The organism is Pseudomonas sp. GD03842 (assembly GCF_029841165.1).
Classification (GTDB): Bacteria; Pseudomonadota; Gammaproteobacteria; order Pseudomonadales; family Pseudomonadaceae; genus Aquipseudomonas.
The window spans coordinates 1-57,671 of the sequence record NZ_JAOCEA010000020.1 but is presented as its reverse complement, the minus strand read 5'-3'; the positions used below and the strand labels follow the sequence as shown (position 1 = coordinate 57,671).

Annotated in this window: 51 protein-coding genes and 1 pseudogene (1 of these 52 running past the window's edge); 26 read left to right on the top strand and 26 right to left on the bottom strand. The window is 61.5% G+C overall.

Going from position 1 to position 57,671, the window contains the following annotated elements; all coding sequences use genetic code 11:
• The 6 genes from phhA to N5D61_RS23325 form a co-directional block, all read left to right on the top strand.
• Nucleotides 1-771: the 3' portion of a phenylalanine 4-monooxygenase gene (gene phhA / locus N5D61_RS23350; protein WP_279894353.1), read on the top strand. Its footprint begins 33 nt before the window's first position; only the last 771 of its 804 coding nucleotides appear in the window; the start codon falls outside the window, past its left edge; its stop codon occupies nt 769-771.
• 15 nt (nt 772-786) lie between these two features.
• On the top strand, nt 787-1,143 hold the full coding sequence (locus N5D61_RS23345) for a 4a-hydroxytetrahydrobiopterin dehydratase (RefSeq protein ID WP_108240339.1): 357 nt from the start codon (nt 787-789) through the stop codon (nt 1,141-1,143).
• Entirely contained in the window at nt 1,144-2,340 is a 1,197-nt protein-coding gene (locus N5D61_RS23340) for an aspartate/tyrosine/aromatic aminotransferase (protein WP_279894352.1), read from the top strand.
• Between the two features lie 68 nt (nt 2,341-2,408).
• Nucleotides 2,409-2,699: a hypothetical protein gene (locus N5D61_RS23335; RefSeq protein WP_146749630.1), complete on the top strand. Its 291-nt coding sequence runs from the start codon at nt 2,409-2,411 to the stop codon at nt 2,697-2,699.
• Nucleotides 2,700-2,777: 78 nt separating this feature from the next.
• On the top strand, nt 2,778-2,957 hold the full coding sequence (locus N5D61_RS23330) for a hypothetical protein (RefSeq protein ID WP_108240337.1): 180 nt from the start codon (nt 2,778-2,780) through the stop codon (nt 2,955-2,957).
• Between the two features lie 176 nt (nt 2,958-3,133).
• Nucleotides 3,134-4,348, top strand: a complete 1,215-nt coding sequence (locus N5D61_RS23325; RefSeq protein ID WP_279894351.1) for an MFS transporter — start codon at nt 3,134-3,136, stop codon at nt 4,346-4,348.
• Nucleotides 4,349-4,399: 51 nt separating this feature from the next.
• Here N5D61_RS23325 and arfB read toward each other — a convergent pair whose 3' ends face one another.
• The 8 genes from arfB to N5D61_RS23285 all read right to left on the bottom strand — a co-directional run bounded on the left by arfB (nt 4,400) and on the right by N5D61_RS23285 (nt 11,397).
• Entirely contained in the window at nt 4,400-4,813 is a 414-nt protein-coding gene (gene arfB / locus N5D61_RS23320) for an alternative ribosome rescue aminoacyl-tRNA hydrolase ArfB (RefSeq protein ID WP_279894350.1), read from the bottom strand.
• A gap of 153 nt (nt 4,814-4,966) precedes the next feature.
• The gene (locus N5D61_RS23315) at nt 4,967-6,391 is read right to left on the bottom strand and encodes an amino acid permease (protein WP_108240334.1); all 1,425 of its coding nucleotides are present in this window, start codon (nt 6,389-6,391) and stop codon (nt 4,967-4,969) included.
• 255 nt (nt 6,392-6,646) lie between these two features.
• Nucleotides 6,647-7,792, bottom strand: a complete 1,146-nt coding sequence (gene rluB / locus N5D61_RS23310; RefSeq protein ID WP_108240333.1) for a 23S rRNA pseudouridine(2605) synthase RluB — start codon at nt 7,790-7,792, stop codon at nt 6,647-6,649.
• A 184-nt stretch (nt 7,793-7,976) separates the two neighbouring features.
• Nucleotides 7,977-8,168 carry a DUF1289 domain-containing protein gene (locus N5D61_RS23305; RefSeq protein WP_279894349.1) on the bottom strand — a complete coding sequence of 64 codons (192 nt, stop codon included), beginning with the start codon at nt 8,166-8,168 and terminating at the stop codon, nt 7,977-7,979.
• Nucleotides 8,169-8,266: 98 nt separating this feature from the next.
• Nucleotides 8,267-9,058: an SMC-Scp complex subunit ScpB gene (scpB, locus tag N5D61_RS23300; protein WP_279894348.1), complete on the bottom strand. Its 792-nt coding sequence runs from the start codon at nt 9,056-9,058 to the stop codon at nt 8,267-8,269.
• 17 nt (nt 9,059-9,075) lie between these two features.
• Complete coding sequence (locus N5D61_RS23295) at nt 9,076-9,774, bottom strand: ScpA family protein (protein ID WP_177411051.1); 699 nt, start codon at nt 9,772-9,774, stop codon at nt 9,076-9,078.
• 116 nt (nt 9,775-9,890) lie between these two features.
• Complete coding sequence (locus tag N5D61_RS23290; protein WP_108240329.1) at nt 9,891-10,523, bottom strand: L-threonylcarbamoyladenylate synthase; 633 nt, start codon at nt 10,521-10,523, stop codon at nt 9,891-9,893.
• A gap of 13 nt (nt 10,524-10,536) precedes the next feature.
• A complete protein-coding gene (locus tag N5D61_RS23285; RefSeq protein ID WP_279894347.1) occupies nt 10,537-11,397 on the bottom strand; it encodes a PHP domain-containing protein in 861 nt (286 codons plus the stop codon).
• 65 nt (nt 11,398-11,462) lie between these two features.
• Here N5D61_RS23285 and N5D61_RS23280 point away from each other — a divergent pair, with 65 nt between their 5' ends.
• From N5D61_RS23280 to N5D61_RS23255, 6 genes are all read left to right on the top strand, one after another.
• The gene (locus N5D61_RS23280; protein WP_279894346.1) at nt 11,463-12,071 is read left to right on the top strand and encodes a septation protein A; all 609 of its coding nucleotides are present in this window, start codon (nt 11,463-11,465) and stop codon (nt 12,069-12,071) included.
• 1 nt (nt 12,072) lies between these two features.
• Nucleotides 12,073-12,372 (top strand): YciI family protein, encoded by a 300-nt coding sequence (locus tag N5D61_RS23275; RefSeq protein WP_108240326.1) that lies wholly within the window; start codon nt 12,073-12,075, stop codon nt 12,370-12,372.
• Between the two features lie 146 nt (nt 12,373-12,518).
• On the top strand, nt 12,519-12,938 hold the full coding sequence (locus tag N5D61_RS23270; RefSeq protein ID WP_279894345.1) for a translation initiation factor 2: 420 nt from the start codon (nt 12,519-12,521) through the stop codon (nt 12,936-12,938).
• Nucleotides 12,939-12,945: 7 nt separating this feature from the next.
• Nucleotides 12,946-13,623, top strand: a complete 678-nt coding sequence (locus tag N5D61_RS23265) for a response regulator transcription factor (RefSeq protein ID WP_279894344.1) — start codon at nt 12,946-12,948, stop codon at nt 13,621-13,623.
• 233 nt (nt 13,624-13,856) lie between these two features.
• The gene (locus tag N5D61_RS23260; RefSeq protein WP_279894343.1) at nt 13,857-14,291 is read left to right on the top strand and encodes a Spy/CpxP family protein refolding chaperone; all 435 of its coding nucleotides are present in this window, start codon (nt 13,857-13,859) and stop codon (nt 14,289-14,291) included.
• A 105-nt stretch (nt 14,292-14,396) separates the two neighbouring features.
• Nucleotides 14,397-15,722, top strand: coding sequence for a HAMP domain-containing sensor histidine kinase (locus N5D61_RS23255; protein WP_108240322.1), 1,326 nt, complete (start codon nt 14,397-14,399; stop codon nt 15,720-15,722).
• Nucleotides 15,723-15,827: 105 nt separating this feature from the next.
• Here N5D61_RS23255 and N5D61_RS23250 read toward each other — a convergent pair whose 3' ends face one another.
• Nucleotides 15,828-16,388 (bottom strand): nitroreductase family protein, encoded by a 561-nt coding sequence (locus N5D61_RS23250; protein ID WP_108240321.1) that lies wholly within the window; start codon nt 16,386-16,388, stop codon nt 15,828-15,830.
• 172 nt (nt 16,389-16,560) lie between these two features.
• Here N5D61_RS23250 and N5D61_RS23245 point away from each other — a divergent pair, with 172 nt between their 5' ends.
• Nucleotides 16,561-18,015, top strand: a complete 1,455-nt coding sequence (locus N5D61_RS23245; protein ID WP_108240320.1) for a TrkH family potassium uptake protein — start codon at nt 16,561-16,563, stop codon at nt 18,013-18,015.
• A gap of 16 nt (nt 18,016-18,031) precedes the next feature.
• Here N5D61_RS23245 and N5D61_RS23240 read toward each other — a convergent pair whose 3' ends face one another.
• A complete protein-coding gene (locus N5D61_RS23240) occupies nt 18,032-19,039 on the bottom strand; it encodes an AraC family transcriptional regulator (RefSeq protein ID WP_108240319.1) in 1,008 nt (335 codons plus the stop codon).
• Between the two features lie 138 nt (nt 19,040-19,177).
• Between N5D61_RS23240 and N5D61_RS23235 the strand changes: the two genes are divergently transcribed.
• Entirely contained in the window at nt 19,178-19,489 is a 312-nt protein-coding gene (locus tag N5D61_RS23235) for a DUF962 domain-containing protein (RefSeq protein WP_279894342.1), read from the top strand.
• Between the two features lie 96 nt (nt 19,490-19,585).
• Here the strand turns inward: N5D61_RS23235 and N5D61_RS23230 are convergent, their stop codons facing one another.
• From N5D61_RS23230 to recQ, 5 genes are all read right to left on the bottom strand, one after another.
• Nucleotides 19,586-20,401 carry a UDP-2,3-diacylglucosamine diphosphatase gene (locus tag N5D61_RS23230; RefSeq protein WP_279894341.1) on the bottom strand — a complete coding sequence of 272 codons (816 nt, stop codon included), beginning with the start codon at nt 20,399-20,401 and terminating at the stop codon, nt 19,586-19,588.
• Nucleotides 20,402-20,616: 215 nt separating this feature from the next.
• Nucleotides 20,617-20,913 (bottom strand): SelT/SelW/SelH family protein, encoded by a 297-nt coding sequence (locus tag N5D61_RS23225; protein ID WP_279894340.1) that lies wholly within the window; start codon nt 20,911-20,913, stop codon nt 20,617-20,619.
• A 5-nt stretch (nt 20,914-20,918) separates the two neighbouring features.
• Nucleotides 20,919-23,207 carry a FimV/HubP family polar landmark protein gene (locus N5D61_RS23220; protein ID WP_279894339.1) on the bottom strand — a complete coding sequence of 763 codons (2,289 nt, stop codon included), beginning with the start codon at nt 23,205-23,207 and terminating at the stop codon, nt 20,919-20,921.
• Nucleotides 23,208-23,329: 122 nt separating this feature from the next.
• Entirely contained in the window at nt 23,330-23,764 is a 435-nt protein-coding gene (locus N5D61_RS23215; protein WP_108240315.1) for a MarR family transcriptional regulator, read from the bottom strand.
• A 190-nt stretch (nt 23,765-23,954) separates the two neighbouring features.
• Entirely contained in the window at nt 23,955-26,081 is a 2,127-nt protein-coding gene (recQ, locus tag N5D61_RS23210) for a DNA helicase RecQ (protein WP_279894338.1), read from the bottom strand.
• A 211-nt stretch (nt 26,082-26,292) separates the two neighbouring features.
• On the opposite strand from recQ, the gene N5D61_RS23205 reads away from it, so the two are divergent.
• Both N5D61_RS23205 and N5D61_RS23200 read left to right on the top strand, forming a co-directional pair.
• A complete protein-coding gene (locus tag N5D61_RS23205; protein WP_108576101.1) occupies nt 26,293-26,880 on the top strand; it encodes a YecA family protein in 588 nt (195 codons plus the stop codon).
• A 10-nt stretch (nt 26,881-26,890) separates the two neighbouring features.
• Complete coding sequence (locus N5D61_RS23200) at nt 26,891-27,304, top strand: YbaN family protein (RefSeq protein WP_279894337.1); 414 nt, start codon at nt 26,891-26,893, stop codon at nt 27,302-27,304.
• A gap of 386 nt (nt 27,305-27,690) precedes the next feature.
• On the opposite strand, the gene N5D61_RS23195 is transcribed toward N5D61_RS23200, so the two are convergent.
• Complete coding sequence (locus N5D61_RS23195) at nt 27,691-33,456, bottom strand: retention module-containing protein (protein ID WP_279894336.1); 5,766 nt, start codon at nt 33,454-33,456, stop codon at nt 27,691-27,693.
• Nucleotides 33,457-33,877: 421 nt separating this feature from the next.
• Between N5D61_RS23195 and N5D61_RS23190 the strand changes: the two genes are divergently transcribed.
• Genes N5D61_RS23190 through N5D61_RS23180 form a run of 3 tightly spaced genes read left to right on the top strand, consistent with a single transcriptional unit; the run spans nt 33,878 to nt 38,782 of the window.
• The gene (locus N5D61_RS23190) at nt 33,878-35,233 is read left to right on the top strand and encodes a TolC family outer membrane protein (RefSeq protein WP_279894335.1); all 1,356 of its coding nucleotides are present in this window, start codon (nt 33,878-33,880) and stop codon (nt 35,231-35,233) included.
• A gap of 45 nt (nt 35,234-35,278) precedes the next feature.
• On the top strand, nt 35,279-37,426 hold the full coding sequence (locus tag N5D61_RS23185; RefSeq protein WP_279894334.1) for a type I secretion system permease/ATPase: 2,148 nt from the start codon (nt 35,279-35,281) through the stop codon (nt 37,424-37,426).
• 12 nt (nt 37,427-37,438) lie between these two features.
• Nucleotides 37,439-38,782 carry an HlyD family type I secretion periplasmic adaptor subunit gene (locus N5D61_RS23180; protein WP_108235573.1) on the top strand — a complete coding sequence of 448 codons (1,344 nt, stop codon included), beginning with the start codon at nt 37,439-37,441 and terminating at the stop codon, nt 38,780-38,782.
• Nucleotides 38,783-38,921: 139 nt separating this feature from the next.
• On the opposite strand, the gene pap is transcribed toward N5D61_RS23180, so the two are convergent.
• Complete coding sequence (gene pap / locus N5D61_RS23175) at nt 38,922-40,424, bottom strand: polyphosphate:AMP phosphotransferase (protein WP_279894333.1); 1,503 nt, start codon at nt 40,422-40,424, stop codon at nt 38,922-38,924.
• 240 nt (nt 40,425-40,664) lie between these two features.
• On the opposite strand from pap, the gene mnmC reads away from it, so the two are divergent.
• The 4 genes from mnmC to N5D61_RS23155 all read left to right on the top strand — a co-directional run bounded on the left by mnmC (nt 40,665) and on the right by N5D61_RS23155 (nt 47,007).
• Nucleotides 40,665-42,641: a bifunctional tRNA (5-methylaminomethyl-2-thiouridine)(34)-methyltransferase MnmD/FAD-dependent 5-carboxymethylaminomethyl-2-thiouridine(34) oxidoreductase MnmC gene (mnmC, locus tag N5D61_RS23170; RefSeq protein WP_279894332.1), complete on the top strand. Its 1,977-nt coding sequence runs from the start codon at nt 40,665-40,667 to the stop codon at nt 42,639-42,641.
• 139 nt (nt 42,642-42,780) lie between these two features.
• Nucleotides 42,781-43,449 carry an ABC transporter ATP-binding protein gene (locus tag N5D61_RS23165; RefSeq protein ID WP_279894331.1) on the top strand — a complete coding sequence of 223 codons (669 nt, stop codon included), beginning with the start codon at nt 42,781-42,783 and terminating at the stop codon, nt 43,447-43,449.
• Complete coding sequence (locus N5D61_RS23160; protein ID WP_279894330.1) at nt 43,449-45,929, top strand: ABC transporter permease; 2,481 nt, start codon at nt 43,449-43,451, stop codon at nt 45,927-45,929. Before N5D61_RS23165 ends, N5D61_RS23160 begins: the two co-directional genes overlap by 1 nt.
• Nucleotides 45,919-47,007, top strand: coding sequence for a lipocalin-like domain-containing protein (locus tag N5D61_RS23155; protein ID WP_108235577.1), 1,089 nt, complete (start codon nt 45,919-45,921; stop codon nt 47,005-47,007). The genes N5D61_RS23160 and N5D61_RS23155 overlap by 11 nt, the downstream gene beginning before the upstream one ends.
• 75 nt (nt 47,008-47,082) lie before the next feature.
• Here the strand turns inward: N5D61_RS23155 and N5D61_RS23150 are convergent, their stop codons facing one another.
• Nucleotides 47,083-47,241 (bottom strand): DUF3309 family protein, encoded by a 159-nt coding sequence (locus N5D61_RS23150; protein ID WP_092410703.1) that lies wholly within the window; start codon nt 47,239-47,241, stop codon nt 47,083-47,085.
• A 254-nt stretch (nt 47,242-47,495) separates the two neighbouring features.
• Between N5D61_RS23150 and N5D61_RS23145 the strand changes: the two genes are divergently transcribed.
• The 3 genes from N5D61_RS23145 to csrA all read left to right on the top strand — a co-directional run bounded on the left by N5D61_RS23145 (nt 47,496) and on the right by csrA (nt 49,060).
• A complete protein-coding gene (locus N5D61_RS23145; RefSeq protein ID WP_108235578.1) occupies nt 47,496-48,308 on the top strand; it encodes an SDR family oxidoreductase in 813 nt (270 codons plus the stop codon).
• 59 nt (nt 48,309-48,367) lie between these two features.
• Entirely contained in the window at nt 48,368-48,700 is a 333-nt protein-coding gene (locus N5D61_RS23140) for a YnfA family protein (protein WP_108235579.1), read from the top strand.
• A 162-nt stretch (nt 48,701-48,862) separates the two neighbouring features.
• Nucleotides 48,863-49,060 (top strand): carbon storage regulator CsrA, encoded by a 198-nt coding sequence (gene csrA, locus N5D61_RS23135; protein WP_279894329.1) that lies wholly within the window; start codon nt 48,863-48,865, stop codon nt 49,058-49,060.
• A 27-nt stretch (nt 49,061-49,087) separates the two neighbouring features.
• Here the strand turns inward: csrA and N5D61_RS23130 are convergent, their stop codons facing one another.
• The 8 genes and pseudogenes from N5D61_RS23130 to N5D61_RS23095 form a co-directional block, all read right to left on the bottom strand.
• Entirely contained in the window at nt 49,088-49,318 is a 231-nt protein-coding gene (locus N5D61_RS23130) for a YheU family protein (RefSeq protein ID WP_279894328.1), read from the bottom strand.
• A gap of 155 nt (nt 49,319-49,473) precedes the next feature.
• On the bottom strand, nt 49,474-50,658 hold the full coding sequence (locus N5D61_RS23125; RefSeq protein WP_108235582.1) for an osmoprotectant NAGGN system M42 family peptidase: 1,185 nt from the start codon (nt 50,656-50,658) through the stop codon (nt 49,474-49,476).
• Between the two features lie 113 nt (nt 50,659-50,771).
• On the bottom strand, nt 50,772-52,520 hold the full coding sequence (ngg, locus tag N5D61_RS23120; RefSeq protein ID WP_279894327.1) for an N-acetylglutaminylglutamine synthetase: 1,749 nt from the start codon (nt 52,518-52,520) through the stop codon (nt 50,772-50,774).
• Between the two features lie 3 nt (nt 52,521-52,523).
• The gene (locus N5D61_RS23115) at nt 52,524-54,296 is read right to left on the bottom strand and encodes an N-acetylglutaminylglutamine amidotransferase (RefSeq protein WP_279894326.1); all 1,773 of its coding nucleotides are present in this window, start codon (nt 54,294-54,296) and stop codon (nt 52,524-52,526) included.
• 230 nt (nt 54,297-54,526) lie between these two features.
• Nucleotides 54,527-56,185, bottom strand: a complete 1,659-nt coding sequence (locus tag N5D61_RS23110) for a cation acetate symporter (RefSeq protein WP_279894325.1) — start codon at nt 56,183-56,185, stop codon at nt 54,527-54,529.
• A complete protein-coding gene (locus N5D61_RS23105) occupies nt 56,182-56,493 on the bottom strand; it encodes a DUF485 domain-containing protein (RefSeq protein WP_108235586.1) in 312 nt (103 codons plus the stop codon). The genes N5D61_RS23110 and N5D61_RS23105 overlap by 4 nt, the downstream gene beginning before the upstream one ends.
• 290 nt (nt 56,494-56,783) lie before the next feature.
• A pseudogene (locus N5D61_RS23100) lies at nt 56,784-57,121 on the bottom strand (glycine betaine ABC transporter substrate-binding protein); the annotation flags it as partial.
• An 89-nt stretch (nt 57,122-57,210) separates the two neighbouring features.
• Nucleotides 57,211-57,671 (bottom strand): hypothetical protein (locus N5D61_RS23095; protein ID WP_279894324.1); only part of this gene is annotated, 461 nt, incomplete at its 5' end.

Below are 57,671 nucleotides of genomic sequence, written 5' to 3'. Positions count from 1 at the left end.
GCCAGCGGCTTCATCGACTACCCCGAGGCCGATCACCGGGTGTGGAATACCTTGATCACCCGCCAGATGAAAGTAGTGGAAGAACGAGCTTGTCAGGACTACCTGGACGGCATCGAGCAGTTGAAATTGCCCCATGATCGAATCCCGCAACTGCGCGAGATCAACCATGTGCTGGACAAGGCCACGGGGTGGCAGGTCGCCCGTGTTCCGGCGCTGATTCCTTTCCAGACGTTTTTCGAGCTGCTGGCCGACAAGCGTTTTCCTGTGGCGACGTTCATCCGTACCGAGCAAGAGCTGGACTACCTGCAAGAGCCTGACATCTTCCATGAAGTCTTCGGACACTGCCCGCTGTTGACCAACCCCTGGTTCGCCGAATTTACTCACATGTACGGCAAGCTCGGTCTGGCAGCCACGAAAGAGCAACGCGTGTATCTTGCCCGTCTGTACTGGATGACCATCGAGTTCGGGCTGGTGGACACCGCTCACGGCCGCCGGATCTACGGTGGCGGCATCCTGTCTTCGCCGAAGGAAACCGTGTACAGCCTGTCGGCGGAACCGGCGCACCAGGCGTTCGACCCGGTGGAAGCCATGCGCACGCCCTACCGCATCGACATCCTGCAGCCGCTCTACTTCGTGCTGCCTGACCTCAAGCGCCTGTTCGATCTGGCCCATGCCGACATCATGGAGATGGTCCGAACCGCCATGCAGGCCGGGCTTCATGCACCCCGCTTCGCGCCGAAAAATCCGGCCTCCGAACCCGTTACTGTCTGAACAAGGATTGCAATCATGACCACGCTGAGCCAACACCACTGTGAAGCCTGCCGCGCCGACGCACCGCAGGTCAGCGAAGCCGAACTCCCGACGCTGCTGCGCCAGATTCCGGACTGGAACATCGAAGTCCGGGACGGCGTGATGCAGCTGGAAAAGGCCTGGCTGTTCAAGAATTTCAAATTTGCGCTGGCGTTTACCAACGCGGTCGGCGAAATTGCCGAGGCCGAAGGTCATCACCCAGGCATTCTGACCGAGTGGGGTAAAGTGACCGTGACCTGGTGGAGCCATTCCATCAAAGGGTTGCACCGCAACGATTTCATCATGGCCGCCCGCACTGACGAGGTGGCCAAGAGCGCCGAGGGCCGTAAGTAAATGCATTTCTCACAGATTCAGCGTGTACCCGATGATCCGATCTTGGGCCTGATCCAGGCGTATGCCAAGGATCCGAACCCGAACAAGTTCGATCTGGGCGTCGGTGTGTACAAGGATGCGCAGGGGCTGACCACCATCCCCCGGGCCGTCAAGCTGGCCGAGCAGCGCCTCGTGGACGCCCAGCCGACCAAGACGTACATCGGCGGTCATGGCGAGCCGCGGTTCGGTACGCTGATCTGTGAACTGGTCATGGGTGCTGACTCTCCGCTGATCCGGCATCAGCGCGTCGGCGCCACGCAAACTCCTGGCGGCACCGGCGCCCTGCGCCTGTCCGCCGATTTCATCGCCAACTGCCTGCCGGGCAAGGGCATCTGGCTGAGCGACCCGACCTGGCCGATCCACGAGACCATCTACGCCGCAGCCGGCTTGCACGTCAGCCATTACCCCTACGTGGGGAGCGACAACAGGCTCAACGTACCGGCCATGCTCGACACCCTGGACAGGATTCCGGAAGGCGATGTCGTCCTGCTCCACGCCTGTTGCCACAACCCCACCGGTTTCGATCTGAGTCACGATGACTGGCATGAAGTGTTGAAAATCGTCAAACGCCGCAATTTGCTGCCACTGATCGACTTTGCCTACCAGGGCTTCGGCGAAGGGCTGGACGAAGATGCCTGGGCCGTGCGCCTGTTCGCCGCCGAATTACCGGAGCTGCTGATCACCAGTTCCTGCTCGAAGAACTTCGGCCTGTACCGTGAACGCACGGGCGCATTGCTGGTGTGTGCCGACAGCAGTGAGAAATTGGCCGATGTCCGCAGCCAACTTTCCGCCACCGCCCGCAACCTGTGGTCCAATCCACCGGATCATGGCGCCGCAGTCGTGGCCGAGATTCTGGGTGATCCGCAGCTCAAGTCGCTCTGGGCGGACGAAGTGGAAGCCATGCGCAGCCGTATCGCGCAATTGCGTCAGGGGCTGGTCGAGGCCCTGACCCCCCTGGGGCTCGGCGAACGCTTTGCACACATCGGCGTGCAACGGGGCATGTTCTCCTACACCGGCATGAACGACGACCAAGTGGCTCGGCTGCGCAAAGAACACAGCGTGTACATGGTCGCCGCCGGTCGGGCCAATGTCGCCGGCATCGATGCCAGCCGCCTGGACGCGCTGGCGGCAGCGTTCGCGGCGGTGTGCAGGGACTGAATCGCCGGGGCAAGGCCTTGGTCGATGGCGGGTTGTGCGCCAAGACGCCCACTACATGACCAACGGCCATGCTGAACGTCTGTTTGTCATCAGTTGTGCTGTATCCTCCGGTGGCGTTTTATGGACGCGCTGCCGGCCCGGCAGCTCAGGGAGGTTCGCTGAATGGGGTAACCTGCACCTTCAGCGGACTGAACCAAGCAACTTGTGAGGAGCGACAGACGATGCACGAAATCCCGAACTTCCCCTTCCCAAGCCAAACCCAACAAAGCGCAGCAGCCCGTCGTGAACTCGGTCAGCCGATCGAGCGGGAGGCGGGTGTAAAAAAGAGTGAAAGCAAAAAAGCCCAAGGCCAACGCTGAAGGCTGACGCTCAGCCCCTATGCAAGAGCGTCTCGCAGGCGTACTTCCATAAGGGCTGACAGGCTTCGAGAACGGACCATGACCGAATTTACCGACACCCAGGCACAAACACTGATCGGCACCACCGAGAAAATGATCGAGATCTGGAGCCGCTTACCCCCAGAAAAACAACAGGCCCTGCTGGCTCGCTTCGGCACCCTGGAAAATGCCCTGGCTGCCTTGGTCACGACACAGCTTCTGGCGCCCGCCGCTAAATGATCCGAAGCGTCTGACCCCACGCGATCCAATTTCCATTCACATCAGGTTCAACCTTCGACTGCCACGAACGGGAAAGCCTCGTTATCATGTGGCATCGCTTGCCGTTCAAGCGTCTACGCTTCATTCAGTTCGACCCCTCGCCCCTCCTTTCCAGCCGTAATCGTGGATTGTTGCTCATGCCAGACGCTTCAAGCGCCGCACCCCAACGCCCTATCGCCGTCACACTGCAGGTCGTTTCCATCGTCCTTTTCACCTTCATCGGTTATTTGAACATCGGGATTCCACTGGCCGTTCTGCCGGGGTATGTGCACACCGACCTGGGCTTCGGCGCAGTCACCGCGGGGCTGGTCATCAGCGTGCAGTACCTCGCCACGCTGCTCAGCCGCCCTCAGGCCGGCAAGATCATCGACAACAAGGGGCCCAAAAAGGCCGTGATCATCGGGCTGTTTGGTTGTGGTCTGAGCGGGGTGTTCATGCTGCTCGCGGGCTGGCTCGATGCCTGGCCAATGGTCAGCCTGGTGTGCCTGTTCGTCGGTCGTCTGGTGTTGGGCAGCGCGGAAAGCCTGGTCGGTTCCGGCTCGATAGGCTGGGGCATCGGCCGGGTCGGGGCCGGGAACACCGCGAAGGTGATTTCCTGGAACGGCATCGCCAGCTACGGCGCGCTGGCGATCGGCGCTCCTCTGGGCGTGTTGCTGGTCCAATCCCTCGGCCTGTGGTCGATGGGGGTGAGCATCATACTCCTGGCGGCGCTGGGCATCTCGCTGGCCTGGAAAAAGACACCGGCCCCGATCGTCCACGGGGAACGGATGCCCTTTCTCCATGTGCTTGGCCGCGTGCTGCCCCACGGTACGGGGCTGGCCCTGGGGTCAATCGGGTTCGGCACCATCGCGACCTTCATCACCTTGTATTACGCCAGCCACGCCTGGCCGAATGCGGTGCTGTGCCTGAGCCTGTTCGGCGCCTGCTTCATCTGTGCACGGCTGCTGTTCGGCAACATGATCAACCGAATCGGTGGCTTTCGTGTGGCCATTGCCTGCCTGTCCGTCGAAGCGCTGGGATTGCTGCTGCTGTGGTTGGCTCCCAATCCAAACCTGGCGCTGGCCGGGGCAGCACTGACCGGCTTTGGTTTCTCGCTGGTGTTTCCGGCGCTGGGGGTCGAGGCGGTCAACCTGGTACCCGCTTCGAGCCGTGGCGCCGCCGTGGGTGCGTACTCCCTGTTCATCGACCTTTCACTGGGTATCACCGGCCCTCTGGCCGGCGCAGTGGCGTCAGGCTTTGGCTTTTCCTCGATATTCCTGTTCGCGGCGCTGGCGTCACTGGGCGGACTGGGATTGAGCATCTACCTGTACAAACAGGCGAAGGTGATGCGAGAAACGGCTACGGGTTTGTGAGGAACTGAACCTGCCGCCGATCAAGGGCCAAGAGCGGCCCGCGACAGCTCGTCAAAAGTCGACCTTCCCCCGCCCTGCCTTGATCGATCCGCGTTTGGACTTTGCTTCCAGCCGACGGGTTTTCGACCCCAGCGTCGGCTTTGTCGGTCGGCGCTTCTTCTCGACCTTCGCCGAACTGACGATCAACTCGGTCAGCCGCTCCAACGCGTCCGCGCGATTCTGTTCTTGCGTTCGGTATTGCTGAGCTTTGATGACAATCACACCATCACTGGTAATGCGGCTGTCGCGCAAAGCGAGCAGCCGCTCCTTATAGAACGGCGGCAGGGACGATGCGTTGATATCGAAACGCAGATGCACCGCGCTCGAGACCTTATTGACGTTCTGCCCGCCAGCGCCCTGAGCGCGGATTGCGGTCAGTTCCACTTCGTGGTCAGGCAGGTGGACGTTGTTGGAAATGATCAACATGGGGTTGCCCGTATCGAGACGTCATATCAGGGCCTTCACCGCTCGGTGAGGAGGGTTTCACTGGCGGGGAGTCAGCGTCGGCAGAACGGTCGCTTCAGCCGACGCTTTACGCAGGAGTGAATGCGCACCGGGCCATCGGCGCGCCCCCCCACACTACTTGATAATCGAGTTGCGTTGCGCCATCGATTGGCTTTCGGCATGACGCCGGATCTTGACGATGTAGAACAGCCCCATCGCGACCAGCCAGACCGGGATCGCGTAGACCGAAATGCGGATGCCGGGAATCATCAGCATGATCACCAGAATCATCACCACGAAGGCCAGGCACACGTAATTGCCGAACGGATACCAGAGCGACCTGAACGTTGGCTGGCGGTCCTTGCTGATGAGGTACTGACGAAACTTGAGGTGCGAGATGCTGATCATGGCCCAGTTGATCACCAGCGTCGCAACCACCAGAGACATCAGCAACTGCAGCGCGTCCTGCGGAATCAGGTAGTTCAGCAGCACCGCAATCAGCGTGACGGCCGCCGAGACCAAGATGGCCCGCACGGGTACCCCACGCTCATCCACCCTCGCCAGCGATTGCGGCGCATCGCCCTGCTCAGCCATGCCGAACAGCATCCGCGCATTGCAATACGTGCCGCTGTTGTACACCGACAGCGCGGCGGTCAGCACCACGAAGTTGAGAATGTGAGCCGCCGTCGTACTGCCAAGCATGGAGAACACATGCACGAACGGGCTGCCGCTGTAGGCATCGCCCGATGCATTGAGGTCAGTGAGCAGAGCATCCCAGGGAGTCAACGACAACAACACCCCAAGCGAACCGATGTAGAAGATCAGGATGCGGTAGATCACCTGATTGATGGCTTTGGGAATGACGGTTTTCGGTTGATCGGCTTCGGCAGCGGTGAAGCCCAGCATCTCAAGGCCGCCAAACGAGAACATGATGAAAGCCAGCGCCATGACCAGCCCGCTGACGCCATTGGGAAAAAACCCGCCGCGATCCCAGAGGTTACTGACCGAGGCCTGCGGGCCACCGTTGCCGCTGACCAGCAGGTAGCTGCCCAGAGCGATCATGCCCAGAATGGCCAGGACCTTGATGATCGCAAACCAGAATTCGGTCTCGCCGAACACTTTGACGTTGGCCAGGTTGATGACGTTGATCATCACGAAAAACACCGCGGCCGAGGCCCAGGTAGGGACTTCCGGCCACCAGTACTGGACGTATTTGCCGACGGCAGTCAATTCCGACATGCCCACCAGAATGTACAGCACCCAGCAGTTCCAGCCGGACAGAAAGCCGGCGAAGCCACCCCAGTACTTGTGCGCAAAATGGCTGAAAGACCCGGCGACCGGCTCTTCGACGATCATTTCGCCCAGTTGGCGCATGATCATGAAGGCAACGAAACCGCACAGGGCATAGCCCAGAATCATCGACGGGCCGGCCGATTTGAGAACCCCGGCAGATCCCAGGAAAAGCCCGGTGCCTATAGCACCACCGAGGGCAATCAGCTGGATATGGCGGTTTTTGAGGCCGCGCTTCAAGTCACCCGAATGGGACATGTGTTCACTCATTTCAGTGTCACCTTATTGTTCTTGTCTGTGACGGAATCGAACCCGACGCGCTTATGGCGCAGCGGAATGGAAACGAGGTGGGTAACCCCGAATGGATGGCGCGCAGGCGCCCATGGATCACAGAAAAAACGCGCGGCATTGTACACCCCAAACCAGACGGTGCCGAACCGATGTCCACCCTACGTGGGCGTAGGAGGATGTCCCCCAAAAAAAAGCCAGTCACAGGGACTGGCGTTTTTTTAGCTCAAACCTGCATCATTCAGGCTTGCGGCGACCATTGGGAGCACCGCGGCGCTTGCTCGCAGGCGCTTTGTCGTCGCTCAGCTTGATGCCGGGACGCGTCGCTTTCGGCTTGGTTGGCCGCTTGGCCACCTCGCTCGGCCGCTCCGCCACTGGCGTCGCGCGGCCGCCGGTACGACCTTCCACCGCTGGGCGCGGCGTACGCGCGGGGCGCCCGCTGTCGGCTGGGCTGCGTGCAGGACGCTCTGCTTCGGACGACGACGCATCACGCGCCGGACGCAACTGACGCACCCGCTCGTTCTTGCTCAGCGGGCGGGAGTGTTGCCGCTGCAAGCGCTCCAGACGGTCTTTGGCCTTGGCGTTCATCTGCGGCATCGCAACAGGTTTGAGGCCGACCTCGGCGCTGAGGATGTCGACTTCCTGCTGGCTCATTTCGCGCCAGCGCCCCATTGGCAGGTCGGAATTGAGGAATACCGGACCGAAACGCACGCGTTTCAGCCGGCTGACCACCAGACCCTGGGATTCCCACAGACGCCGCACCTCACGGTTACGGCCTTCCATCACCACGCAGTGGTACCAATGGTTGAAACCCTCGCCACCCGGCGCTTGTTGAATATCGGTGAAACGCGCCGGACCGTCTTCGAGGATCACGCCGTTCTTCAGGCGCAACAGCATGTCGTCATCGACCTCGCCGCGCACGCGCACAGCGTATTCACGGTCCATTTCGAACGACGGATGCATCAGGCGGTTTGCCAGTTCACCATCGGTGGTGAACATCAGAAGACCGGTGGTATTGATGTCCAGGCGACCGATGTTGATCCAGCGGCCTTCTTTCGGGCGCGGCAGGCGGTCGAACACGGTTGGACGGCCTTCCGGGTCGTCGCGGGTGCAGATTTCGCCATCCGGCTTGTTGTAGATGATCACGCGACGGACCGTTTCGGCCCCTTCCTCACGCTTGATCACTCGGCCATCGACCGTGATCGCATCGTGCAGGTCGACGCGCTGGCCCAGGGTGGCCGCGACGCCATTGACCTTGATCCGGCCTTCGCCGATCCAGGCTTCGACATCACGACGCGACCCTACGCCGATCCGCGCCAGCACTTTCTGCAGTTTCTCGCCTGCGGGGCGGATCTCGGTTTCTTGCTTGTCTTGTTCACTCATCTGGGCACCTCCCGGTGTGTCGAATCAGGGTCATGCGCGAGCGGGCATGGCCTGTTGCCCGACTCTGAAGGCCAGAGCGTGGGCTGAAACTGAAATGTCTTGGCGAGTGAGGTTCGCCAAAAGGCCGCGAATCATACGCCCCTGGCGCACGTCGCGCATCAGAGACTAGATGAAAATATCCGCCTTATTTCTTTTTCCGCCGACCGGCGGCCTTTTTCAAGTCTTTCAGGCGCGCTGCCGACGCCGCCAGCACGGCGCGTTTTTCGTCCTTGTCCATTTTCTTCCAGGACTTGATCTCCCGCTTGCTGCGCCCGCAGCCGCGGCAGATGTCGTCATCGAATTTGCAAATGCTGATGCAGGGATCTTTCGTGCTCACGTGAGAGACCTGGTGAATTGTTTCGCTGCGCTGAAGGGGGCTTCCGCCAGTACTCGACGGCCCGGGAGTCGAGGCAAACGCTCTCGCAGCCCACGCCGTCAGCGTGGATCTTGGTCGTCTGGCGGCGCATCTTCCAATTCAGAGACTTTATCGGCCTCATCGGGCAATAGGTCATCGAAGTCGGTTTTAAGACCCTGCTCCATGGTGTCCAGTTCGGCGAGCAGGCTGCGGAAGCTGGTTTCGTCCCGAGGCGGTTCCGGCTCGGCTTCGCCCTCTTCGGCCAACGCGGCGTCCGCCATGGCTTGCAGATGGTCGGGCACCGGCGCGTCGTCGAACTCCAGCACGGGCTCGGCCTCCATCTCACGCAAGTCGGCCAAGGGTGGCAATTGCTCCAGGCTCTTGAGGTTGAAATGATCAAGGAATGCCTTGGTGGTGGCGAACATCGCCGGTTTGCCCGGCACGTCACGGTAGCCGACGATCCTGATCCACTCGCGTTCCATCAACGTCTTGACGATGTTGCTGTTGACCGCCACACCCCGTACATCCTCGATCTCTCCCCGTGTGATCGGTTGGCGATAGGCGATCAGCGCCATGGTTTCCAGCAGCGCGCGCGAGTAGCGTTGCGGTCGTTCTTCCCAAAGGCGCCCCACCCAAGGCGCGAATTTCTCGCGAATCTGCAGGCGATAACCGGACGCCACTTCCATCAGCTCGAACGCGCGGTTATCACAGGATTTGCCCAACAATGTGAGGGCCTTCTTGAACACCGCCGGTTCCGGGCGTTCGCCTTCTTCGAACAGCTCGTAGAGCCGCTCGAGCGATTGCGGTTTGCCGGACGCCAACAGGAAGGCTTCAAGCAGAGGGGCGAGTTCACGGGGGTCGTTGAGGTTCATCAATTCGCTCTTGCTTATTACTCGGCTCGCGCCCGTACATGAATGACAGCGAACGGCTCGTTCTGCACCAGCTCGACCAGTTGCTCCTTGACCAGTTCCAACACCGCCATGAACGTCACGACGACACCCAGTCGCCCCTCCTCTGCCGTGAACAACTCGGCAAAGGGGACGAAACCCGCGCCTTTCAACCGTTCAAGCACGTCGCTCATACGCTCGCGGGTGGACAACGCTTCCCGGCTCACCTGATGGCTTTCGAACATGTCGCCGCGGCGCAACACCTCGGCCATGGACATGAGCAGCTCTTCCAGCGCGACATCCGGCAACAGCTTGCGCGCCCGCGCCTGCGGCGCATCGAGCTTGGGCACCACCACTTCGCGGCCGACACGAGGCAATTCATCGATAGCCTCGGCGGCCGCCTTGAAGCGCTCGTACTCCTGCAAGCGGCGAATCAGTTCGGCACGCGGGTCGTCCTCTTCCTCTTCGGCGGTTTCCGAGCGCGGGAGCAACATTCGCGATTTGATTTCGGCGAGCATGGCCGCCATCACCAGGTACTCGGCCGCCAGCTCTAGACGCACCGTTTTCATCAACTCGACGTAGCCCATGTACTGGCGTGTGATCTCCGCGACCGGGATATCGAGGATGTCGATGTTCTGCTTGCGAATCAGGTACAGCAGCAGATCGAGCGGCCCTTCGAAGGCCTCAAGAAACACTTCCAGCGCATCGGGTGGGATATACAGGTCGACCGGCATTTGCGTGACGGCCTGCCCATAGACCACGGCGAATGGGAGTTCCTGCTGGGCGCCCGCCTGGGGGTCCAGTGCTTGAGCCTCCGTCACTCGACAGCGACCCCGAAAGGCGTTGGATCACCACAGCCGACGCGGACGACTTGCGGCTCACCTTCGGACAGGTTGACCACCGTGGACGCCGAAACGCCACCGTGCCCGGCGTCGATGATCAGGTCGACCTGATGCTCGAGCAATTCGCGCATCTCGTAGGGATCGCTCATCGGCAAGTCTTCCCCCGGCATGATCAGGCTCACGCTCATCAGCGGCTCGCCCAGTTCCTGCAGCAACGCCTGCGCGACGGGATGACGCGGGACCCGCAAGCCAATGGTGCGACGTTTCGGGTGAAGCACCAGGCGCGGGACTTCCCGCGTGGCATTGAGGATGAAGGTGTACGGCCCCGGCGTATGCGCCTTGAGTTCCCGAAATGCGGCCGTGTCGACCTTCGCGAACAGCCCCAATTGCGAAAGGTCGCAGCACATGAGGGTGAAATTGTGTTTATCGTCCAGCTGCCGCAGACGACGAATACGCTCGACAGCGTTTTTGTCACCCATCTGACAACCCAGCGCATAGGACGAATCGGTCGGGTACACCACCAGGCCACCGCGCTTGATGATGTCCACGGCCTGTTTGATCAGGCGCGCCTGCGGGTTCTCCGGATGGACCTGGAAAAATTGACTCACGGTAGTTTCCTGTTCAGACGGCAGTGGACGGGTCATGTGTGAATCGCCGCCATAACAACGGCAGATCCTCCGGCAATGGACGGTAGACGCCTATTTCGGACCAGGCGCCGGGGGCGTGGAAGTCGCTTCCCGCGGTCACCAGCAGGCCGAATTCCCGAGCCAGGATGGCCAGGCTGCCCACCTGATCGGCGGGCTGCAAGCCGTTCACCACTTCGATTGCCTGGCCCCCAGCCTGCAGGAAATCCGCAACCAGCTTGCGACGTTTGCTGCGAGTAAAATCATAGTGCCATGGATGGGCAAGGCTGACCCAGGCGTTGGCCGCTCGCAAGGTGGCGACCGTGTCTTCGAGCGTCGGCCAGTGCTGCTTCACATCGCCCAGCTTGCCTGCACCCAGCCATTTGCGAAAGGCCTCGGCGCGATCCTTGACGAAGCCTTCATTGACCAGAAAATCGGCGAAGTGAGGTCGGGCGGGTGCGTTTCCGCTGTCCCCAAGGGCTCTCTGAACGGCGCGCGCGCCTTCCAGCGCACCAGGCATACCTTTCATCGCCAATTTGCGGCCGATTTCCTCGGCCCGCAGCCAGCGTCCACTGTGCAATTGCTCAATGGCTTCCCGCAATGGCGGGGCATCGACATCAAAGCCGTAACCCAGAATGTGGATGGTGGCGCCGCCCCAGGTGCAGGACAGCTCGATGCCGTTGATCAGTTGCATGTCCAATGCATGCGCCGCGGTGCGGGCCTCTTCGAGGCCTTCGATGGTGTCGTGATCGGTCAGCGCGAGCACTCTGACACCGTGCTCGAAGGCGCGGGCGACCAGCGCCGAAGGCGCAAGCGCGCCGTCGGAGGCGGTGCTGTGACAGTGCAGGTCGACATTCATAGGGGCGCTTTCGCAGTCATTGATGTTTGTTATTATGCCGTCACATCCAGCTTCTGGCTCTCACTGTGAAACAATTCATCGATTTCATCCCGCTTATCCTGTTCTTCGTCGTCTATAAAATCAGCCCCCAAGCCGTCGATATCATGGGTCACAGCTTCATGGTTGGCGGGATCTTCAGCGCCACCGCAATGCTCATCGCCAGTTCCATCGTGGTCTATGGTGTGCTGTATGTGCGTCAGGGCAAGCTGGAGAAAAGCCAATGGCTGACCCTCATCGCCTGCCTGGTGTTCGGCAGCCTGACCCTCGCCTTTCACAGTGAAACCTTCCTCAAATGGAAAGCTCCTGTGGTCAACTGGCTGTTCGCGCTGATTTTCGCTGGCAGTCATTTCATCGGTGACCGCCTGCTGATCCAACGGATCATGGGCCACGCGCTGACCCTGCCCCAGGCCATCTGGACGAAGCTGAACATCGCCTGGATCGTGTTCTTTCTATTCTGTGGTGCGGCGAACCTATATGTCGCCTTCACCTACCAAGACTTCTGGGTCGATTTCAAAGTCTTCGGCAGCCTGGGCATGACCCTGATTTTCCTGATTGGGCAAGGCATTTTCCTGGCCCGTCATATTCGCGATGCGGACGCATCGACAGAGCCTTCCACCAAAAAAACCGAGGACTGAAATGCTCTACGCCATCGTAGCAACGGATGTCGCCAACTCGCTGGATAAACGCCTTGAGGCACGACCTGCTCACCTGGAACGCCTGACTGCGCTGAAAAACGAAGGCCGAGTTGTCCTGGCGGGCCCGTTGCCTGCCATCGACAGCAACGACCCTGGTCCGGCCGGCTTCACTGGCAGCCTGATCGTCGCCGAGTTCGAATCACTGAATGCCGCACAGGCCTGGGCCGATGCGGACCCCTACATCAAAGCGGGTGTCTACGACCACGTCGTAGTGAAGCCGTTCAAGCAAGTCCTGCCCTAGCGTTCTCTGCAAAGGCCCCGTGCACGGCCAGGTTCGCCCCTGTCGGACCTGACTGCTCATTATTCGCATTGCCTTGCCGATACCCTGACAAATGCCCATGAACCCGGCGCTTCGACCCTGCGCCGCGAGATTAGTCAGGAGAGCAGATGCGTCCACGTCCATGGTGTGTGCTGGCGGCCGCGCTGGCCGTTTCGCTAATCAGTTTCGACGCTCGAGCGGAGGAATCCAGCGATGCCTTCGACCCTGCGCAGCCCCTCCCCCCTGCAGCCAGCGAACTGGTGGAACTGCGGGAACGACTCGCGCAGAGCGAAAAGCAACGTGAAGAATTGACGCGCCAACTGCACAATGCCGATGCAGAACGCGAAAGTATTCAACTGGGTCGCCTGCGTCAGGAGAACCAAAGGCTGAAATTGCAGCTCAAAGAAGCGCAATCAGTCATGCCTGCGCGCGTGCTGACCGAGCAACAACAATGGTTCGTGACGGGGGGCGGCGTTGCAGTGGTCGCCCTGCTGTGCGGTATCTTTGCCAGCGGCTGGCGTAGACAGCGTCGGCAATGGCTAAATTGAGTGAGTCATGAGCGAGCTGTTACTTATCGATGATGACCAGGAGCTGTGCGAGCTCCTGAGCAGTTGGCTGAGCCAGGAAGGGTTTGCGGTCCAGGCATGCCATGACGGCCAGAGCGCCCGCAAGGCGCTCGCCGATTCCGCTCCCGCAGCCGTGGTGCTGGACGTCATGCTTCCCGACGGCAGCGGCCTGGAACTGCTCAAGCAATTACGCACCGACCACCCCGATCTGCCCGTGCTGATGCTGTCGGCCCGCGGGGAACCACTCGACCGCATTTTGGGCCTGGAGCTAGGCGCGGACGATTACCTGGCCAAACCCTGCGACCCTCGAGAATTGACTGCCCGCCTGCGCGCGGTGCTGCGCCGCAGTCACCCGGCAGCCGTGTCGAGCCAGATCGAACTGGGCGACCTGTGCTTCAGTCCGGCCCGTGGCGTGGTGACCATCGACGATCAGGAGTTCACCCTCACCGTTTCCGAGGCCCGTCTGCTCGAGGCGCTTTTGAAACAGCCTGGGGAGCCGTTGGAGAAACAGGAGCTGGCAAAACTGGCGCTGGGCCGTAAGTTGACCCTCTACGACCGCAGCCTGGACATGCACGTCAGCAACCTGCGCAAGAAAATTGGCCCGCATGCCGATGGCAGGCCGCGCATCGTGGCCTTACGTAGCCGCGGCTATTACTACACGGTTTGACGCGATGACGTGTAGGCGTGCGCTTGCCCGCGATTGCGTGGCATCTGATGGCACAGACGTATCCGCCCTATCGCAATGGCGGGCAAGCGCTCTCCTACGAAAAGCAGCCAGTGTCAGCTCAGTGCTACCCCCTCTTTACCCAAGCTTTACCCACACCTGACCTCGCTTGACCTTGATCTCCCTAAACTGGCCACAACCGGCACAGAGCCGGATCCGAGACAAGGAGATTCACCATGCGCAAGACTCTGATGGCTTTGATGTTCGCTGCAGCCCTGCCAACCGTCGCAATGGCCATGCCTCCAGAAGGTGGTCCGATAGGAGGCCCTGGTTTCGATGGCCCGGGCATGCACCACCATCGTGGGCCGTTCGACAGGCTGAACCTGACCCCCGAGCAGCGTCAGCAGGTCGGGAAGCTGATGGGTGATCAATGGCGCGGCCGTTCCGAAATCACTCAGAAATACCTGGCCAAACTGTCCCCCGCCGACCAGAAGGCCATGAAGGATGAGATCGAAGCCAAGCACGCGAAAACCCAGGCCGATATCCGTGCGATGCTGACCCCTGAACAGCAGAAGACGTTTGATCAGTTGCAGAAGGAACGTGAACAGCGTCGCGCCGAACGCGCCGAGTTCGAAGCCTGGAAGGCGCAGAAAGCGCAAAAAACCCAGTAACAGGTTTGCGGCCGCGGCAGTAAACTCCCCACCCGACACGCCTGCGCGGCGTGTCGGGATGCTTGTTTAACGCGCCTCGTGCAGGGGCAGGATCGAGGGCTCTACGTGCGTTCATTGTTCTGGCGAATTCTCGCGAGCTTCTGGCTGGCGATCGCATTGGTGGCCGGGCTGTCGATCCTCTGGGGGCACATGCTCAATCAGGATGCCTGGATCCTCAGCCGCCATCCCGGCCTGCACAATCTGCCGCAGAAATGGACGCAGCTTTACGAAGAGCAGGGCGAAGGCCCGGCGCAAGAGTATCTGCAGAACCTCAAACGCAAATACCACTTCGATGTCCAGGTATTGAACGACAGCGGTGAGGCCGTCATCCCTGGCACGTTTCCGCCAAGGGCGGCCGCGTTCGAGGCGCGTCAACAGAAAGATGACGAACGCCCGCTTCCGTGGCGCCGCCTCACCGCGGAATACACCAGCCCCAAGACCCAGGAAACCTACCTGCTGATCTACCGCATCCCGCACCCGGAACTGGATGCCTGGCACCGCCAGAGCCTGATGTGGCCGCTCAGTGCCTTGGTTATCGCGCTAGTCGTCCTGACCCTCTTCAGCCTGCTGGTGACCCTCTCGATTACCCGCCCGCTCAGTCGGCTACGGGGTGCAGTGCACGATCTGGGTCAGACCACTTATCAGCAGAACAGCCTCGCCCGCCTGGCGGACCGGCGCGACGAATTCGGCGTGCTGGCCAATGATTTCAACCGCATGGGGGCTCGGTTGCAGAGCCTGATCGTCAGCCAGCGCCAACTGCTGCGCGATGTTTCCCATGAGTTGCGCTCGCCACTGGCGCGCCTGCGCATTGCGTTGGCGCTGGCGGAGCGCGCAGAGCCCGCTGAACGCGAAAAACTCTGGCCACGGTTGACGCGCGAGTGCGATCGCCTCGAAGAACTGATCAGTGAAATTCTAGCCCTGGCCCGACTGGACGCCGACATGGGCAGTGCTTCGGCGGTGGACGTACCGGGCCTGCTTCACCACCTGAAAGACGAGACCGAGTTGAGCAGCACTGACCAGACGATCGTGGTCGATGCCGCGCCCGAGGCACGGCTTCAAGGTTGGCCCAACGTACTCGAACGGGCGATCGACAATCTGTTGCGCAACGCCCTGCGCTTCAACCCGATTGGCCAGCCCATCGAATTGAGCGCTCACCAGACCGCCGAAGGCGTGCGCATCAGCGTGCGCGATCATGGGCCAGGCGTCAGCGCCGAGCAGCTGGCGCAATTGGGCGAGCCGTTCTATCGCGCGCCGAACCAGACGGCGCCAGGCTATGGCCTCGGCCTGGCCATCGCCAAACGCGCCGCCGAGAAGCACGGCGGGCACCTGGTGTTCGAAAACCATCCGCAAGGCGGGTTCGTCGCCAGCATCGTGGTGCCGCCGGAGATTTGAGCCTCGCTCTGGAAGGTTGCCCGCTTCCGAATTCGCCGGTGAATGGCCGATGAGTGAAGTGCTGTCATACCGCTGACGCCCCCCGTCCGCCGGCAGCAGGGGGCTTCACCCCTGCCATGCACTCACGAACGCGGACAGCTCGGGCTTGCTCGCTTCCCGGGGCGGGTTTTGAGGGGTCCCGAGGTAGAGAAATCCGACGACTTCTTCGTCGGCGGTCAGTCCCAAGCCTTTTGCCACATGGGGCGAATAAGCAAGCTCGCCGGTGCGCCACACGGCACCGATACCCATTGCATAAGCGGCCAGCAACACGCCATGTGCCGCGCATCCAGCAGTGATGACCTGTTCCTTTTTGGGCACTTTGAAATGGTCGGTCAGTTTCGCGATGACGACCATCACCAGCGGTGCGCGCAGCGGGCCGAATCGGGCCTTTTCCAATGCCTTTTCATCCGCGCCCCCGCCCTTCTCGATCAACGCTTCGGCCAGCAAGTCGCCCATGCGCTGACGCGCGTCGCCCTCGACGGTCAGAAAGCGGTAAGGCCGCAGCCCCCCATGGTCAGGCGCCCGCAAAGCCGCCCCGAAGAGGATTTCACGCTGGGCAGCGTCCGGGGCCGGTTCGATCAGCCGCGGTACGGACACACGATTGAGCAGTACATCGAGCGCTTCCATTGAAGAGTCTCCTGAGAATGGATGGGCCATTGTAGTGCCGACGACGGATTCTTGAACGTCAATGACCACGTAACAGGCCATTCTTACATCATTCTCGGAAAGTGCTTCGGTTTACAGCGCTTGGCCCGCGAGTAGAATGAGCGCCTTTCCACTCACAGATCAGAGCGACTGCATGGCGTTGCCGACCCTTCGCACCATCGGTTTCATTATCGGCATCTTCCTGATCACCCTCGCCATCGCCATGGTCGTGCCCATGGTCACGCTGGTCATTTTCGACCGCACCGGTGACATGCCGTCATTTCTCTGGTCGAGCCTCATGACCTTTATCGCCGGCCTTGCGCTGGTGGGTCCTGGGCGCCCGGAACATGTGCACCTGCGCCCTCGAGACATGTACCTGCTGACGGTCAGCAGTTGGGTGGTGGTGTGCATTTTCTCGGCGCTGCCTTTTCTGCTCACGCAGCACATCAGCTACACCGACTCGTTCTTCGAGAGCATGTCCGGTATCACCGCAACGGGCTCCACGGTGCTCAGCGGACTCGACAACATGTCGCCAGGCATCCTCATCTGGCGCTCATTGCTCCACTGGCTGGGCGGGATCGGCTTCATCGGCATGGCGGTCGCGATCCTGCCGCTGCTGCGCATCGGTGGCATGCGCCTGTTCCAGACCGAGTCTTCGGATCGCTCCGAAAAGGTCATGCCGCGCTCGCACATGGTCGCCAAATACATCGTGCTGGTGTACGTCAGCATCACCGTTCTGGGCAGCCTGGCATTCTGGTGGGCGGGCATGAGCCTGTTCGACGCCATCAACCACGCGATGTCGGCCATTTCCACTGGAGGCTTTTCCACATCCGACCTGTCCCTCGCCAAATGGCCACAACCCGCCGTGCATTGGGTCGCCATCGTGGTGATGATCCTCGGCAGCCTGCCGTTCACGCTGTACGTTGCATCCCTGCGTGGCCATCGCAACGCGCTGATCAAGGACCAACAGGTGCAAGGCTTCATCGGGCTGCTGCTGGTCACGTGGCTGGTGATGACGCTGTGGTACTGGGTGACCACCGACCTGCCATGGTACGAGGCGCTGCGACACGTCGCCCTGAACACCACCTCGGTGCTGACCACCACCGGCTTCGCGCTGGGGGACTACAGCCTGTGGGGGAATTTCGCGCTGATGTTCTTCTTCTATCTGGGCTTCATCGGCGGCTGCTCCGGCTCGACGGCCGGTGGGGTGAAGGTGTTCCGCTTTCAGGTCGCCTACATCCTGCTCAAGGCCAACCTCAACCAGTTGATTCATCCTCGCGCGGTCATCAAACAGAAGTACAACGGCCATCGGCTGGACGATGAAATCGTGCGCTCGATCCTGACGTTTTCGTTCTTCTTCACCATCACGATCTGCCTGATCGCCCTGTTGCTTTCGCTGCTCGGGCTGGACTGGATGACCGCACTGACGGGCGCCGCGAGCACGGTGTCGGGCGTAGGCCCAGGCTTGGGCGAAACCATCGGCCCGGCAGGCAACTTCTCGACGTTGCCGGATGCCGCCAAATGGATTCTGTCGGCGGGGATGCTCTTGGGTCGGCTGGAAATCATCACCATTCTGGTGCTGTGCGTTCCGGCGTTCTGGCGGCATTGAGTCGGCTACGAGAGGATCATGCGATCGATTTTCTGATTCGATATTCGCCGGGCGTTTCGTCGAACCAACGACGAAACGCCCGGAAAAAATTGCTGGGGTCGGCGAACCCCAGCAGATAGGCAATTTCCAGCAGGGTCATCTGCGGCTGCGCGAGGTACTGCTCGGCCAACTCGCGACGGGTATCGTCCAGCAGGGTCTGAAAGCTGGTGCCCTCCTCCTGCAGACGGCGCTGTAGGGTGCGCTGCGAAAGATGCAGGCTTTGCGCCACAGCCTCTCGCTTCGGTTCGCCGCGCGGCAGCAGGCGGCAGAGTACCTGCCGCGCCTGGTGGGTCACCCGGTTGCTGGCAAAACGGGCGAGAAACTCCCCCGCAAAGCGGTCGTGCAATCTGGCCATCGCTTCATCCGCCGTGGGCAGCGGCGCTTCGATGTCGGCGCGCTCGAATACCAGGGCGTCGTAAGGGGCATTGAAGGTCAGCGGGGCGTGAAAGAACTTTTTGTAGGGTTCCAGGTTTTTCGGCGTGTCACCCTGGATCAGCACCTGCCGAGGATGCAGCGGGCGCCCCGTCAACCAGCCACAGAAGGCCAGGGCAAACGCCAGGGAAGCTTCGGCGCTTTGGCGAGTAGGCGGAAGCAGATCGCCGTGGACGGTCAGAATCAGCGCATACCCTTCAGGCAGCAGACGGAAGCTCAAGTCCGCACTGTCCGCGATGATGCGCTGGTAGCGCACCAGCCGCTCGAAGCCTTCTTTGAGGGTACGGCTGGACATCAACGCGTACCCGGCGACACTGAACGAAGCCGGGCGAACGACCCGCGCGATGTTCAAGCCAATTGCCGGGTTGCCTGACAGTTCCACAGCACGCTGCCACAGCCGGGTCATGCCGTCCTGGGGAAACCGCGCATCGGGGTTCTCAAGGTCGGCATAGATCAGACCCAACTCCTCGAACAGTGCGCGGCAGTCCAGGCCGTCCATTTCGAGGGATTTGACGATCCCCATCGCCCAGCTCGAAGAAGTCGTTTTTTCCATGGCCCCGTCTTCAGGTCACCGATCGCTCGCCCCTTGGCGACCGATAGCCGAAGGATACTACGTTGGCACCCATTGTCACTGGCCGCCACGTACCCTCCGCTAGACTGTAGATCTGACAAACAACAAGAGAGGCGTGCAGTGGAAAACCTCAAGAGCTTCGAGCGTTTCGCCGACTTCTATCCTTTTTACCTACAGGAGCACCGGGACAGCACCTGCCGTCGCTTGCATTTCGTCGGCACGACGCTGGTCATCCTGATTGCCGCGAGCGCTCTATTCAGCGGGCATTGGCTGTTGTTCTGGGTGTTGCCGCTGGCCGGCTATAGCTTTGCCTGGATCGGTCATTTCTTTTTCGAGAAGAATCGCCCGGCCACGTTCAAGCACCCCTTCTACAGCCTGTTGGGCGATTTTGTGATGTACAAAGACATGCTCACAGGCCGGGTTGCCTTCTGATAGCGCCTTATCAGCGTGGTGAATGACAGGGCTTCCTGAGCGCCTGAAACCTGTTGTCGCTGCCCCCCCGTGGTGACCGTTGACCGCCGTCGTTGCTCAGACGGTGTCGGACAACGCTGGCACCGGCGCGGTCTTCGCCTGCAGGTGGGCTTCGGCCAATCTGAACAGTTCGATGGTGCCATCCCAGTGTTCGATCAATGCCGTGCAGGACTCCACCCAGTCGCCGCAGTTGAGGTATTCCACCCCTCCCACTTGGCGGATTTCCGCGTGGTGGATGTGCCCGCAGACCACGCCGTCCAGCCCCCGCCGCAGGCATTCGCGGGCGATGGCCTCCTCAAAATCACTGATGAAATTCACCGCCGTTTTGACCTTGTGCTTCAGGTACGCCGACAGCGACCAGTAGCCCTTGCCGTATTTGGCGCGCCAGTGGTTGAGCCAGCGGTTGAGGGTCAGGGTGAACTCATAGGCCGAGTCGCCGAGAAACGCCAGCCAACGGTGGTAGCGGGTGATGACGTCGAATTGATCGCCATGAATCACCAGCAATCGACGCCCGTCGGCGGTGACATGCTCGACTTCGTCCACCAGATGGATGTTGCCCAGGATCAGTTTCGAATAGCGACGCAGGAATTCGTCGTGGTTGCCCGTGACATAGATGACCTCAGTGCCGCGCTTGCTCATCGTCAGCAGGCGACGGATGACGTTGGTGTGCGCTTGCGGCCAGTACATGCCACCGCGCAGTTTCCAGCCGTCGATGATGTCGCCGACCAGATAGATCCTGTCGGCATGATAGCGTTTGAGGAAGGACGCCAGGTGCTCGGCCTGGCAGTCCCGGGTGCCCAAGTGCACATCTGAAATCCACAGGGTCCGGACACGCTGTTTACGGCTGGGCTTCAGATGTTCGGCAATGCTCATGGACAGCCTCCACTCGGGTTTCCACAAGGGTGGACCGGTGGGGTGAAGTGCACATGACGAAGGTATTGACGTTTGATGACAGCCATTAGGGCCGCGCGAGCCACGTCACCCTCTCGGCACGCAGTGCGATGGCAATCGAGCCCTGGAGGCCGCCGCAGTGGCGCTGGACGAACAGCCCCCATCCATTAAAGATGGCGCGCCTCCGATAACTCGCGTCAGTTGTCGAGGCTGGACGGGCGGTCGTTGTGACCAAGATCGCGATGCGGATCGATCTGATCACGAACCCGCTGCTTGAGGGTTTTGGCTTCCGGAAAACCACCGTCAGCCTTGCGTTCCCATATCTGCACGCCATTGCAGGAAATGACGAACACGCCACCCGTGCCAGGCACCAGCGAAACCTTGCCCAGATCATCGCCGAAGGTGCTGAGCAGTTCCTGAGCCAGCCAGGCCGCGCGCAGCAACCACTGGCATTGCGTGCAGTACGTGATGACGATTTCAGGCTTGTCTGTCATGGCGTTCAGTCCAGACCGGCCAGCAGATCGCGGGCCGATTGCTGGAGGCCGTCGTCGGACTCATCGATCACTTCCCGCAGCAGACGGCGGGCGTCTTCGATGTTGCCCTCGTCTATCAACACTTGCGCCTCGTTGAGCTTGCTCAAAGGCTCGCTGTCCAACTCCATCAGATCGAACTCGATGTCATCGGAAAGAAAACTGTCGAGGAACTCGTCGTCCAGCGAGTCACTGGCGCTCTGGGCGACCGAAGCGGTTTCCGGAGCGGGCTCGAACTCCACCTCGAACGCGGGCGCGGCCTCCTCCTCGGCGTAATCGCTGAGAAATTGCTCCTCCGGCATTTCGAACACTTCGGGCAACTGAGTGAGGTCCGATGCGAACGAAGGATCGACTTCTGGCTCCGCCGCGGTCTCGGGCTTGCGCACAGGGGTGCTGTCGAATGGATCGACCAGATCCCAATCGGCATCCAGCGAAAGGTCATCGAGATTGAGCTGGAAATCATCGACCGGTTCAGGGTTCAAGGCGGCAGCGGCGCTTTCATCCAGTTGCAGAGGCGCGTTTTCATTCGCGCCTTGCGCGGCGTGTGCGGTGGCCGCCGCAACGACCGCGGGCCCCACCACGGCAGCCGGGGCCAGGGAGGACGACCGTTCGGGTTCCGGCTCAGGTGCCGACGCCGCTTCAACCTTGAGCTTTGGATAGCGCGCGCGGATCTCGGCGAGTTTTTCAGGTTCAACGCCGTGACCCAGCAGGATGTTCTCTTCTTCATTGAAGCCAGCTATGTCGCCCTGCTCGCCCAACAGTTCGAGGACGCGCAGGCGGACGTCAGTGCGCTGCGGTTGAGTCTTCAGGGCATCGCGCAGAATGGCCAGGGCCTCGGCGAACCGGCCATAGGCAATGTAGATGCTGGCGCCATCCAAGGCATCGGTCGCGGCGCCTGCCAGACGTTGGCCTGCCGGAGCGGCGGGCGCGGCAGGTGACGCCGTCGTCAGAGGGCGGGGAGTCACTGCGGGCACCTCGAACACTGGCGTGACCGTCTGTGCCGGTTTGACGATGGCCTCGGCAGCGTCCGGCACTGGCTCTAGCGCGTTTCTGATCCGGTTGCGCCGGACCGACCACGCCAGCGCCAATAGCAAAATCAACAGCAGCAACGCCGCCAGCACGGTGGTCCAGGGAAACTCATCGTCCACTGGGACCGGAGCAGGGGCCGGGGCTGGCGCGGCGGCGGGCTGAGCAGGTTCGACCTTCTGAACGGGGGCCACGTTGGCAGGAGCCGCTGCCGCCGTCGGGGCTGGACGCGCGGCCAGGGCCTTCATCTCCGCCAGTTGGGTCTGCAACTCGATGATCTGCTTGTCCTTGGCGGTTTTGTCCTCGGAGATCTGTTGCACTTGGGCCTTGAGATCATCGACCGCCTTCGCCAACGTCTGGTTTTCCATGGCCGTGGCGGTCAATTGTTCGGCAGCGTTCGGCGGTGCGGTACCGGAAACAGGCGCAGGGGGTGGCGACCCGGCGGCTGTGGACACGGGAGCAGCCACCTTCGGCTCTGCAGCGGCATCGGGCAGCAACAGGCTCTGCCCTATTTTCAACTGGCTACGCTCCCCATTGGGAAACGCTTGCGGGTTCAGCGCCTGGATGCCGCTGATCAGGTCGGTCGATGACGACTTGCTGCCAGCGGCTTGAAGCTGGCGTGCGATCCCCGCCAGGGTGTCGCCCGACACGACGGTGTAGTGCTTGCCCTGTACCGCTTTGGGTGGGGCGACCGGGAAACGGGACTGATCGTTTTGAGTGGCCGTGGCTGGCGACTGGGTGCGGCTGCGCGTGGCGGCGAGCCCGGCCGGAGAATTGGGCGGGTCCAGCAACACGGTGTACTCGCGCAACTGATCACCGTTAGGACGCGAAAGGCGCACCAGAAAATCCATGTACGGTTCAGTGACCGGCTTGTGCGATTCGACTCGCACGACCGCGCGATTGCCACGGATCACCGGGGTAAAGCGCAGGTCGTTGAAAAAGAACAGCCGCTCCACCCCCGCTTTGTTGAACGCCTCGGCGGACGCCAGGGTGACGAGAATTTCTTCCGGGGTCAGCCCGCCAGCCTCGATCAATTCGATGTCCGCGTTGAACGGCTGGCCCAGGGCCGAGTGCAGAGTGATATCGCCCAACCCCAGTGCAGCCGCCGTGGAACTGTGCAGGATGGCCGCCGAAGCGATGGCTGCGGCCAGCAACCCCACACGACGACCTGACTGAACGCGAAACGATCCGTGACTCCCGCGCCGACGACCGGCCAGAAAACTCTTCAGCATGCGAACCCTTATGAGGCAGGCTTCCCTGCAAATTTCTTAATGAACACCAGCATTATGGCTGCAAATAGAACAGGATGTTTCGGCAGGTTCAACGTATTTGTCACGGGTCTGGGCCAATGCCGTCAGGATTTCTCCAGATTCGCCAGGATGGTCGAGTGCACGCGCATGCAAACACGCAAGTCTTGCTCGTCGATGCCTTCGAATAGCTCATGGCGCAGCGCGGTGGCAATGGTCTCGATCTTTTCAATCAGAGGCGCAGCGGTGTCGGACAGCAGAATTTTCTTCGCCCGACGATCCTCAACCACGGCTTGGCGCCGGACGAGGCCTTGATTCTCCAGGCTGTCGAGCAGCCGAGCCAATGTCGGACCTTCGACGCCGACACTCTGCGCGAGTTCGCGTTGGGTCGGGGCCTCGTTGAAGCGAGAAAGATGAAGCAGAACCAGCCAGCGCGCCTGGGACAAGCCCAAGTCGGCCAGACGGCGATCAAGCTCGGCTCGCCAGCCTCGGGACAGGTTGGCCAGTTGCATGCCAAAGCGATGTTCTTCAGTCAACGGCATAAGTAACTCAATGGTTAAAGACGATTCCTAATTAATAGGCAGCTAACCATGGAGGCCCTGACGAGGCAAGAGGTGCGACGCGGTGTTTCGTCGCACGAGGGGCTGGCAGACGCGAAGGGGGCGGACCTGCGTAATGATGGACGATGGGCCGTAGAGCGAGCCGAGGTCCACCGGGGCCCCTATGTAGGCGTCAGATCTCGAATTCGGACTGCAACGCGGCCCGAACGCAATACAGCACGCCCTCCGGTACGCGCCCGGCGAACAGGCTGGCAATGGAAGAAACGGGCGGCAACTCCCCTTCGCCATCCAGAAACGCATCCTGGATCTCCCCGAGCAGGTTTTCAGGCAAGTCCAGCGCCTGCTGCAACGACAATTGCTGATTGCCCACCGCCTCGGCCAGCATCGCGTAGACATTCTTTTCAGAGCACTGCAGCTGACCGGCGATCTGGGTCGGCGTCATGCCCGCCCGCGCAAGGCTGATCAGCTCATGCCGCAGATCGGTCACGGTACGCGCCGCCGGAGCGCCCCCACCCAGGACTTCCAGGAACGCCGCACCGTATCGCTCCAGCTTGCGCGCCCCCACACCGCTGACTCGCGCCATGTCGGCCATCGTTGCAGGCTGGCTGCGCAGCATCTCCAGCAAGGTCGAGTCCGGGAAGATGACGTAAGGCGGTACCCCATGCTCCTCGGCCAGCTTGCGTCGCAAGGTGCGCAGCGCTTCCCACTGTTCCCGTTCTTCGCCGCGCACCAGTTGGCTGGCAGGGCTCCCGGCCGCCTTGGGCGTGGTTTGCGGTTTGAGGTCGCGGCGCAACTGCAGGGTGACCTCGCCGCGCAGCAAGGGGCGACAGGCATCGGTCAAGCGCAGGCCGCCATAGCCCTCCAGGTCCGTGTCGGCCAGCCCCCGGGCCACCAACTGACGGAACAACGAGCGCCACTCGCCTTCGCTGCGGCCCTTGCCTACACCGAACACAGCGAGTTTCTCATGGCCAAAACTCTGCACCTTGTCGTTTGCCTTGCCCAACAAGACGTCCACCAGATGACCGACACCGTAGCGCTGGCCCGTGCGGTAGATCGCCGACAGCGCCTGACGGGCTGGCTCGGTCGCATCCCAGGTCTGTACGTCGTCGACACAGTTGTCGCAATGGCCGCAAGGATTGGGCATGTCTTCATCGAAATAGGCCAGCAAGGCCTGACGCCGACAGCGGGTCTCTTCGCACAGCGACAACATCGCGTCGAGCTTGTGTTGTTCGACGCGCTTGTGCCGCTCGTCACCTTCGGAGTTCTGCAGCATCTGCTTGAGCATCACCACGTCTTGCAGACCGTAGGCCATCCACGCATCCGCGGGCAGGCCGTCCCGCCCTGCCCGCCCGGTTTCCTGGTAATAGGCTTCCAGAGACTTGGGCAAATCCATGTGTGCGACGAACCGCACATTGGGCTTATCGATGCCCATGCCAAAGGCGATGGTCGCCACCATGATCAGCCCCTCTTCATTGAGGAAACGACGCTGGTTGTCGGCGCGGACATCGATGGGCAAGCCGGCGTGATACGGCAGGGCTGGATAGCCGTTATCACTGAGAAAAGCGGCAGTCTCTTCGACCTTCTTGCGCGACAGGCAGTAAACAATCCCCGCATCGCTGCGCCGCTCGGAGAGAAACGCCAGCAACTGTTTGCGCGGCTGTTCCTTGGGCACGATGCGATAAAAGATGTTGGGCCGGTCGAAGCTCGACAGGAAACGCTCGGCATTCTGCAGGTGCAGCCGCGTGACGATTTCTTCCCGGGTGCGTTTGTCGGCAGTGGCGGTCAGCGCAATGCGGGGCACGTTGGGGAACAGCTCGGCGAGTTGCCCCAGTTGCAGGTATTCCGGACGAAAGTCGTGCCCCCACTGCGACACGCAATGCGCCTCGTCGATGGCGAACAGAGCGATGTTGAGACTCTGCAAGAACGCCAGCATGCGCGGCTGGACCAGACGCTCCGGCGCCAGGTAGAGCATTTTCAGCTCGCCCCGACGAAGCCGATGGGCCAGCTCCCGCTGCTGTTCGGGGCTGAGCGTGGAGTTCAACGCCGCCGCGGGCACTCCCAGCTCGTCGAGGGTGGCGACCTGGTCATCCATCAGCGCGATCAGTGGCGAAACGACGACCGCGAGCCCGTCGCGCAGTAAACCAGGCACCTGAAAACAGAGCGATTTACCGCCCCCGGTCGGCATCAGCACCAATGCATCACCGCCACTGGCCACGCGCTCGATAATGGCACCCTGGCGACCACGAAAACTGTCATAGCCGAAGATGTCTTTAAGTACGCGTTGAGCCTGGTCGAGCATAGATACCCCGGATGGTGCCACTGAAGCGGGCGTGCAATCGCCGGCGCCATTGCAAAGCGCGGCAGTATACCGGAGCGCCCGGGCAGATAGGACAGCCGTGACACCGGCGGTCGAAATTTGCAGGAATCCAGCTGACATCGGCCTCTGCGCTGGCATCTGCGGCCCCCAGCGCCTAGAATTCAGCATCGTTTCTTTCCAAGGTAGTCTTTCAATGTCCTTCGCTGAGCAATTACACCGCCTGCAAGCCTTCCTCGACGCCGATGAGCTGCATGACGAAGCGCTGGACTACGTCGCCGCCCACGGCTATCTGACCGCGCTGTCGATCTGTGCGGAAACCGTGCCGGATCGCGAGTGGATCGACGCGCTGTTCGCCGAACCGCCGCACTACGCCGATCAGGCCCAGCGTGAGGAAATCGAATCGACGCTGATCCAGCTCAAGGCCCACATCGCCCGTCAACTGGCATCGGATGAAGAATTCGAGTTGCCTTGCGACCTGGATCTCGGCGATGAGCCGGACGACTCCGACCTGCGTGGCTGGTGCATCGGTTTCATGGAAGGTGTGTTCCTGCGTGAAGCGGCCTGGTTCGAGAACGACGAGGAAGAAGTCAGCGAGATGTTGTTGCCGATTATGGTCGGGTCCGGGCTGTTCGACGAACAGGCTGAGTTCGCCGATATCGCCGCCGACGCCAACCTGATGGATGACATGATCGTGCAGATTCCCGAAGCGCTGTCCGCACTGTTCTTGCTGCTGCACGCGCCGGATGAAAAACCGGCCATTCTCAAACCCCGCCACCACTGAGTCAGCGCCTATGGCGCACAGCGGTCCCCATGACGCCACTCCCCGTACGAGCCGGTCCCGGCCCGTACGGCTTCTTCTGCTGGGGATCGGTTGGCTGAGCATTGCGTTGGGGGTGATCGGTATTTTTCTCCCGGTGCTGCCCACCACGCCTTTTCTGCTGCTCGCCGCCGCCTGTTTTGCCCGCAGCTCTCCGCGTTTTTACCAGTGGTTGGTCAACCATCCTCGTTTGGGGCCATGGATTCGGGGTTATCTGAGCGGCAATGGGATGCCGCTCAAGGCCAAGGTCTATGCCATTGGGTTGATGTGGGTCAGTATCGGCGTGTCTTGCTGGCTGGTGCCGTCGATCTGGGCGCGGGTGTTCATGCTGGTGTCGGCGGTCGGGGTGACGGTTTTCATCCTGCGGCAGAAGACATTGCGTTCTTGAGTTCACCTTTGCGCCAGCGATTTTCACGCCTTCTCCCACTTGGCCGAATGTGATTTGCGCGCAGGCTGGAGGACGGTGTACGCGGTGTCGCCGGTCTGTACATCCTCAAAATGAATGATGGCTTCGGCATCTTCTAAAAACGGGTTTAAAGGTCGTTTCCCCGCAATCGAGTGAAATGATCGCGTAAAGCATTAACACTCAGGGGAATGTGCAGACAGCCCCCTTAACCCTGCCATAGGCATCGATCCCCCCTCTCAGAACCTGCCAACCAGACAAGGTCCACGCCCGAAGCTGATCAGCCTGCACCCAAGTCGCTTTCGGCGGCGTCTGGGCTCGCATCACGAGAAAGGGTGCGGTGTTCAAGGCCACACCGCCGGCCCTTGTGATCAAACCGTGTCCACCTTCAACGAATGGTCCCCCAGCATGCCGTTGATGATCGACGCAGTGTCGTGCCCGGCCGCGACCATCCCGCCTGCCCCCGGCGATACGCCGTACTGTTGCGCCAGGTTCACCCCCGCCAGGTCGATGGTTTGCGTTGTCGCACCGCCGGCAACACTGCTGACATCAATGGTCGAGACCAACGATGCACCGTTACCGCTGACGCTGAAGTGCAGGAAGTTTTCCAGCGAGTTGGCGTCGCCATGCTCCCCTTGCAACAACTGCGACAAATCCAGCTTGTCGATACCGAAGTGGAAGTCGGTGATGGTGTCGTGCCCGGTGTTGCCGGCCTGATAAAGGAAGGTGTCGTGTCCGGGACCACCGGTCAGCACATTGTTGCCTGGCCCGCCGATCAGGATGTCGTCCCCTGCCCCACCGTTCAGCACGTCGTTGCCCAGGCCACCGTTCAGGAGGTTGGCGCCCTGGTCGCCCGTCAGGTGATCGTCGTAGTTCGAACCGATCAGGTTCTGAATATTGACCAGCGTATCGGTGCCGGCTCCACCCGTGTGCTGAGGTCCGACCTCGGCAGTGCTCACGGTCACACCCGCCGTCGCCAAGGAATAATTGGCGGTGTTGTTGCCTGCTCCACCGTCGAGCAGATCGTTGCCCGACCCGCTGAACAACGTGTCGTCACCGTTATCACCGAACAGCTCGTTGGTCCCAGGCCCGGCCACCAGCACATCGTTGCCGTCGCCACCGTGCAAGTGACTGTCGGCCGCACCGACCAACACGTCATCGCCGGTCGTCCCCAGCACGGTGTGGCCGTCCTGATGAGCGATGGTCAGCGCCGCCGTGCTGCTGCCGCTGTGAGGATCGGTGACCGTGTAAGTGCTATGGACATCGGGAGTGGTATTGACGGCGGCGTAGTCGATGGTGAGGTTCAGGGTGTAATGCTCCTTCACCCCCGGATCGGCCTGATTGACCACGATCAGCCGATAAACCCCCTCTTCGGTCGCGGTGAAGGTGCCGCCGTCGGCGATGCCATGGTAGGCACCGTCTTCGAACGTCCACGCCATGCCCACCACGTCATTAGTCAGGTTGTGATCGACGGTCACGGTTTCGCCGGCTCTGAGGTGGACGCTGTAAAGATCTTGAGCGTTGGAAGGCGCGCCATTGACCGCCCCCAGGTAGCCACTGATCACCAGCATCGCCGTGGTGGCGGTGTTGTTGAAGAAGTCACTGCGGTCAAGGTTTTTCAGCTGATTGCTGTGCTTGTCCTGCGTCCCGGCAAAGCCGATGGTTTTAACCGCGCTGGCGGTGAAATCCGCGCCTTTGGCGGTCCAGCCGGTGGTGAAGACGCTTGGCGAGGCGGTGAGTGTGCCACCATTGCCAGCCATGTCGTTGGCCGCCAGTGCGGCGCCGGGGATCACGATGCTCGACCCGCTCTGATTGGTGATGACATGGTCGGCCACTGCGACAGGCGCCTCATAGACAGGCGGCGGCACGATCTGCACGTTCAGGTTGGCCGCTGCCAAGTCGCCGTCGTTGTCACTGAGTACATAGTGAATGTTTTCGGTGGCTTCATGATTCAACCCGGCCGCAGGCGTATAGCGGTAGTCACCCGTGTTCATGTTCAACACCAGGGTGCCGTGCTCGCCGATCACCGTCAGGGTGTGGCTCTGGCTGTCGAAGCTGGCGGTGGCTTCTCCCCCGCTGCTGACTACCGCGCCCTGGTGCTGGTTCGCCTTCGGGTCATAGGTGTAGGTGGTGCCATCGACGCTGACGGACTTGATGAACCCTTGATCCGCGCCAAACGTCCCGCCTTGCAGCAGGCTGCCCTGAATTCCGCCCTGGACTGTCCCGCTGAGTACGACGTGCAATTGCCCCAGGTCCGTGACGATCAGGGCGTTGCTGTCGGTGCCGATGGCGCCGTTGTACGCCACCGGGTTCAAGTACGTGCTGCTGACCTCGGTGCCCACGCCAATGGCGAAAGCGTTGATGTGGTGGGTTTCGAGGAAGGTGGTCCAGGCCTGTTCTTCACCGGTATCGATGCCGTCGCCGCGAGCCGGATTGGGCACATGGCTGGGGTCGGCATGTTGGGTGGACAACGTCGGGTTACCGTCCGAGAAGAAATAAGCGAGGTTCTGCGCCCCTGCAATGGCGCCTTTCTCGACGAACGCTTGCTGCGCAGCGGCCAGAGCGGCGTCGTAGTTCGTCCCATTGCCGGCCTGCAGCGCGATGACCATCGCTTTAGCGGTGGCGACATCGACCCACTCATTGCTGCCGATGTGGGCCTGACTGTTGAATGTCACCAGTTGCACGCGCACGTCGCCCAAGGCTTCGTATTGGTTCAGCAGGCCGATGATGGCCTGCTTTTCCAGGGCCAGCCGGGAAAGGCCATTGACCCCCGAGGGCTGGTTCATGCTGGCCGAGTTGTCGACGATGAGCATGAGGTTGGTGTTGATGCCCTCACTGGTCACGGTTTTTTCGATGCAGGCAGCCTTCGGCTGGTCGTCGACGATATTGACCACGATCTGCGCCGTGGACGCGTGTCCCAGCGAGTCAGTCACCGTGTAGGTGAAGGTGTCGTGGGTGACGTTCGGCCCGTCATTGGCCGATGGCGTGGTTTTGGGTGCCGACGTCAGGGTGTAGGTGTAGCTGCCGTCGGCATTCAGGTGCAGCACCCCGTACTGGCCTTGCGCGGTGCCATTGCTGGTGCCATCAAGGCTGAAAGTCAGCGCGCCGTAGCCGCCATGAGCCGAATCGGCGAGGGTTCCGCTACCGGTTTCCGCGGTGGAGGACGGGTGGCTGCCCGTGACGGTACCAGGCGCCAGATCCTTGCCGTCCTGATGAGTGTCGAGGGCGCTCTCCTTGACAGTGACATCGTGGTCATTGCATGCCACGGGTGGACAAGGAGGCGCCACGTTGACCGTCACCGTGGTGGTGCTGGTGTCGCCATCGGCATCGCGGATGGTGTAGGTGAAGACGTCCTGCTCCCCGTTCGGGCCAACCAGCGCCGGGTTGCTGTGATACGTCGCATTGCCCTGGCTGTCGACGATCAACGTGCCGTACAAGCCGGTGATCACAGTGTTCAGCCCGCTGGCGACCGGCGTCGATGTATCGCCCCCGGCGCGCACCCCTACGATCAAACCACTGGGGCCAGCACCGTCCGCCCCCGCAGAATCGTTGAGCAGCAGGTTGCCGCTCACCTCTCCGCCCGCGGCGACGTTGCCGATGTCGCAATGGGCGTGCGGTGTGTCATCGAGGATCTTGACCACCACGGTGCCATCCGCCACGTCGCCATCGCTGTCCACGGCATGCACGGAAATCGGATCGTTGACCGAGGTGCCGTCACCCTGGTTGTGCGTCTGTGCGCCGTTGAGCGTGTAGGTATAGCTGACCTCGCCGGTTGCAGGGTTGTAACCGGTGATCGTCAGCGTATTGCCTGACGGGAGCGTTATGGATTGAGGCGACGTGATCGGAACGCCGTTTTCGATCACGTTGATGCCACCCACCGTCAGGGTCTGCAATCCATCCGGCGCGCCGATCGTCAGGGTTCCCGTCTGGGTCAACGCGTCAGGGTTCGGGTGCGAGCCGCCCGGCAGATTGCCCTCATCGACGGTGCAGTCGCCCCCACCGAGGGTCACCCCATCGTTGTGATACACGTTGACGGTGACCGTGGTGGTGCTGGTGTCGCCATCGGCGTCGCGGATGGTGTAGGTGAACACGTCCTGCGCATCGCCGGTGCCGCCTGAATTCGGGTTGGCGACGTACGACGCGTTGCCGTTGGCGTCGACGATCAGGGAGCCATACAGGCCCTGGATCACCGTGCCCACGCCTGTGGTCACCGGCGTCGAGGTGTCACCGCCAGCGCGCACGCCGACGATCAGCCCTCCTGCACCCGAGCCATCCGCGCCGGCCTGATCGTTGGCCAGAATGTTGCCGCTGGTCTCGCCCCCTTCTTTCACGTGGCCGATGTCGGCGTTGGCCTGCGGCACGTCGTCGGTGACGTGCACGGTGATGTTGCCATCCGCCACATCGCCGTCCGTATCGACGGCATGCACCGGAATCTGCTCATCGTTGACGGTGCCGTCGCCCTGAGTGTGGGTTTCCGCGCCATTGAGGGTGTAGCTGTAGCTCACTTCGCCAGTCGCCGGGTTAAAGCTGATGACCGTGAACGTGCTGCCGGATGGCAAGGTGACCGACTGCGGCGACGTGATCGCCACGCCGTTTTCGATCACGTTGATGCCGCCGATGGTCAGGGTTTGCAGGCCGTCGGGGGCGTTGATCTTGACGGTGCCGGTCTGGGTCAGGGCTGACGCGTCCGGGTCGCTGCCGTATGGAAGGTGCGCCTCACTGACGGTGCAGTCGCCCCCACCAATGGTCACCCCATCGTTGTGATACACGTTGACGGTGACCGTGGTGGTGCTGGTGTCGCCATCGGCGTCGCGGATGGTGTAGGTGAACACGTCCTGCGCATCGCCGGTGCCGCCTGAATTCGGGTTGGCGACGTACGACGCGTTACCGTTGGCGTCGACGATCAGGGAACCATAGAGGCCCTGGATCACCGTGCCCACGCCTGTGGTCACCGGCGTCGAGGTGTCACCGCCAGCGCGCACGCCGACGATCAGCCCACCCGCACCCGGGCCATCCGCGCCGGCCTGATCGTTGGTCAGAATGTTGCCGCTGGTCTCGCCCCCCTCTTTCACGTGGCCGATGTCGGCATTGGCGTGCGGCACGTCGTCGGTGACGTGCACGGTGATGTTGCCATCCGCCACATCGCCGTCCGTATCGACGGCATGCACCGGAATCTGCTCATCGTTGACGGTGCCGTCGCCCTGATTGTGGGTTTCCGCGCCATTGAGGGTGTAGCTGTAGCTCACTTCGCCAGTCGCCGGGTTAAAGCTGATGACCGTGAACGTGCTGCCGGATGGCAAGGTGACCGACTGCGGCGACGTGATCGCCACGCCGTTTTCGATCACGTTGATGCCGCCGATGGTCAGGGTTTGCAGGCCGTCGGGGGCGTTGATCTTGACGGTGCCGGTCTGGGTCAGGGCTGACGCGTCCGGATTGCTGCCGTTGACCAGGTTTGCCTCACTCAGCGTCACCTGGCTGGCGCTCAACGTGACGCCGTGATCGACCGGAACAGGCGGTGGCTCATTGGGTGGCGTGACGACGGGCGGCCCGTCGGGAGGCGTGACCACAGGAGGCTGGTCGGGAGGCACGATGACCGGAGGCAGCGAGGCGTCAGGCGAACCTTCCACGAACAGCCCCACCTCTGGCTCGGGAATGATGAAGCTTGGGCTGATCCCGGCGGTGGGGAAGCCGATCACCGGCGTCACCACCCCAGCGGTTTCCGTCAACAGCACGAAGGAGTGTCCTCCGCCCAATGCCGTGGGCGAGCCACCGGGATTGGCCGTACCCGCCGCGGGGGCATCGGTGATCTGGCTGGGGTCGGCCCCGGCAGCGATGGCTTGTTGCACTTGCTGCACGTCGGCCAGTTGTTGCTGGCTCGGGGTAACGGCGTCCGGCGTGTCCACATGGGTGGCGTGGTTGGCCAGGATTTGGGGGGTCAGCGGCATGCTGCTGTCGCGCCCCAGGGTCAACTCCCCGCCCTGGGCCAGGCGGACGGCGACCGCACCCGTCGGACCGGTTTGCAGCCGCTCACCGGCGTAGAGCCTGTCGCCCTCGATGACCAGTCGTCGGGTGCCGTCGCCCGCCACTGCGAATACATCGCCTACCACCTGCTTCACCGTACCGATCAATCTGGCCATGACCACTCCCTTGCTGCAAATCTCGAATCGAAAAAAGTTACCTATGTAACATTTTATGTGATTATCTTTGACAAAACTGGCGTAGAGCCAGTATCAAACGACAATTTTATGTCGCTGAATTGTTTCGGGTTTTTCGCTCGAAAAACCCTCCACTCGCCCATCGTCAATTTTCCGTTAAATCACTCATCACTGCGTATAGGCGTCTGTAATTCATTGAATACAGGCGAATCATTGAAATCACATTCGCCTGAAAACAGGAAATGACATAAGTTTTTTTTGGAATAAGGGTTATGAAAAAAACGTCTGAGGTTTTTCAAAAGTTGTTCTTAGCTCAGATGTTACAAACCTGATACGGTTTTCAGCGTCCGTATCGCCGGTTTTTTGGCGAAAGCGCCACGACAATGACCCAGGGAGAAGTTCCATGCGCGATTTGACCCCGCTTTACAGTGCAGTTGTGTTGGCGGTCGCCTGCGCCCAGGCGCAAGCCATGTCTCTGAATCAGGCGATTCAGAACACCCTCGACAATCACCCCGAGATTCACGCCAACGTGAACAACCGATTGTCCGCAGATGAAGACGTGAAGGTCGCCAAGGGCGGCTACCTTCCAACGGTCGACCTGGTGGCGGCCTACGGGCGCGAGCACACTGACAGCCCCACGACGCGAGCCTTCGGCGATCACAACAAGGAAACCCTCAACTACACCCAGTCGGAACTGCGCCTGCGGCAGATGCTGTTCGACGGGTTCAACACCAAGAACGAAGTCGGTAGGACCCAGGCCGTGGTGAACTCGAGGGCGTATTACCTGCGCGGGACCTCGGAGAGCCTCGCCCTGCGGGCAATCGAGGTTTACCTCGAAGTGCTCAAGCGCCGAGAGCTGCTGGATCTGGCAAAGAACAATCTCCAAGCCCATCTGCGGATCAACGACCAGATCGGCTTGCGCAGCAGTCGAGGCATCGGCAGTAACGCCGACAGCGACCAGTCCAAGGCACGCCGCGCGTTGGCTGAGAACAATTTCTATACCGCGCAAGTGGACTTGGCAGACGCCGAAGCAAACTTTTTCAGCGCCGTGGGCAAGATGCCCGACGAGCTCGAAGCGCCAGCCTCGATCAAAGGCGAGGTGCCGGTCAGCCTCAGCGACGCGCGCCAGAGCATGCTGACGAACAACCCTTATCTGAAATCGGCCCAAGCCGACGTCAACGCCGCAGAGAAACAGTACGAAGTGGCCAAGTCGCCGTTCTACCCACGTTTCGATGGCGAACTGGCAGTGGGGGCGAACAACAACATCGCCGGGGAGGAAGGCCACGACAACGAATGGCGTGCCGCGGTAGTGATGAATTACAACCTGTTCAACGGCAATCGCGACAAGGCCCGCCTCAACTCCGACGCGTACAAGACTGGCCAGGCGATGGACATTCGCAACAACGCGTTGCGCATGCTCAACGAGAACCTCTCTCTGGCCTGGAACGCCATGAACAATGCCCGCACCCAGACCCCGATCGCTCGCGAATACGCCGAAACCACGACCAAGGTTCGCGCCGCTTATCAAGATCAGTTCGGCCTGGGCCAGCGCACCCTGCTCGACCTGCTGGACAGCGAAAACGAGCTGTACAACGCCGCCCGCCGATACACCGAGCTGCGCTACACCGAAGAGTTTTCGATGTACCGCGTGCTGGCGACCGAAGGCGAGCTGCTGAGCAAGGCCCGGGTCGTGGTGCCCAGCGCCGCGGTCGCCCTGACCGAAGTCAAAAGCGAAGCCCGTCTGCCCGAGTTGAAGTAACGAAGTAGCGAAGCGCGCGAGCGCTGGGAGAAGTCTGTGACCAGCATGGAATTACCGCCATTTGACCCACGTTCGACCTTCGACGACCCGCTGCTGGATGGCCTGCTCATCCTCTGTCGTCTGCACGACTGCCATGCCAGCCGCACCAGCCTCAGCGCCGGCCTGCCGTTGGCGCAACAATCGCTGAGCGTGGACCTCCTGCCGCGAGCGGCCGCACGGGCCGGTTTGCAGGCACGGATTCTGCGTCGCCAGTTAAGTGCGATCGACGCCCTGAACCTGCCGGTGCTGCTGTTGCTCAAGGGCAATCGATGTGCGGTGCTGTTGCGTTGGGAGGCCGACGGTCGTGCTCTGATCCTGCCCAGCGAAGCAGATGGCGGCGAACAGCGCGTCAGCCGTGAAGCGCTGGAAGCGCTGTACACCGGCCAAGCCCTGTTCGCCCGCCCGCGCCACGAGCTGGAAAACTTGCGCGCGCCGCTGGTGCCGCGCGTCAACGCCTGGTTCCGCGATACCCTGAAACTGTCGCGTTGGCTCTACAGCGATGCCATCCTCGCCAGCCTGCTGATCAACCTGCTGGGGCTGATGGTGCCGCTGTTCGTCATGCAGACCTACGATCGCGTGGTGCCCAACCAGGCCACATCGACGCTGTGGGTGCTGGCAATCGGTCTGCTGATCGGCACAGGCTTCGAACTGACCCTGCGGCTGGTGCGCGCGCATTTGCTCGATCAAGCCGGGAAAAAGACCGATGTGATTCTCTCCGCCACGCTGTTCGAGCGCATCACTGGCATGGCGATGAAGGCGCGCCCGGCGACGGTCGGCGGCTTCGCCCAGAGTATTCATGACTTCCAGGGACTGCGGGAATTCCTCACGGCGGTCACGCTGACCAGCATCATCGACCTGCCCTTCGCCGTGCTGATGCTGGCCGTGATCGGGCTGCTCGGCGTCTGGCTGGTGGTGATTCCACTGGTCGCGTTTCCGCTCACCATCCTATTTGCGTGGCTGATCCAGATGCGACTGCGCGATACCGTGGAACGCAGTCTGGCGCTGGGCGCCGAACGCCAGGCTCTGCTGGTGGAAACCCTTGGCGGGCTGGAAACCCTGAAAGCGTGCGGCGCCGAGAGCGAACGCCAGCACAAGTGGGAGTCGACTCACGGTGCGCTGACCCGCCTGGACAGCCATGCCCGGGACCTGTCAGCGCTGGCCAGTAACGGCACGTTGTTCATCCAGCAATTTTCAGGCATGGCGACCATCGTCGCCGGGGTCTACATCATCATCGCGGGCAACCTGAGCGTCGGCGCGCTGGTCGCCTGTTACATGCTCGGCAGCCGCGTACTCGCTCCACTGGGTCAGATTGCCGGGTTGATCACCCGTTATCAGCAAGCGCAGTTGACCATGAAGAGCACGGATGCACTGATGGCGCTGCCTCAAGAGCGAGACCCCGCTCGGCATCCGCTGCAGCAGACCCAACTCAAGGGTGGAATCGAGGTGATCAAGGCCAGCTTCGCCTACGCAGGCCCGGGCACCGCAGCAGCGCTGCACGACATCAATATCCACGTCAGGCCGGGCGAACGCATTGGCATCATTGGCCGCAGCGGTTCGGGCAAAAGCACGCTGGCGCGGTTGATCATGGGATTTTATTCCCCGGACGAAGGCCATTTGCTGCTGGACGGTCTGGATCTGCGTCAGGTCGATGTGGCGGACTTGCGTCAACAGGTGGGCTACGTGGCCCACGACTTGCCGCTGCTGGCAGGCAGCCTGCGCGACAACCTGACGCTGGGAGCACGGTACGTCACGGATGCGCGCATGTTGGAAGTGGCCGAGTTGACCGGCGTGACGGATCTGGCGCGCAACCACCCACTGGGCTTCGACCGCCCTGTGGGCGAGCGCGGTCAGTTGCTTTCCGGTGGCCAACGTCAGGCTGTACTGCTGGCCCGGGCGCTCTTGCTCGACCCGCCGATCATGCTGCTGGACGAACCGACCAGTCACATGGACAACAGCAGCGAAGACCTCTTGCGCATGAAGCTCGTCGAGCGCATGCAGGGCAAGACCTTGCTGCTGGTCACCCACCGTATGTCGATGCTGAGTCTGGTCGATCGGTTGATCGTTCTGGACAACGGCAGGGTGGTCGCCGACGGCCCTAAAGAACGAGTCGTCGAAGCACTGCGCAAGGGCCGCGTCGGCCCGGCCACGGTTTAAGGAGCGTTCCCCATGACTTCCGCTCAGCGCTATTTCCACCCTGGACGCCAGGTCGACACCGAGTTCATGCCTGAAGTGGCCGGCGTCGCCGCGCAGGACTCATCGCGAGGTTCGCGCATAACGGTCTGGCTAGCCGCTGCGTTGATCGTCAGCGCACTGGTCTGGGCCAAGTTCGCGGTCCTGCAAGAGGTGACCACGGGCGAAGGCAAGGCAATTCCCTCGAGCAAGGTTCAGGTCATTCAGAACCTGGAGGGGGGCATCGTCACCGAAATTTTCGTCCGGGAAGGGCAGATCGTGAACAAAGGCGATACGCTGCTGCGCCTCGACGACACACGTTTTCTCTCGAACAAGGGCGAGAGCGAGGTGGACAGGTACACCCTGATGGCCCAGGTGGACCGGCTCTCGGCGGAATCCGAAGGGCGGCCCTTCAAGCCCTCCGCTGAAGTACTGAGCAAGGCGCCGCAAGTGGCGGCGGACGAGCAAGCGCTGTATGACTCGCGACAACGGCGCCTGGCCAGCGAGCAACGGACGCTGCAGGAGCAATTGCGGCAGAAGACCCAGGAAGTCGCCGAATTTCGCTCCAAACAGGATCAGTACCGCAATCAGTTGGGCTTCATTCAACAGGAACTGAGCATGTCGGCCCCCTTGGTCAACAGTGGGGCTGTCTCTCCCGTGGAGATCATCCGGCTCAAAGGTAAGGCGTCCGAAGCACGGGGCCAAATGGACGCGACCGCGCTGGCCATTCCTCGGGCCGAAGCGGCCATCAGTGAAATCAAAAGCAAGATCCAAGAATCCTTGGACAGCTTCCGCTCGGATGCCGCCAAGGACCTGAACGACAAACGCGCCGACCTGGCCAAGGCCGGCGCCACCCGGATTGCCATCGAAGACCGCGTGAGCCGCACCACTGTCACGTCACCGGTCAAAGGCATCGTCAAGACGCTCAAGGTCAACACCATTGGCGGCGTGGTTCAGCCCGGCAGCGATATGGTGGAAATCGTGCCGCTGGACGACAACCTGCTGATCGAGGCCAAGGTGCGACCACAGGACGTGGCGTTTCTGCACCCTGGCCAGAAAGCCATGGTCAAGTTCAGCGCCTACGACTACACCATCTACGGCGGCCTGCCCGCCAAGCTGGAGCTGATCGGGGCGGACACCACCACGGACGACAAGGGCAATACCTTCTACCTGATCCAGGTCCGGACGGACAAAAACCATTTGGGCAGCGATGACAAACCCTTGCTGATCATTCCGGGCATGGTGGCGACGGTGGACATCATCACCGGTGAAAAGAGCGTGATGGATTACCTGCTCAAACCGGTGCTCAAAGCGCGGACCGAGGCATTGCGGGAGCGGTAAGCCGACGCCCGCATCTGAAACCACTTGTAGGAGCGCGCTTGCCCGCGATAGCGTCATCACACCCAAAATCACCGATGTCTGACACTCCGTCATCGCGGGCAAGCGCGCTCCTACGCCCTTCGGGCAGAAGCAGGCCGAGTCACTTGCCCTTCTTATCTGCTTTCTTGAACGCCGCTTCCAGCGCATCGTTGATCGTGCGCAGCACTTTGACCCGCGCCCAGCGCTTGTCGTTGGCCTCCACCAATGTCCACGGCGCGATCTCGGTACTGGTGCGATCGACCATGTCGCCCACCGCCTGACGGTATTGCGGCCATTTGCTGCGGTTGCGCCAGTCGTCGTCGGTGATTTTGTAGCGTTTGAAAGGGATCTTCTCCCGCGCCTTGAAACGCTCCAGTTGGGTCTTTTCGTCGATGGCCAGCCAGAACTTCACCACCACGATGCCCGCGTCAGTGAGCTGTTCCTCGAAGTCGTTGATCTCGCTGTACGCCCTGAGCCAGTCGGCTTCAGAGCAGAAACCTTCGACCCGCTCCACCAGCACGCGCCCATACCACGAACGGTCGAACACGGTGAACTTGCCTCGCGCTGGAATCTGCCGCCAGAACCGCCACAGATAGGGTTGCGCCAGTTCGTCCTGGCTGGGCGCGGCAATCGGCACAATATGGTATTGCCGCGGATCGAGCGCCCCGGCCACGCGCTTGATCGCTCCCCCCTTGCCCGCAGCGTCGTTGCCCTCGAACACGGCCACCAGCGCATGGCGCCGCATGCGCTTGTCGCGCATCAAACCGGACAGCCTTGCCTGTTCGGCAATCAACTGCTCTTCATAGTCCTCCTTGTCCAGCGACACGGTCATGTCCAGATGGTCCAGCAGACTCGGCTCATCGCTGTGGCCGGGCAGCGGGCCGATGTTGACCAGGTTGGTGTTGCCTTCGGGTGTTTTCAGCGCATTCTGAAGGCCTTCCAACAGCAGGCGTCCCACGGTCAGGCTGCGGTAGTTGGGGTCCAGCCCTTCGATCACGTGCCACGGTGCGTAGTCGCGGCTGGTGCGCCGCAGGACCCGCTCACCGAAGCGTACGAACTTGTCGTAGGTCTTGGATTGCTGCCAGTCCAGCGGGCTGATCCGCCAACTGTGCAGTGGATCATCCTTCAGGGTCTTGAGGCGTTCCTTCATCTGTTTCTTGGACAGGTGAAACCAGAACTTGAAGATCACCGCACCTTCATCGACCAGCATCTTTTCCAGACGCTCGGCAGCATTGATGGCCTGATCCAGCTCTGGATCCTTGAAGCGCTTGTGCACCCGCCCCTGAATCATCTGGCTGTACCAGTTGCCGAAAAAGATGCCAATCCGGCCTTTGGGCGGCAGTTGCCGCCAGTAGCGCCAAACGGGCGGATGGTCCAGCTCTTCATCGGTCTGCTGATCGAAGGTGCGGACCTCGATGTAACGCGGGTCCATCCATTCATTCAGCAGTTTGACCGTTTCGCCCTTGCCCGCCCCTTCGATGCCATTGATCAACACAATGATCTGGCGCTTGCCCTGCTGATGCAGCTCGTACTGGGCCTCGAGCAGCGCTTCTCTGAGGGCCGGGACCGCGGCGTCGTAGGTTTCATCGTCGATGGCATGGCCGATTTCGGCGGATTCGAACATGGGGGGCTCCTGTGCAGATCACTCAAGACTAGGGGCTGTCTGAACGGTATTCCAGTGAAGGCCAGGCAAAGCGGAAACAGCCGATTGGGGCGCGCTTCGTAAAAAACCTGGCCAGGCGAGACGGGCACTGTGGCTTGTGACAACGAATCGCAGCCATGGGTCAATCGGCGCACTGCAACGCGATACGATCGCTGCGTTAAGATAGCGGCCCTGCCCCGTCAAAGCGCCATCGCAGCCATCATGACCACCATTGAACACGCCCGGCTCGACTGGGACGAAAACGGCAATCCGATTTCCCGCGCGTTCGCCGATGTTTACTTCTCGAAGGACTCCGGGCTGGCCGAGACGCGCCATGTGTTCCTGAACCAGAACGATTTGCAGGCCCGCTTCACCGCCCTGCCTGCGGACGGGCGGCTGATCATCGGTGAGACCGGTTTCGGCACCGGGTTGAATTTCCTCTGCGCCTGGCAACTGTTCGAGGCCTGCGCCACGCCCGGTGCGCGGTTGCAGTTCGTCAGCGTCGAGAAATTCCCCCTTAGCCGCGCCGACCTGCAGCGTTCGCTGAACCTGTGGCCGGAACTGAAGGCATTGGCGGATCAACTGTTGACGCAATACGTGGCCATCCATGAAGGTTTTCAGCGGCTGGTGTTCGACAGTGGGCGTGTCACCCTCACGCTGATGATCGGCGACGCGCTGGAGCAACTGCCGCAGTTGGATGGGCAGATCGACGCGTGGTTTCTCGACGGTTTCGCCCCGTCGAAAAATCCGGAAATGTGGAGCCCTCCCCTGTTCGCCGAGCTGGCACGGCTATCGGCGCCAGACGCGACCATTGGCACCTTCACCAGCACCGGCTGGGTGCGGCGCGCATTGAATGCCGCGGGATTCAAAATGAAGCGCGTCCCCGGAATCGGCCACAAATGGGAGGTGCTCCGAGGCACGTTCGTCGGCTGGCCGGAAGAGGTCCCGCCTCCGCTTGCGAAGAAACCCTGGTTCGCGCGGCCGACGTTCACGCCAGGTACGCGCAAAGCGCTGGTGATCGGGGCTGGCCTGGCCGGTTGTGCCACGGCGTCGAGCCTCGCAAACCGAGGCTGGCAGGTCAGCCTGCTGGAACGCCGCGACGACCTGGCGCGAGAAGCATCGGGCAACCCCCAAGGCGTGCTTTACCTGAAACTGTCGGCTCACGGCACGGCGTTGTCGCAGCTGATCCTCAGCGGCTTCGGCCACACCCGCCGCTTGCTGGAACGACTCGAGCGAGGCGTCGACTGGGACGACTGCGGCGTGCTGCAACTGGCTTTCGATGACAAAGAGCGCGAGCGGCAGGCGCAACTGGCGGGGGCGTTTTCCCCGGAGTTACTGCGTGTGGTGGATCGGTCTGAAGCTGAGCACCGAGCAGGCGTCGCGTTGGAAAGCGGCGGCCTGTTCTATCCCGAAGGCGGCTGGGTGCACCCGCCTGCGTTGTGCCGACATCAAGCAAGCGCGTCGAACGTCCGCCTGATGCCTCACAACGATGTGGTGGAACTGCGCCGCCATAACGACGTCTGGCAAGCGTGGGATGGCGAGCGTTTGCTCGATTCAGCCCCCGTCGTGATCTTGGCCGGTGCCGCGGAGGTCAAACGCTTTACGGCCAGCGCCGATTTGCCCCTCAAACGCATTCGCGGGCAGATCACCCGCCTGGCGCAGACACCGGCCAGCCAATCATTGAGCACCGTGGTCTGTGCAGAAGGCTACGTCGCGCCGGGTCGCCTGGGCGAACACACCCTGGGCGCCAGCTTCGATTTCAACAACGACGACCTGACCCCGACCGCCGCCGAACACGTGGGTAATCTGGACCTTTTGCGGGGCATCTCCCACGACCTGACCGAGCGGTTGCACACTGACACCCTGCCCGTTGCAGAACTCCTGGGCCGCGCCGCCTTCCGCTGCACCAGCCCCGACTACCTGCCCATCGTCGGCCCGCTGGCAGACCGGGAAGCCTTCCTTCAACGCTACGCCGTGTTGCGCAAGGATGCCCGGCAAGTGCCGGATCTCTCCTGCCCGTGGCTGGAAGGCTTGTACGTCAACAGCGGCCACGGCTCACGCGGGCTGATTACCGCGCCGCTGTCCGGCGAGTTGATCGCCGCCTGGCTGGATGACGAACCGCTGCCGTTGCCCAGAAGCGTGGCCGAGGCCTGTCATCCCAACCGGTTTCGGGTGCGGGAGTTGATAAGGGGCCGATGAAAAGAGCGCGAATGCGGGTGCAGTCCAAGTAGGAAGACGCTGTGCGGTTCCATTGAGATCGCCCTGAATCACCAGCCGCCTGACATCCCACCTGACAACCCGGTATCCTCAAATCCATTTCCCTTTCAGGTGCACAGCGATGCTGCTGGTCAAGGACGTCTTCAAGAGCTACGCCACCGCCCAAGGTCCGCTGACGGTGTTGCGTGGCGTGGATTTGCAGCTCGGGCAAAAAGAAAGCCTGGCGCTGATGGGCGAATCCGGGAGTGGCAAGAGCACGTTGCTGCATCTGGTAGCCGGGCTGGATCAACCGGACGCGGGCACGATCGAAGTCGAGGGGCGGCGTCTGGAAACCTTGAGCGAGGCGCAACTGGCTCACTGGCGCCGCACGGAAATCGGCCTGGTGTTCCAGCAATTCAACCTGATCGGCAGCCTCAAGGTGGAAGACAACCTCGCCTTCCAGGCCCGCCTTGCCGGGCGCTTGACGCCGCAATGGCAGGCCGAGCTGATCGAACGTCTTGGCTTGGGTTCTTTGCTCAAGCGTTACCCCGAGCAGCTTTCGGGGGGCCAGCAACAGCGGGTGGCCATCGGTCGGGCTCTGGCATCGCGCCCCAAGTTGTTGTTGGCAGACGAGCCCACCGGCAACCTGGATGAAAACACCAGCGACGAGGTGTTGCAGTTGCTGCTGGATCTGCTCGCAGACAGCCCCACCAGCCTGCTGATGGTGACTCACAGCCCGCGCATTGCGGCGCGGCTGGGCCGTCAGGCAGTGCTGCACCTGGGACGACTTGCGGCCGAAGGCGAGCGCTGATGCCGGTCTTCTTCTGGACACTCAAAGCGCTGCTCAGCCATTGGCGCCGCCACCCGGTGCAACTCTTCAGCGTGCTGACCGGCCTGTGGCTGGCCACCAGCCTGCTGACCGGCGTGCAGGCCCTGAACAGCCAGGCCAGGGACAGCTACGCCAAAGCCAGCCAGTTGATCGGTGGCGAACCACAGAAGATATTGGTGGCCCCCAACGGTGCCAACTTTTCGCAAGAACTGTTCGTCAGCCTGCGTCGTGCAGGCTGGCCCGTGTCGCCGGCGTTGAGGGGCCGCGTCACCCTGGCGGACCGCCCCGATCAACGCTTGATTCTGCTGGGCATCGAGCCGGTCACCCTGCCGGTCGACACGGCATTGGCCGGGCAAACCTTGGACACAGCGCAGCTCGTACAGTTTTTCTCGCCACCCGGTAGCACCTGGATATCCCCGCAGACGCTGCAAGCGCTCGGCTTGCACGAAGGCGACCAGCCACAGACGGACAGTGGGCAGCCCTTGCCGCCCTTGCGCCCGCAGCCCGACATGGCGCCTGGCTTGCTGCTGGTGGACATCGGTTTTGCCCAGCGCATCCTGAATCAACCGGATCAGATCTCGCGCATGATCCTGCCCAAGGCGTTCGCCAACGACGCCCCTCCTTTGCCTGACGACCTGAAAGGCGAACTGGTGATTCGCAAGAGCGGCGAAGACAACGATCTGGGGCGGCTCACCGAAAGCTTTCACCTGAACCTGGATGCGTTGGGTTTTCTGTCGTTCGTCGTCGGCCTGTTCATCGTCCACGCCGCCATCGGCCTTGCGCTGGAACAGCGACGCGGCCTGTTGCGCAACCTGCGCGCGTGTGGCGTCAGCGCGCGCGGCTTGATCGCCAGCCTGATCGTCGAACTTGCGGCCCTGGCGCTGCTGGGGGGGATCGCTGGCGTAAGCAGCGGCTACTGGCTGGCGAGCGTGTTATTGCCGGATGTCGCTGCCAGCCTGCGCGGGTTGTATGGCGCGGAAGTGGCCGGGCATCTCAACCTGAGTGTCGGCTGGTGGCTGAGTGGCCTGGGGGTGGCATTAGCGGGAGCGTTCCTGGCGGGTGCCAGCAGCCTGTTACGCGCTGCGCGGTTGCCGCTGCTGGCGTTGGCCAATGAGCAAGCCTGGCAAGATACCCATGCGCGTTGGCTGACACGCCAAGGCTGGATTGCCGGGCTTTGCGCAGTGATTGCCCTGCTGGCGGCGCTGTTCGGCAATAGCCTGGCGATGGGGTTTGTGTTGATGGCCAGCCTGCTCCTCAGCGCAGCACTGGGCCTGCCGGTGCTCCTCAATGCCTTGCTCGATGGTTTGCTGGGCCGCAGCCGCTCGGTGCTGGGGCAATGGTTCCTGGCCGATTGCCGTCAACAGTTACCGGCCCTGAGCCTGGCGCTGATGGCCCTGCTGCTGGCGATGGCGGCGAACATCGGGGCGGGCAGCATGACCTCCGGATTCCGACAGACCTTCACCCATTGGCTGGAACAACGCCTGAGCGCCGAGCTTTACATCAACCCGCAAAATGCCGCGCAGGCAGCCCCTCTGCAAAAGTGGCTGAGCGAACAACCCCTGACCTCAGCCGTCCTGCCCAACTGGCAGGTCTCGCTGCAACTGCACGGCTGGCCCGCCGAGCTGTACGGAATCATCGACCATCCCCATTATCGCCAGCACTGGCCGCTGCTCGATTCCGCGAGCGACGATCCATGGGGGCAACTGGCTCAGAAGGACACGCTGATGCTCAGCGAACAACTGGCGCGGCGCCTCGACGTCAGCGTCGGCGATCACGTGACCCTGCCCGCCCCGGACGGCGAATGGCGGCTGCGGGTGGTGGGGATCTACGCCGACTACGGCAACCCCAAGGGGCATCTGCTGGTCAACGCGAACCATCTGCTCGAACACTGGCCAGACCTCACGCCGAACCGCTTCAACCTGCGGATCGACACCCGTGCAATCCCCCAATTGCTGCGGGTGCTGCATAACAAGTTCGTCATCGACGACAACCGTATCGTCGACCAGATCCAGCTCAAAGCCTGGTCACAGCAAGTGTTCGAACGCACCTTTACCGCCACGGCAGCCCTGAACAGCCTGACCTTGATGGTCGCGGGCATCGCCCTGTTCATCAGCCTGCTCACGCAAAGCCAGAGCCGTCTCGGGCAGTTGGCCCCGCTCTGGGCACTGGGGGTCACGCGTCGGCAGTTGATGCTGTTGAACCTGGCGCAGACCTGGCTGTTGGCCGTGCTGACCCTGGTGCTGGCAATACCCTTGGGCCTGCTGTTGGCCTGGTGTTTGGACGCCGTGATCAATGTGCAGGCGTTTGGCTGGCGGCTGCCTTTGCAGGTCTTCCCGCTGCAGTTGCTGCGCCTGATGCTGTTGGCGATGCTGGCCACCTTGCTGGCGTCGGCCTGGCCGCTGTATCGCCTGTACCGCACCCGCCCGGCCGACCTGCTGAGGACTTTCGCCAATGAACGCTAAGGCGCTGGCCCTGCTGCTCGCCACCCTGCTACTGAGCGGTTGCGACGATAAAGCCGATGAGGAAAAAGGCTTCGCAGGCCTTGCAGACGATGCGTCGAGCTACGCACAGGTCACCCCGGGCACCCCCTTGATGTTTCCCCGGGATCATGGCGCGCACAACGACTTTCGCATCGAGTGGTGGTACGTCACCGCCAACCTCAAGGACGCCGACGGCCAGTCCTTCGGTGTGCAGTGGACCCTGTTCCGCAATGCTCTGCCCCGCTCCGGCGCCGCTTCACAGGACAATCACGGTTGGAACAATCGCAACCTGTGGATGGGCCATGCGGCGGTTACCTCGGCCGATGAGCATTACGCTGCCGAACGGTACGCCCGGGGCGGCGTTGGCCAGGCCGGTGTCACCCTTGCCCCACTCACCGCGTGGATCGACGACTGGGCTTTGGCCAGCCACGCCAGCGTGGAAAATCCGCTGACGGACATGCAACTGCAAGCCCGTGGGCCGCAATTCGGTTACACCCTGCGCCTGACGTCCAGCAAGCCCTTGGTGTTGCAGGGCCAGAACGGGTTCAGTCAGAAGTCCGACCAGGGGCAGGCCTCGTACTACTACAGCCAGCCGTTCTTCCAAGCCGAAGGCAGCCTCGAGATCGACGGCAAAACATACCGCGTCTCAGGCCCAGCCTGGCTGGACCGCGAGTGGAGCAGCCAACCGTTAACGGAAAACCAGACAGGCTGGGACTGGTTTTCGCTGCACCTGGCAGGCGGCGCCGACGTGATGCTCTACCGCATGCGGCAAAAGGACGGGGAGCCCTACCTGACCGGCACCTGGATCAACGCCGACGGCAGCACCGAGCCGCTCGCCGCTCACGATATCGAACTGGTTGCACAAGACACGACGCAAGTGGAAGGCCGCGACATGCCGACCCAGTGGTCCGTCAGAATTCCCCGCAAAGGCGTGGACGTGTCGGTCGAGGCCTTGAACCCCTACGCCTGGATGAACCTGCAAATTCCCTATTGGGAAGGCCCGGTGAAAGTCAGTGGTAGCCAGCAGGGCGAAGGGTATCTGGAAATGACGGGGTATTAGGCAGAGGGCGTAGGCGTTTGGGGATGAAAAAAGAAAAACCGCGCCAGGCGCGGTTTTTCGGGTGACAGCGAACGGTCATATCCTGCCGAGCAAGACCAGAATCAACAGAATGACCAGGATCGTACCGATGATGCCCGATGGCCCGTAACCCCAGCTACGGGAGTGCGGGAAGACGGGCAAGCCGCCGATCAACAGCAGGATCAGGATGATGATCAGAATTGTGCCGATGCCCATGACGAGTTCCTTCTTGACTATTGATTTTATGGCTAGAAGCGCGGTCGCCTGCCCTTGGGTTCACGTACCGTGCCGCTTGAAAAATCGGACTGTCGAGCGAATCAAAAGGTTCGGACTTTAAATTCTCGCCGCGCGGGAACTTCCGCCTGATGCAGCGGTTTGCCTCGCATATTCAGCGAGCTGATGAAGGCCTTGTCGGCTGACCGCCCTGATTACACTGAGTGCACTTCATCGCAATCGACAAGGCAACGGCTATGCAAAATCGCATCATGATCACTGGCGCAGGTTCCGGTCTGGGGCGAGAAATCGCGTTGCGTTGGGCGCGCGAAGGTTGGCGGCTGGCGCTTTCCGATGTCAATGACAGCGGCCTCCAGGAAACCTTGCGCCTGGTGCGCGAAGCCGGCGCAGACGGCTTCATTCAGCGATGCGATGTGCGTGACTACAGCCAATTGACAGCGTTCGCACAGGCTTGTGAGAGCAAACTCGGTGGCATCGACATCATCGTCAACAATGCAGGCGTGGCGTCAGGGGGCTTCTTTGGCGAACTGTCGCTGGAAGACTGGGATTGGCAGATCGCGATCAACCTGATGGGGGTGGTCAAAGGGTGCAAGGCATTTTTGCCACTGCTGGAGCAAAGCAAGGGCAAGATCATCAACATCGCCTCCATGGCCGCGTTGATGCAGGGCCCTGCCATGAGCAACTACAACGTCGCCAAGGCGGGCGTGGTCGCATTGTCGGAAAGCCTGCTGGTGGAACTGCGCCAGCAGGAAATCGGTGTGCATGTGGTGTGCCCGTCGTTTTTCCAGACCAACCTGCTGGATTCCTTCCGCGGCCCCACGCCGACGATGAAGGCCCAAGTGGGCAAATTGCTGGAAAGCTCGCCGATTACCGCCAGCGATATAGCGGGGTACATTTTCGAGCGCGTCGCTGCCGGTGAATTCATGATCCTGCCCCATGAGCAGGGTCGCCTGGCGTGGCAACTCAAACAGCACAACCCCCAAGCCCTCTATGACGAAATGGCGAGCATGGCGGAAAAGATGCGCGCCAAGGCCCGATCCGGCCACTGACGGGGAAGTTTCTGATAGGGTGGCCCGCAAACGTCTGCCTGCCCTTGAAGAGAACGTACGTGCTCAATTATCTCTGGTTTTTCCTCGCGGCCCTGTTCGAAATCGCCGGCTGCTACGGCTTCTGGATGGTGGTGCGGCAAGGCAAAAGCCTGCTCTGGATGGCCCCGGCCCTTGTCAGCCTGACGCTGTTCGCGCTGCTGCTGACGCGCATCGAAGCGGCGTATGCGGGGCGCGCCTATGCGGCTTATGGCGGCATCTACGTGGTCGCCTCCATTGCCTGGCTCGGGGTCATCGAACGGGCTCGCCCCCTGACCACGGATTGGCTCGGCGTGGCCCTCTGCGTGATCGGCGCAACCGTCATTCTCCTGGGCCCAAAGTGGTCAGGTCACTGAGACCCCAGCCATTCTTGGTGCCTCGAATAGCGTTGTACGAATCGTCTGTCAGCAACGTTCGTCAGCGAATGAAGGACACGACTGAATTTGTGCCAGCGCATTGATGCGCGCGCCGCCGACCGGCACCCTTCGCTCTCGGTTACCACCCAGGGAGTAGGAAAGATGCTGGTATTGACAAGGGAAATAGGCGAGTCGTTTTCCATTGGCGATGACATCACCGTGCGGATTCTGGGCATCACCGGCAACCAGGTGCGCCTGGGGATCACCGCGCCCCTCTCTGTGAAGGTCCATCGCAGCGAAGTGTACCGGCGCATCAAGGCGTATCTGCGCCAGCGGGCGCAAGAGTCGACGGGCATTTGATGCGCCCTCTTGCCCAACGGGCCCTGGTCAGTCGTCGAAATACTCTTTGGGCACGTCGTGCTTGAGCATGAGCTGACACTGCTGGCTGTCCAGATCGAAAAAAATCACCGCCTGCCCCTTGCTCAACGCGTGCCGGACTCGCAAGACGCGGGTTTCTAGCGGCGTTTCGTCGCCGTTATCAGTGCCATCGCGCGTCACGAAGTCCTCGATCAGGCGAGTCAGCGTGTCAGCTTCGAGTTGGTCGTGGGGAATCAGCATGGTGGGAGCGGTCGTCCTATGGGCAGAAGTGGGATGCTAGCGTGGTGTGAAGAGAGGAGCCACATCCAAAGCCAACTTTTCCCACTTTGGTCATTGAACGATTCCCGCCCAGGCGGCCCTCCCAGTCAGGGTCGCCAAGGCTGAAGCCCAGCAACCTACCGTTGCCCCACCAAGGTATCCACCGCCGGGACCCGCGTATCCGTCTCCATCTGCGCATCGTGTTCCAGCTGGTGGCTGAAGTTGTCCAGCGAGGCATTGGCCGGTTTGGCGTCGCTGGCAAACACCGGAGGACTGAGCATGTAGCTGGCGAGCAGTCGGCTCAGCGCCTTCAAGCTGTCGATGTGCGTACGCTCGTAGCCATGGGTGGCGTCGCAACCGAAGGCGAGCAACGCGGTGCGAGTATCGTAGCCAGCAGTGATCGCCGAATGGGCATCACTGTAGTAGTAGCGAAACAGATCGCGGCGCACGGGCAGATCCTGCTCCTGCCCAAGGCGCAGGAGGTGCCGAGACAGATGGTAATCGTAGGGGCCGCCGGAGTCCTGCATCGCCACGCTGACGGCATGTTCGCTGGAATGTTGCCCTGGGGCGACCGGCGCGATGTCGATGCCGACGAATTCGCTGACGTCCCAAGGCAGGCTGCCCGCGGCGCCGCTGCCGATTTCCTCGGTAATGGTGAACAGCGGGTGGCAATCGATCAGGGGTTCGGTGCCGCTGTCGACGATGGCCTTGAGGGCCGCCAGCAGCGCCGCAACGCCCGCCTTGTCGTCCAGATGGCGGGCGCTGATGTGCCCGCTCTCGGTGAATTCCGGCAGGGGATCGAAAGCCACGAAGTCACCGATGTTGACCCCCAGCGACTCGCAGTCCGCTCGCGTGGTGCAGTAAGCGTCGAGGCGTAATTCAATGTGATCCCAGCTGATGGGCAGGGTATCCACCGCCGTATTGAAGGCGTGCCCTGAGGCCATCAAGGGCAGCACGCTGCCACGAATCACCCCGCTGTCGGTGAACACGCTGACCCGGCTGCCCTCAGCGAAGCGGCTGGACCAGCAGCCCACTGCCGTCAGGCCCAGACGCCCGTTGTCTTTCACTTCACGCACGCTGGCACCGATGGTGTCCAGGTGAGCGGAGACCGCGCGGTCGGGGCTGTTCTGTTTGCCTTTCAGCGTGGCCCGAATCGTGCCGCGCCGGGTGAGCTCGAAGGGAATGCCCAATTCTTCCAGGCGCTCGGCAACGTAGCGCACGATGGTGTCGGTGAAGCCCGTGGGGCTCGGAATCGCGAGCATCTCCAGCAGGACTTTCTGCAGGTAATTCAGATCCGGTTCAGGGATGTTTGCAGTGGTCATGGAAGGCTCCTGTCAAAGCAGCTATAGGCCTCAAGCGTCACGCGGGGAACGAATCCAAGGCGAATCAGGTTTGCCTGGACTCGCCCCGCAAGGCTTGAACGGTGGAGCTGCGTTTACCCGTGGACGGGCAGGCTATGGGGAAACAGCAGATCGACGAAACGCTCTGCCGTCGGTTGCGGCTCGTGGTTGGCCAGGCCGCAGCGCTCGTTGGCTTCGATGAACACGTACTCCGGCTGGTCGGCGGCCGGAACCATCAGGTCCAGGCCGACCACCGGAATATCGAGGGCACGGGCGGCACGGATCGCAGCGTCCTTAAGCACTGGGTGCAACACAGCAGTGACGTCTTCGAGGCAGCCCCCCGTGTGCAGATTGGCCGTACGGCGAACGGCTAGGCTTTGCCCCGAGGGCAGTACGCTGTCGAAGGTGAAGCCCGCGTCCTCAACGGTGCGGCGGGTCTCTTCATCCATGGGAATCTTGCTTTCGCCATCGGTGGCAGCGGCCCGCCGACGGCTCTGGGCTTCGATCAACTGGCCCACGGTGTGGCGCCCATCGCCGCGGATTTCCGCCGGACGGCGAATGGCCGCTGCCACCACTTCGAAGCCGATGACCACGATGCGCAGGTCCAGCCCTTGGTGGAAACTCTCCAAAAGGACCCGCGAATCGAACTGGCGCGCCCGCTCGACCGCCGCCTGCACATCCTCGATGGTGCGCAGGTCGACCGCCACACCCTGGCCCTGCTCGCCATCCACGGGTTTGACCACGACGCGTTCGTGCTCGTCGAGAAACGCGAGGTTGTCGTCGCCGTTGCCGGCCAACTGCTGCACCGGCAGCCGCAAGCCTGCAGCGGTCAAGGCCTTGTGGGTCAGGCGCTTGTCCTGGCACAGCGTCATGCTGACCGCGGAGGTCAGGTCGCTCAAAGACTCGCGGCAGCGAATGCGACGGCCGCCGTGAATCAAGGTGAATAGCCCCGCTTCGGCGTCGTCGACCTGGACTTCAATGCCGCGACGGTGAGCTTCTTCGACGATGATTCGCGCGTAAGGATTGAAATCCGCCTGCGGTCCCGGCCCCAGAAACAGTTTTTCGTTGATGCCGTTTTTGCGCTTGATGGCAAACGTGGGCAGGTTGCGGAAGCCCAGCTTGGCGTAGAGGTTCTTCGCCTGCTGATTGTCATGCAGCACAGAGAGGTCGAGGTAACCCAGGCCACGGCTTTGGAAATGCTCGATAAGGTGGCGCACCAGCGCCTCCCCAACCCCTGGGCGTGTGCACTGCGGGTCCACTGCAAGGCACCACAGGCTGCTGCCGTTTTCCGGGTCATTGAAGGCTTTGTGATGGTTGAGGCCCATGACGCTGCCGATCACCCCATTGCTGCTTTCGTCTTCGGCGATCCAGTACACCGGGCCGCCCTGATGGCGCGGCGTCAACAGCTGCGGATCGATGGGCAGCATGCCCCGGGCGATATAGAGGTTATTGATCGCCTCCCAATCGCTTTGGTTTTGCGCGCGGCGGATGCGAAACCCACGAAATACCCGCTGTGCCGGACGATAGTCGCTGAACCACAGGCGAAGCGTGTCTGACGGATCGAGAAACAACTGCTGCGGCGCCTGCGCCAGCACTTGCTGAGGCGCTGCGACGTACAGTGCGATGTCCCGCTCGCCGGGCTTTTCATTCAGCAGCTCTTCAGCCAGCGCGGCGGGATCCGGATAGGTGTGCCCGATCAGCAAGCGTCCCCAGCCGCAGTGAAGCGCCAATGGGGCGTCGTCCGGCGTGCTGCCGTCTTCGGCAAAACGCGCCTGCAACCGCTCATAGGACGGCGCCTGTCCACGCAATAGGCGCTGGTTGTAAATCGAAGCATTGGCTTTCATCGGTCACAGTCCTTGTTCGCTGAGCCACAGGTTCAAGGCCGCGAGCTGCCACAGCTTCGAGCCGCGCAGCGGGGTGAGTTGACCGTCGGGGTTGGTCAGGAGTTTGTCGAGCATCGACGGGTTGAACAGGCCGCGATCCTGGCTGGGGTCCACCAGCAGCTCGCGCACCCATTTCAAGGTGTCACCCTCCAGGTGCTTGAGACCCGGCACAGGGAAATAGCCTTTCTTGCGGTCGATGACTTCGGAAGGAATCACCAGACGAGCCGCTTCCTTGAGCACCTGCTTGCCACCGTCGGGGAGCTTGAAGCGCGCCGGGATCCGCGCCGACAGTTCGACCAGGCGGTAGTCGAGAAACGGCGTGCGCGCTTCGAGGCCCCAGGCCATGGTCATGTTGTCCACGCGTTTGACCGGGTCGTCGACCAGCATCACCGTGCTGTCCAGACGCAACGCCTTGTCGACCCCGGCTTCCGCGCCCGGCATCGCGAAGTGCTCGCGGACAAAGTCACCTGCAGCGTCATTGGCCGTCAGCCACTTGGGCGCCACGGTCTGCGCGTACTCGTCATAGCTGCGATCGAAGAATGCGTCGCGATACGCCGTGAAAGGATCGCTGGCGCCATCCACCTGCGGATACCAGTGATAGCCCGCGAACAGCTCGTCGGCACCCTGGCCGCTCTGCACGACCTTGCAGTGCTTGGCCACCTCGCGGGACAGCAGATAAAACGCGATGCAGTCGTGGCTGACCATCGGCTCGCTCATGGCTCGAAACGCAGCGGGCAACTGCTCGATGATTTCGCTTTCCTTGATGCGTAGCTGGTGATGGCGGGTGCCGTAGTGCTTGGCGATCAGGTCGGAATACTGGAACTCGTCGCCGCGCTCGCCGCCAGCATCCTGAAAGCCAATGGAGAAAGTGGACAGGTCCTTGACCCCGACCTCCCGCAGCAGACCGACCAACATGCTCGAATCGACACCGCCCGAGAGCAATACGCCCACATCCACCGCAGCCCGCTGGCGGATAGCAACAGCTTCACGGGTGCTGTCGAGCACGCGGTCGCGCCAGTCTTCCAGGGTCAGGTGCTGCTCGTCGGCGTGTGGTCCATAAGGCAGCGTCCACCAGACCTTCTGCTCGACCTCGCCGTCGGCGCTCACGCGCATCCAGGTTGCCGGAGGAATTTTTTCGACCCCGGCCAGCAAGGTGCGCGGTGCGGGCACCACAGCGTGAAAGTTCAGGTAATGGTTCAGCGCCACCGGATCGAGCATCGGGCTGATGTCACCGCCTTTGAGCAATGCAGGCAAAGCCGAGGCGAACCGCAGGCGTTTATCGGTGCGGGAGAGGTAAAGCGGCTTGACCCCCAGGCGGTCCCGAGCGATGAACAGGCTGCGCTTGTCGCGCTCCCAAATAGCGAAGGCGAACATACCGTTGAGCTTGGGCAGCAGGTCCGCGCCCCAGGCGTGATAGCCCTTGAGCAACACCTCGGTGTCGCCGCCGGAGTGGAATTGATAGCCGAGGTTTTCCAGCTCGGCGCGCAATTCCGGAAAGTTATAAACAGCGCCGTTGAAGGCCAGCGACAGGCCCAGATGACTGTCGATCATCGGCTGCGCCGAGCCGTCGGACAGGTCCATGATCTTCAGGCGGCGATGGCCAAGGGCAATCGGCCCCTGGCTGTGAAACCCCCAGGCATCCGGGCCGCGAGGGGCCAGATGGTGGGTGATGCGTTCTACTGCGGCGAGGTCCGCAGGTTGGTTGTCGAAACGTAACTCTCCAGCTAATCCGCACATAAGTCCTTACCGGTTTTCCGTTGGGGATGTGGCCGGGGAAGTCCGGCTACCCAAAGACTGACCGGTGGGCTGGGTGAGAGTTTTAGAACGATCGGTTATAAAAAGTCGCGTTTGCCGTTATTGAATGACGCCATACAACAAGGCGATCGCCTGTCTCATCGGGCGGGGAAAACGAAAACGCCTCGACCGAAATCGAGGCGTTTGAGGTGACTACGAAGCGCTGCCGCCGATCAATGCGAAACTGCGCCGCTGGCACCCAGGCCCGTCTGCGAACGCACGAACTGCGGATAGAACAGTTGACGCTCACCCTCGGCAGCCTTGGACTTATCGGTCACCGAGAAGAACCAGATGCCGATGAACGCGATAATGATCGAGAAGAACGCCGGGTACTCGTACGGGAAGATCGCCTTCTCGTGGTGCAGGATCTGCACCCAGATGGTTGGCCCGAGAATCATCAGAATCACCGCGCTGAGCAGCCCCATCCAGCCGCCGATCATGGCGCCACGAGTGGTCAGGTTTTTCCAGTACATCGAGAGCAACAGCACGGGGAAGTTGCAGCTCGCCGCAATGGAGAATGCCAGCCCGACCATGAACGCGATGTTTTGGCTTTCGAAGGCGATGCCCAGCACGATGGCGACGATCGCTAGGGCGATGGTGGTGATCTTCGACACGCGGATCTCGTCTTTCTCGTTGGCCTTGCCCGCCTTGATCACGCTGGCGTACAGGTCGTGAGACACGGCCGAGGCACCGGCCAGGGTCAGACCGGCAACCACCGCCAGGATCGTGGCGAAAGCCACCGCCGAGATGAAGCCCAGGAACAGCGAGCCACCCACCGCATCGGCCAGGTGCACCGCCGCCATGTTGTTGCCGCCGATCAACGCGCCTGCTGCGTCCTTGAACGTCGGGTTGGTGCTGACCAGCAAGATCGCGCCAAAACCGATGATGAACGTCAGGATGTAGAAGTAGCCGATGAAGCCGGTCGCATACAGCACGGACTTACGGGCTTCCTTGGCGTCGCTCACAGTGAAGAAGCGCATGAGGATGTGCGGCAGACCTGCGGTACCGAACATCAGCGCCAGCCCCAGCGAGAACGCGGAGATCGGGTCCTTCACCAGGCCGCCAGGGCTCATGATCGCTTCACCTTTGGGGTGAACCTTCACGGCTTCCGAGAACAGCATGTTGAAGTCGAAGTTGACATGCTTCATGACCATCAGCGCCATGAACGAGGCACCGGACAGCAGCAGCACGGCCTTGATGATCTGCACCCACGTGGTGGCCAGCATGCCGCCGAACAGCACGTACAGGGCCATCAGAATGCCGACCAATACCACGGCAACGTTGTAATCCAGACCGAACAACAGCTGGATCAGCTTGCCCGCGCCCACCATCTGCGCGATCAGGTAGAAGGCCACGACCACCAGCGAGCCGCACGCCGACAAGGTGCGGATCTCCTTCTGCTTCAGGCGGTAGGAGGCCACGTCAGCGAAGGTGTACTTGCCCAGGTTGCGCAGACGTTCAGCGATCAGAAACAGGATGATCGGCCAACCGACCAGGAAGCCGATCGAATAGATCAGACCGTCGTAGCCGGAGGCGTATACCAGGGCCGAGATACCCAGGAAGGACGCTGCCGACATGTAGTCACCGGCGATGGCCAGACCGTTCTGGAAACCGGTGATCTTGCCACCTGCAGCGTAGTAGTCCGCTGCCGATTTGTTTTTCTTGGCCGCCCAGTAAGTGACGCAGAGCGTGGCACCGACGAAGATCACGAACATGACGATCGCGGCAACGTTGAGCGGTTGTTTCTGCACGGCCCCGGTCAAGGCATCCGCGGCCCAGAGCGTCGGTGCAAAGGCCGCCAGGCCTAAAGCTGCAAACAGGCGCCGGATCATTGTTGTGCCTCCTTCAGGATCGCATTGTTCAGCTCATCGAATTCGCCGTTTGCACGGCGCACGTAGATGGCGGTCAACACGAACGCAGAAAGAATCAGACCGACCCCGATTGGCATTCCCCAGGTAATGGATGAAGTGGCACTGAGTTTGGAGCCAAGAATTTGCGGTCCATACGCAATCAATAGGATGAAAGCGGCATAGAGCCCAAGCATGATCGCCGAGAGAATCCAGGCGAATCGTTCCCTCTTCGAGACCAGCTCCTTGAAACGGGGGCTGTTCTGAATCGAGACGTAGATGCTGTCGTTCATTGTTTTTGTCCTCGCAGCACAGATGGATGTCACGTCATCACTGTAGTCGGCTCTGGGACGCACTCCAGACGACCTTAGTATTAGATCGACATTAGTTGATGCAATCGAGGTGAGGTGTTTCAAGGGTGAGAAAAAAGTAGAGGCATGTTTGGCGTAACCGTCACTGAGCACACATTCCCGTTGGAGCGCGCTTGCCCGCGGTGGCGTGGTGTCAGTCAGCGACTATGTATGGGGACAGACCGCAATCGCGGGCAAGCGCGCTCCTACAGCAAAGTCAGCCAGCCCCCCACAATCATGCCGGCGCCGGAACTCGCCTGGAGTTTGTAGCCGTCCAGGCCGTAAACCTTGATGGCCTGAACGGCCTTGATCATCACGCCGGAACCGGGGTCGATGCCGACGATTTTCTTACTGAAGGAAGCATCGGTCTTCAGATCGGCCACGGAGCTCGCTTTGACGTCGTCCGGCACGATCAGGCCGGTGTTCGCGTCCCTGAAGTTCGGACAGTGATCGGTGGCCTTGTGCTTGTTCTTGGTCCGGTTCCACCTTGGGTAACGGGCAGCCAGGCGGACAGCATCATGTACAACTTACTGGTGGCAGCGCTCTGCCGGTTGATCCCTGAAGCCTCGGCTAGGTTTCACGCGGCGCACCAGTTTTTTTGCCGAACGACTTAGGCCGCGCTAACGCCCAATCATTAACAGCTTTGCACCTGTCGAAAGTCTATCTAGACATCCTCATATCGTTGACAGCCACCTGACTTTCACCTGATCCTCCACAACCCAAAATGGCGTAGCCAATAACACTGCCTTCTGGGGCCATATATTCCAACGACTCCTCCTCACCAATGCCAAGTATTCCCGTCTGACGGGTCCCTAATATACGCCTGTCCAGATCATAAAAAGTAACTATCCCAGAATCGATTGGAAGTACAGGACTAGTCGAGCTCATGATGAATCGCATCTCGACTCTCTTCCAGCCAGTACAAAATTTAACTTCTCCGCCTTGCGGGCCATATATGGAAAGACCTGTATGCGAATACGCTGGAGAAAAAATCACACCAAAGTAACCCGTCTCACGTGTATCCTTCAACCAAAAATGCTTCAGCTCCTCCAGCATTATATATTCTTGACCAATGAGAACTTCACGATAAACGCCCGAAAAATCCTCATGCACCTCGTCCA

Excerpts from the sequence above, each read along its gene's own strand:
- N5D61_RS23275 (WP_108240326.1), top strand. The coding sequence starts at position 12,073 with ATGCTCTACGCCATCGTAGCAACGGATGTCGCCAACTCGCTGGATAAA.
- N5D61_RS23250 (WP_108240321.1), bottom strand. The coding sequence starts at position 16,388 with ATGGAAGCGCTCGATGTACTGCTCAATCGTGTGTCCGTACCGCGGCTG.
- N5D61_RS23240 (WP_108240319.1), bottom strand. The coding sequence starts at position 19,039 with ATGGAAAAAACGACTTCTTCGAGCTGGGCGATGGGGATCGTCAAATCC.
- N5D61_RS23125 (WP_108235582.1), bottom strand. The coding sequence starts at position 50,658 with ATGACCACTGCAAACATCCCTGAACCGGATCTGAATTACCTGCAGAAA.
- N5D61_RS23115 (WP_279894326.1), bottom strand. The coding sequence starts at position 54,296 with ATGTGCGGATTAGCTGGAGAGTTACGTTTCGACAACCAACCTGCGGAC.
- N5D61_RS23150 (WP_092410703.1), bottom strand. The coding sequence starts at position 47,241 with ATGGGCATCGGCACAATTCTGATCATCATCCTGATCCTGCTGTTGATC.
- N5D61_RS23265 (WP_279894344.1), top strand. The coding sequence starts at position 12,946 with ATGAGCGAGCTGTTACTTATCGATGATGACCAGGAGCTGTGCGAGCTC.
- N5D61_RS23205 (WP_108576101.1), top strand. The coding sequence starts at position 26,293 with ATGTCCTTCGCTGAGCAATTACACCGCCTGCAAGCCTTCCTCGACGCC.
- N5D61_RS23230 (WP_279894341.1), bottom strand. The coding sequence starts at position 20,401 with ATGAGCATTGCCGAACATCTGAAGCCCAGCCGTAAACAGCGTGTCCGG.
- mnmC (WP_279894332.1), top strand. The coding sequence starts at position 40,665 with ATGACCACCATTGAACACGCCCGGCTCGACTGGGACGAAAACGGCAAT.
- N5D61_RS23330 (WP_108240337.1), top strand. The coding sequence starts at position 2,778 with ATGACCGAATTTACCGACACCCAGGCACAAACACTGATCGGCACCACC.
- N5D61_RS23180 (WP_108235573.1), top strand. The coding sequence starts at position 37,439 with ATGACTTCCGCTCAGCGCTATTTCCACCCTGGACGCCAGGTCGACACC.
- N5D61_RS23165 (WP_279894331.1), top strand. The coding sequence starts at position 42,781 with ATGCTGCTGGTCAAGGACGTCTTCAAGAGCTACGCCACCGCCCAAGGT.
- N5D61_RS23105 (WP_108235586.1), bottom strand. The coding sequence starts at position 56,493 with ATGAACGACAGCATCTACGTCTCGATTCAGAACAGCCCCCGTTTCAAG.
- N5D61_RS23345 (WP_108240339.1), top strand. The coding sequence starts at position 787 with ATGACCACGCTGAGCCAACACCACTGTGAAGCCTGCCGCGCCGACGCA.
- csrA (WP_279894329.1), top strand. The coding sequence starts at position 48,863 with ATGCTGGTATTGACAAGGGAAATAGGCGAGTCGTTTTCCATTGGCGAT.
- N5D61_RS23260 (WP_279894343.1), top strand. The coding sequence starts at position 13,857 with ATGCGCAAGACTCTGATGGCTTTGATGTTCGCTGCAGCCCTGCCAACC.
- arfB (WP_279894350.1), bottom strand. The coding sequence starts at position 4,813 with ATGTTGATCATTTCCAACAACGTCCACCTGCCTGACCACGAAGTGGAA.
- N5D61_RS23110 (WP_279894325.1), bottom strand. The coding sequence starts at position 56,185 with ATGATCCGGCGCCTGTTTGCAGCTTTAGGCCTGGCGGCCTTTGCACCG.
- N5D61_RS23315 (WP_108240334.1), bottom strand. The coding sequence starts at position 6,391 with ATGAGTGAACACATGTCCCATTCGGGTGACTTGAAGCGCGGCCTCAAA.
- ngg (WP_279894327.1), bottom strand. The coding sequence starts at position 52,520 with ATGAAAGCCAATGCTTCGATTTACAACCAGCGCCTATTGCGTGGACAG.
- N5D61_RS23160 (WP_279894330.1), top strand. The coding sequence starts at position 43,449 with ATGCCGGTCTTCTTCTGGACACTCAAAGCGCTGCTCAGCCATTGGCGC.
- recQ (WP_279894338.1), bottom strand. The coding sequence starts at position 26,081 with ATGCTCGACCAGGCTCAACGCGTACTTAAAGACATCTTCGGCTATGAC.
- N5D61_RS23270 (WP_279894345.1), top strand. The coding sequence starts at position 12,519 with ATGCGTCCACGTCCATGGTGTGTGCTGGCGGCCGCGCTGGCCGTTTCG.
- scpB (WP_279894348.1), bottom strand. The coding sequence starts at position 9,058 with ATGAACCTCAACGACCCCCGTGAACTCGCCCCTCTGCTTGAAGCCTTC.
- N5D61_RS23220 (WP_279894339.1), bottom strand. The coding sequence starts at position 23,207 with ATGCTGAAGAGTTTTCTGGCCGGTCGTCGGCGCGGGAGTCACGGATCG.
- N5D61_RS23285 (WP_279894347.1), bottom strand. The coding sequence starts at position 11,397 with ATGAATGTCGACCTGCACTGTCACAGCACCGCCTCCGACGGCGCGCTT.
- N5D61_RS23200 (WP_279894337.1), top strand. The coding sequence starts at position 26,891 with ATGGCGCACAGCGGTCCCCATGACGCCACTCCCCGTACGAGCCGGTCC.
- pap (WP_279894333.1), bottom strand. The coding sequence starts at position 40,424 with ATGTTCGAATCCGCCGAAATCGGCCATGCCATCGACGATGAAACCTAC.
- N5D61_RS23215 (WP_108240315.1), bottom strand. The coding sequence starts at position 23,764 with ATGCCGTTGACTGAAGAACATCGCTTTGGCATGCAACTGGCCAACCTG.
- N5D61_RS23145 (WP_108235578.1), top strand. The coding sequence starts at position 47,496 with ATGCAAAATCGCATCATGATCACTGGCGCAGGTTCCGGTCTGGGGCGA.
- rluB (WP_108240333.1), bottom strand. The coding sequence starts at position 7,792 with ATGAGTGAACAAGACAAGCAAGAAACCGAGATCCGCCCCGCAGGCGAG.
- N5D61_RS23185 (WP_279894334.1), top strand. The coding sequence starts at position 35,279 with ATGGAATTACCGCCATTTGACCCACGTTCGACCTTCGACGACCCGCTG.
- N5D61_RS23195 (WP_279894336.1), bottom strand. The coding sequence starts at position 33,456 with ATGGCCAGATTGATCGGTACGGTGAAGCAGGTGGTAGGCGATGTATTC.
- N5D61_RS23155 (WP_108235577.1), top strand. The coding sequence starts at position 45,919 with ATGAACGCTAAGGCGCTGGCCCTGCTGCTCGCCACCCTGCTACTGAGC.
- N5D61_RS23335 (WP_146749630.1), top strand. The coding sequence starts at position 2,409 with ATGCTGAACGTCTGTTTGTCATCAGTTGTGCTGTATCCTCCGGTGGCG.
- N5D61_RS23130 (WP_279894328.1), bottom strand. The coding sequence starts at position 49,318 with ATGCTGATTCCCCACGACCAACTCGAAGCTGACACGCTGACTCGCCTG.
- N5D61_RS23325 (WP_279894351.1), top strand. The coding sequence starts at position 3,134 with ATGCCAGACGCTTCAAGCGCCGCACCCCAACGCCCTATCGCCGTCACA.
- N5D61_RS23340 (WP_279894352.1), top strand. The coding sequence starts at position 1,144 with ATGCATTTCTCACAGATTCAGCGTGTACCCGATGATCCGATCTTGGGC.
- N5D61_RS23190 (WP_279894335.1), top strand. The coding sequence starts at position 33,878 with ATGCGCGATTTGACCCCGCTTTACAGTGCAGTTGTGTTGGCGGTCGCC.
- N5D61_RS23245 (WP_108240320.1), top strand. The coding sequence starts at position 16,561 with ATGGCGTTGCCGACCCTTCGCACCATCGGTTTCATTATCGGCATCTTC.
- N5D61_RS23225 (WP_279894340.1), bottom strand. The coding sequence starts at position 20,913 with ATGACAGACAAGCCTGAAATCGTCATCACGTACTGCACGCAATGCCAG.